This window comes from Azospirillum mesophilum, from assembly GCF_053470405.2.
The window spans coordinates 1-57,671 of the sequence record NZ_JBPXMQ020000039.1 but is presented as its reverse complement, the minus strand read 5'-3'; the positions used below and the strand labels follow the sequence as shown (position 1 = coordinate 57,671).

At 67.1% G+C, this 57,671-nt stretch carries 47 protein-coding genes and 1 pseudogene; 37 read left to right on the top strand and 11 right to left on the bottom strand.

The features are described from left to right. Positions 1-90 precede the first annotated feature (90 nt). Positions 91-429 carry a hypothetical protein gene (locus ACSVC7_RS26245; RefSeq protein WP_448208550.1) on the bottom strand — a complete coding sequence of 113 codons (339 nt, stop codon included), beginning with the start codon at positions 427-429 and terminating at the stop codon, positions 91-93. 323 nt (positions 430-752) lie between these two features. Between ACSVC7_RS26245 and ACSVC7_RS26240 the strand changes: the two genes are divergently transcribed. Further along, the gene (locus tag ACSVC7_RS26240; protein WP_448208551.1) at positions 753-2,057 is read left to right on the top strand and encodes a glycosyltransferase; all 1,305 of its coding nucleotides are present in this window, start codon (positions 753-755) and stop codon (positions 2,055-2,057) included. 6 nt (positions 2,058-2,063) lie between these two features. On the opposite strand, the gene ACSVC7_RS26235 is transcribed toward ACSVC7_RS26240, so the two are convergent. Continuing rightward, positions 2,064-3,050 carry an NAD-dependent epimerase/dehydratase family protein gene (locus ACSVC7_RS26235; RefSeq protein WP_448208552.1) on the bottom strand — a complete coding sequence of 329 codons (987 nt, stop codon included), beginning with the start codon at positions 3,048-3,050 and terminating at the stop codon, positions 2,064-2,066. 288 nt (positions 3,051-3,338) lie between these two features. Here ACSVC7_RS26235 and ACSVC7_RS26230 point away from each other — a divergent pair, with 288 nt between their 5' ends. From ACSVC7_RS26230 to ACSVC7_RS26155, 16 genes are all read left to right on the top strand, one after another. Next, positions 3,339-4,118 carry a hypothetical protein gene (locus tag ACSVC7_RS26230; RefSeq protein WP_448208553.1) on the top strand — a complete coding sequence of 260 codons (780 nt, stop codon included), beginning with the start codon at positions 3,339-3,341 and terminating at the stop codon, positions 4,116-4,118. Further along, complete coding sequence (locus tag ACSVC7_RS26225) at positions 4,115-4,741, top strand: SAM-dependent methyltransferase (RefSeq protein WP_448208554.1); 627 nt, start codon at positions 4,115-4,117, stop codon at positions 4,739-4,741. The genes ACSVC7_RS26230 and ACSVC7_RS26225 overlap by 4 nt, the downstream gene beginning before the upstream one ends. Beyond that, positions 4,741-6,396, top strand: coding sequence for a hypothetical protein (locus tag ACSVC7_RS26220; protein WP_448208555.1), 1,656 nt, complete (start codon positions 4,741-4,743; stop codon positions 6,394-6,396). Before ACSVC7_RS26225 ends, ACSVC7_RS26220 begins: the two co-directional genes overlap by 1 nt. Next, entirely contained in the window at positions 6,393-7,592 is a 1,200-nt protein-coding gene (locus ACSVC7_RS26215) for a glycosyltransferase family 4 protein (protein WP_448208556.1), read from the top strand. The genes ACSVC7_RS26220 and ACSVC7_RS26215 overlap by 4 nt, the downstream gene beginning before the upstream one ends. Before the next feature lie 4 nt (positions 7,593-7,596). Continuing rightward, on the top strand, positions 7,597-8,697 hold the full coding sequence (locus tag ACSVC7_RS26210) for a methionyl-tRNA formyltransferase (RefSeq protein WP_448208557.1): 1,101 nt from the start codon (positions 7,597-7,599) through the stop codon (positions 8,695-8,697). A gap of 1 nt (position 8,698) precedes the next feature. After that, positions 8,699-9,421: a WbqC family protein gene (locus ACSVC7_RS26205; protein ID WP_448208558.1), complete on the top strand. Its 723-nt coding sequence runs from the start codon at positions 8,699-8,701 to the stop codon at positions 9,419-9,421. Further along, on the top strand, positions 9,409-10,302 hold the full coding sequence (locus ACSVC7_RS26200; protein WP_448208559.1) for an NAD-dependent epimerase/dehydratase family protein: 894 nt from the start codon (positions 9,409-9,411) through the stop codon (positions 10,300-10,302). The genes ACSVC7_RS26205 and ACSVC7_RS26200 overlap by 13 nt, the downstream gene beginning before the upstream one ends. After that, positions 10,299-11,105 (top strand): polysaccharide deacetylase family protein, encoded by an 807-nt coding sequence (locus ACSVC7_RS26195; protein ID WP_448208560.1) that lies wholly within the window; start codon positions 10,299-10,301, stop codon positions 11,103-11,105. The genes ACSVC7_RS26200 and ACSVC7_RS26195 overlap by 4 nt, the downstream gene beginning before the upstream one ends. A gap of 82 nt (positions 11,106-11,187) precedes the next feature. Continuing rightward, on the top strand, positions 11,188-11,409 hold the full coding sequence (locus ACSVC7_RS26190; protein WP_448208561.1) for a hypothetical protein: 222 nt from the start codon (positions 11,188-11,190) through the stop codon (positions 11,407-11,409). Then, a complete protein-coding gene (locus tag ACSVC7_RS26185; RefSeq protein ID WP_448208562.1) occupies positions 11,406-11,615 on the top strand; it encodes a hypothetical protein in 210 nt (69 codons plus the stop codon). The genes ACSVC7_RS26190 and ACSVC7_RS26185 overlap by 4 nt, the downstream gene beginning before the upstream one ends. A gap of 698 nt (positions 11,616-12,313) precedes the next feature. Then, positions 12,314-12,754, top strand: a complete 441-nt coding sequence (locus ACSVC7_RS26180) for a hypothetical protein (RefSeq protein WP_448208563.1) — start codon at positions 12,314-12,316, stop codon at positions 12,752-12,754. A gap of 23 nt (positions 12,755-12,777) precedes the next feature. Then, positions 12,778-18,609, top strand: coding sequence for a M10 family metallopeptidase C-terminal domain-containing protein (locus ACSVC7_RS26175; protein WP_483508835.1), 5,832 nt, complete (start codon positions 12,778-12,780; stop codon positions 18,607-18,609). A gap of 352 nt (positions 18,610-18,961) precedes the next feature. Then, on the top strand, positions 18,962-19,801 hold the full coding sequence (locus ACSVC7_RS26170; protein WP_448207914.1) for a hypothetical protein: 840 nt from the start codon (positions 18,962-18,964) through the stop codon (positions 19,799-19,801). 15 nt (positions 19,802-19,816) lie between these two features. Then, positions 19,817-20,896 carry a hypothetical protein gene (locus ACSVC7_RS26165; RefSeq protein WP_448207915.1) on the top strand — a complete coding sequence of 360 codons (1,080 nt, stop codon included), beginning with the start codon at positions 19,817-19,819 and terminating at the stop codon, positions 20,894-20,896. Between the two features lie 82 nt (positions 20,897-20,978). Beyond that, entirely contained in the window at positions 20,979-23,165 is a 2,187-nt protein-coding gene (locus ACSVC7_RS26160) for a peptidase domain-containing ABC transporter (protein WP_448207916.1), read from the top strand. A 101-nt stretch (positions 23,166-23,266) separates the two neighbouring features. Next, positions 23,267-24,496, top strand: a complete 1,230-nt coding sequence (locus ACSVC7_RS26155; protein WP_483508833.1) for an HlyD family type I secretion periplasmic adaptor subunit — start codon at positions 23,267-23,269, stop codon at positions 24,494-24,496. A 136-nt stretch (positions 24,497-24,632) separates the two neighbouring features. Here the strand turns inward: ACSVC7_RS26155 and asnB (ACSVC7_RS26150) are convergent, their stop codons facing one another. After that, complete coding sequence (gene asnB, locus ACSVC7_RS26150; protein ID WP_448207918.1) at positions 24,633-26,405, bottom strand: asparagine synthase (glutamine-hydrolyzing); 1,773 nt, start codon at positions 26,403-26,405, stop codon at positions 24,633-24,635. A gap of 95 nt (positions 26,406-26,500) precedes the next feature. Between asnB (ACSVC7_RS26150) and ACSVC7_RS26145 the strand changes: the two genes are divergently transcribed. Together ACSVC7_RS26145 and ACSVC7_RS26140 are read left to right on the top strand one after the other, a co-directional pair. Then, positions 26,501-27,592 (top strand): tetratricopeptide repeat protein, encoded by a 1,092-nt coding sequence (locus tag ACSVC7_RS26145; protein ID WP_448207919.1) that lies wholly within the window; start codon positions 26,501-26,503, stop codon positions 27,590-27,592. Positions 27,593-27,676: 84 nt separating this feature from the next. Then, complete coding sequence (locus ACSVC7_RS26140) at positions 27,677-28,417, top strand: hypothetical protein (protein WP_448207920.1); 741 nt, start codon at positions 27,677-27,679, stop codon at positions 28,415-28,417. Positions 28,418-28,442: 25 nt separating this feature from the next. Here the strand turns inward: ACSVC7_RS26140 and ACSVC7_RS26135 are convergent, their stop codons facing one another. Beyond that, positions 28,443-29,606: a GSCFA domain-containing protein gene (locus ACSVC7_RS26135; RefSeq protein ID WP_448207921.1), complete on the bottom strand. Its 1,164-nt coding sequence runs from the start codon at positions 29,604-29,606 to the stop codon at positions 28,443-28,445. Positions 29,607-29,970: 364 nt separating this feature from the next. On the opposite strand from ACSVC7_RS26135, the gene ACSVC7_RS26130 reads away from it, so the two are divergent. The 7 genes from ACSVC7_RS26130 (at position 29,971) to wecB (ending at position 36,664) form a co-directional block, all read left to right on the top strand. Next, positions 29,971-31,938, top strand: coding sequence for a radical SAM/SPASM domain-containing protein (locus ACSVC7_RS26130; RefSeq protein ID WP_448207922.1), 1,968 nt, complete (start codon positions 29,971-29,973; stop codon positions 31,936-31,938). A gap of 115 nt (positions 31,939-32,053) precedes the next feature. After that, a complete protein-coding gene (locus ACSVC7_RS26125; RefSeq protein ID WP_448207923.1) occupies positions 32,054-32,458 on the top strand; it encodes a hypothetical protein in 405 nt (134 codons plus the stop codon). Between the two features lie 32 nt (positions 32,459-32,490). After that, positions 32,491-33,357 carry a class I SAM-dependent methyltransferase gene (locus ACSVC7_RS26120; protein ID WP_448207924.1) on the top strand — a complete coding sequence of 289 codons (867 nt, stop codon included), beginning with the start codon at positions 32,491-32,493 and terminating at the stop codon, positions 33,355-33,357. A gap of 10 nt (positions 33,358-33,367) precedes the next feature. Continuing rightward, positions 33,368-34,156: a glycosyltransferase family 2 protein gene (locus ACSVC7_RS26115; RefSeq protein ID WP_448207925.1), complete on the top strand. Its 789-nt coding sequence runs from the start codon at positions 33,368-33,370 to the stop codon at positions 34,154-34,156. After that, positions 34,153-34,911, top strand: a complete 759-nt coding sequence (locus tag ACSVC7_RS26110) for a hypothetical protein (RefSeq protein ID WP_448207926.1) — start codon at positions 34,153-34,155, stop codon at positions 34,909-34,911. The genes ACSVC7_RS26115 and ACSVC7_RS26110 overlap by 4 nt, the downstream gene beginning before the upstream one ends. Continuing rightward, positions 34,908-35,621 (top strand): hypothetical protein, encoded by a 714-nt coding sequence (locus tag ACSVC7_RS26105; RefSeq protein WP_448207927.1) that lies wholly within the window; start codon positions 34,908-34,910, stop codon positions 35,619-35,621. The genes ACSVC7_RS26110 and ACSVC7_RS26105 overlap by 4 nt, the downstream gene beginning before the upstream one ends. Further along, the gene (gene wecB / locus ACSVC7_RS26100; protein WP_448207928.1) at positions 35,618-36,664 is read left to right on the top strand and encodes a non-hydrolyzing UDP-N-acetylglucosamine 2-epimerase; all 1,047 of its coding nucleotides are present in this window, start codon (positions 35,618-35,620) and stop codon (positions 36,662-36,664) included. The genes ACSVC7_RS26105 and wecB overlap by 4 nt, the downstream gene beginning before the upstream one ends. Before the next feature lie 11 nt (positions 36,665-36,675). Here wecB and ACSVC7_RS26095 read toward each other — a convergent pair whose 3' ends face one another. The 4 genes from ACSVC7_RS26095 to ACSVC7_RS26080 form a co-directional block, all read right to left on the bottom strand. After that, entirely contained in the window at positions 36,676-37,992 is a 1,317-nt protein-coding gene (locus tag ACSVC7_RS26095) for a glycosyltransferase (protein WP_448207929.1), read from the bottom strand. Positions 37,993-38,005: 13 nt separating this feature from the next. Further along, positions 38,006-39,166, bottom strand: coding sequence for a DegT/DnrJ/EryC1/StrS family aminotransferase (locus tag ACSVC7_RS26090; protein WP_448207930.1), 1,161 nt, complete (start codon positions 39,164-39,166; stop codon positions 38,006-38,008). Between the two features lie 146 nt (positions 39,167-39,312). Beyond that, complete coding sequence (locus ACSVC7_RS26085; RefSeq protein ID WP_448207931.1) at positions 39,313-40,230, bottom strand: methionyl-tRNA formyltransferase; 918 nt, start codon at positions 40,228-40,230, stop codon at positions 39,313-39,315. A 107-nt stretch (positions 40,231-40,337) separates the two neighbouring features. After that, complete coding sequence (locus ACSVC7_RS26080; protein ID WP_448207932.1) at positions 40,338-42,746, bottom strand: glucosamine inositolphosphorylceramide transferase family protein; 2,409 nt, start codon at positions 42,744-42,746, stop codon at positions 40,338-40,340. 439 nt (positions 42,747-43,185) lie between these two features. Here ACSVC7_RS26080 and ACSVC7_RS26075 point away from each other — a divergent pair, with 439 nt between their 5' ends. Both ACSVC7_RS26075 and asnB (ACSVC7_RS26070) read left to right on the top strand, forming a co-directional pair. Then, positions 43,186-44,136, top strand: a complete 951-nt coding sequence (locus tag ACSVC7_RS26075; protein WP_448207933.1) for a Gfo/Idh/MocA family protein — start codon at positions 43,186-43,188, stop codon at positions 44,134-44,136. Between the two features lie 49 nt (positions 44,137-44,185). Further along, positions 44,186-46,099, top strand: a complete 1,914-nt coding sequence (gene asnB, locus ACSVC7_RS26070) for an asparagine synthase (glutamine-hydrolyzing) (protein WP_448207934.1) — start codon at positions 44,186-44,188, stop codon at positions 46,097-46,099. Positions 46,100-46,105: 6 nt separating this feature from the next. On the opposite strand, the gene ACSVC7_RS26065 is transcribed toward asnB (ACSVC7_RS26070), so the two are convergent. Together ACSVC7_RS26065 and ACSVC7_RS26060 are read right to left on the bottom strand one after the other, a co-directional pair. Beyond that, the gene (locus ACSVC7_RS26065) at positions 46,106-47,161 is read right to left on the bottom strand and encodes an NAD-dependent epimerase/dehydratase family protein (protein ID WP_448207935.1); all 1,056 of its coding nucleotides are present in this window, start codon (positions 47,159-47,161) and stop codon (positions 46,106-46,108) included. Positions 47,162-47,166: 5 nt separating this feature from the next. Then, complete coding sequence (locus ACSVC7_RS26060) at positions 47,167-48,102, bottom strand: NAD-dependent epimerase/dehydratase family protein (RefSeq protein WP_448207936.1); 936 nt, start codon at positions 48,100-48,102, stop codon at positions 47,167-47,169. A 220-nt stretch (positions 48,103-48,322) separates the two neighbouring features. On the opposite strand from ACSVC7_RS26060, the gene ACSVC7_RS26055 reads away from it, so the two are divergent. The 9 genes from ACSVC7_RS26055 (at position 48,323) to ACSVC7_RS26015 (ending at position 57,134) form a co-directional block, all read left to right on the top strand. After that, complete coding sequence (locus ACSVC7_RS26055; protein WP_448207937.1) at positions 48,323-48,925, top strand: acyltransferase; 603 nt, start codon at positions 48,323-48,325, stop codon at positions 48,923-48,925. 46 nt (positions 48,926-48,971) lie between these two features. After that, positions 48,972-50,123 (top strand): DegT/DnrJ/EryC1/StrS family aminotransferase, encoded by a 1,152-nt coding sequence (locus ACSVC7_RS26050; RefSeq protein WP_483508829.1) that lies wholly within the window; start codon positions 48,972-48,974, stop codon positions 50,121-50,123. Continuing rightward, complete coding sequence (locus ACSVC7_RS26045; protein ID WP_448207939.1) at positions 50,113-51,147, top strand: class I SAM-dependent methyltransferase; 1,035 nt, start codon at positions 50,113-50,115, stop codon at positions 51,145-51,147. Before ACSVC7_RS26050 ends, ACSVC7_RS26045 begins: the two co-directional genes overlap by 11 nt. A gap of 3 nt (positions 51,148-51,150) precedes the next feature. Beyond that, a complete protein-coding gene (gene asnB, locus ACSVC7_RS26040; RefSeq protein WP_448207940.1) occupies positions 51,151-53,046 on the top strand; it encodes an asparagine synthase (glutamine-hydrolyzing) in 1,896 nt (631 codons plus the stop codon). Further along, the gene (locus ACSVC7_RS26035) at positions 53,043-53,813 is read left to right on the top strand and encodes a polysaccharide deacetylase WbmS family protein (RefSeq protein ID WP_448207941.1); all 771 of its coding nucleotides are present in this window, start codon (positions 53,043-53,045) and stop codon (positions 53,811-53,813) included. Before asnB (ACSVC7_RS26040) ends, ACSVC7_RS26035 begins: the two co-directional genes overlap by 4 nt. Then, entirely contained in the window at positions 53,810-54,757 is a 948-nt protein-coding gene (locus tag ACSVC7_RS26030; RefSeq protein ID WP_448207942.1) for a methionyl-tRNA formyltransferase, read from the top strand. The genes ACSVC7_RS26035 and ACSVC7_RS26030 overlap by 4 nt, the downstream gene beginning before the upstream one ends. A gap of 276 nt (positions 54,758-55,033) precedes the next feature. Continuing rightward, positions 55,034-55,471, top strand: a complete 438-nt coding sequence (locus ACSVC7_RS26025; protein ID WP_448207943.1) for an SET domain-containing protein-lysine N-methyltransferase — start codon at positions 55,034-55,036, stop codon at positions 55,469-55,471. A 39-nt stretch (positions 55,472-55,510) separates the two neighbouring features. Continuing rightward, positions 55,511-55,879 (top strand): SET domain-containing protein, encoded by a 369-nt coding sequence (locus ACSVC7_RS26020; protein ID WP_448207944.1) that lies wholly within the window; start codon positions 55,511-55,513, stop codon positions 55,877-55,879. Continuing rightward, on the top strand, positions 55,872-57,134 hold the full coding sequence (locus tag ACSVC7_RS26015; protein ID WP_448207945.1) for a hypothetical protein: 1,263 nt from the start codon (positions 55,872-55,874) through the stop codon (positions 57,132-57,134). The genes ACSVC7_RS26020 and ACSVC7_RS26015 overlap by 8 nt, the downstream gene beginning before the upstream one ends. A 106-nt stretch (positions 57,135-57,240) precedes the next feature. Here ACSVC7_RS26015 and ACSVC7_RS26010 read toward each other — a convergent pair. After that, positions 57,241-57,671, bottom strand: a pseudogene (locus ACSVC7_RS26010) (phosphomannomutase); the annotation flags it as partial.

The following is a 57,671-nucleotide window of genomic DNA, read 5'->3' as shown; positions in this document are numbered from 1 at the left end:
TGGAACGCTGCATGACCGTCTACGTCCGATGTCCGGAATGCCAGCACAGCTTCCGCTTCCTCCCCAATCCATAGGGCTGGCAGAGTAGTGCTAAAGCAGCATGTGCCGCAGGGCCAAGCCGGCCAAGACCAGGGCGGTGAGGCCGGTGGCGATGATGGCGCGACCGCGGATCACCCGTTCGCGGTCGATCAGGTGCATCGCGCAGGGGTGGGCGTCGGCCCACCGCTCCACTCCGGCCGCCTCCAGCTGCCCGCCGATTTCCTTGACGTGCTGGCTTGCGACCAGCACCACGTCGTCCGGCCCGCGGCGCTGTTGGAAGGCATCCAGCGTGAAGACCGGCACGCCCCCGATGTGGCCGGTCTTGCGGTTGTCGATGAATCCGGCAACCCGCAGGGCTGGTTGGCGGCGAGCCCAGCGGCACAGTGTCATGCCCCCCTGGCCCGCGCCGAAAATGTAAATTGGGACGCTGCGGGGCAGGTCGGCGGGACGCCAGATAATCATCGCTCGGTCCTGGATGCGGGACGGACGCCGCATATTGCGCCGTACCGGTTACGGCCCGCAATGGCCGACCCCGACCCCGACCCCGACCCCGACCCCGGCCCGCGCGGGCGGAGCCGCGCTTTCGGCCTTTCGAGACGGCCCGCGGCTGTTCTATGGTGCCCGGTGTCCCTCCCATCCGTGACCCCATGCATTGCTCCAAGCATCCGCTCTTTCTCGACCTGGCGTCTCTTTGCAGGGACGATCCGGAAGTTGTGGCCGGGCAGTTCATCGAGCAGGCGTTGGCAAACCCGGAGATGCTGGAGGAACTGGCCTCGATCCACGGCATGATCGATGGCCGCGGGGTGCCTGAGCCTTTTCGCAGCGGACTGGCCCCAACCCCGGCCCCAATTTCGGCCCCGCCCCGGCGGTCGGTCGTCTTCCTGGGCAACAGCTACTACAATTTCCTGTACCTGGCAGCGGCCCTGCGCCGGCGCGGATGGGATGCGATCTCGGTCAACGTCGAGGACGATACCCGCGACGGATTCCTGTTCCATGGACAGGATTTGGACCTGTTCGACCCCGAACCAGACCGGTTCCTGGACAATGTCCGCCGCTTCTACGCGGGGCTGGCCGGACGGTTCCGCCTGCTGCATTTCTATGGGAAGGGCCGCATGGCCCTGTTCCCGGAGAACAGCGGGACCGGCAACGTCCCCTGGGACTTCCTGGCGCTGAAGCGGGCCGGAATGCGCATCGCGTATTCTCATTACGGATGCCAGGACATGGTCGCCCGATCGACCTTCGACCGGTGGAGCCGCAACCGGTGCTGCCCGGCCTGCGTGTGGAGCACGCGGCCCGACCAGTGCGACGACGCCACCAGCCTGGCCTGGGGGCGGCGGGTCAAGGCGGTGTGCGACATGATCTGCGTCGAGACCGAACCGCTGCTCGACCACAAGCACGGCCCCAGCGTCTACCAGGAGCCGCTGACCTGCGCGCTGGACCCGGATCTGTGGCGCGACGACTTGGAGATCCCCGCGCGTTTCCGCCGCTCGCGTGAGGACGGCGAGGTGGTGGTCTATCATGCGGTCGGGAACTTCGATGCGCGTGCGCGCGACGGCCGCAACGTCAAGGGCACCCATGCCGTCGTCGCGGCCATCGACGCCCTGCGGCGAAAGGGGCTCAAGGTGCGCCTGGACTTCGTGAAGGACATTCCCAACCGCGAGGTGCGCTTCATCCAGGCGCAGGCGGACATCATCGTCGATCAGGTCCTCTACGGCCGCCACGGCGCCACCGCCCGCGAGGCGATGATGCTGGGCAAGCCGACCGTCGCGTGCATCGACGCCGGAGAGGAGTTCCCCGGCGCGGCCTGCGGCTATCTGGCGGACTGCCCGGTGGTCCCGGCGACGCCGGCGACGCTTGCCGACGTTCTGGAGGATCTCGTCCGTTCGCCGGAACGGCGCGCCGCCATCGGGCGCGCCAGCCGGGCTCATGCCCTGCGATGGTGGTCGGCGGACGCCTGCGCGGCCCGTTACGAGGCGGCTTACGACCGCCTCATGCGGGGATTGCCGCCGGCGCCCTGACCGGCCTCAGCCCCGGGCGCGGCGGGCTTCCACCTCGGCCATGTGCGTCCTGCGCCATTCGATGAGTTGGCGCAGGCCCTCCATCAGCGGCACCTTGGCTTCGAAGCCGATGTCGGCCCGGGCGCGGGCCGTGCTGCCGATGCGGTTCTTGACGAAGGTCAGCCCGCCCGGTTCGTAGCGCAGCGGCTGCCGGCAGCCCGTCAGTTCCACCACCATCTCGGCCAGTTGCTTGATCGAGGTGCGCGTGCCGGTTCCCACATTGTAGAAGCGGTCCGCCACATCCGCCTTCATGGCGCAGATGTTCGCGGCCGCGCAATCGGTCACGGCGACGAAGTCGTAGGCCTGGCTGCCGTCGCCGTAGATGACCGGAGCCTCGCCGTTGTCGATGGCGTCCAGCATCTTCATGATCACCGCGATGTAGGCGCCCTTGTAATCCTGGCGCGGCCCGTAGACGTTCATGTAGCGCAGGCCGACATAGGGCAGGCCGTAGCGGTGGTGAAGGGCGCGCGCCATGGCCTCGCCGGCGATCTTGGTGGCGCCGTAGAAATTGGTGTTGTTGAACGGATGGTCCTCGGTCATCGGCTCCTCGACGGCGTCGCCGTAGACCGAGGCGGAGGAGGAATAGACCAGCCGCTTCACCCCGTTGGCTACGCAGGCTTCCAGGACGTTGAAGGTCCCGCGGATGTTCACGTCGAAGGCGGCGCGCGGGAAGTCGTAGCACTGCAGAAGCCACAGCGCGGCGAAATGGAAGACGCCGTCCGCGCCCTTCAGCGCGGCGTTGAGGATGTCGGTCTGGCAGATGTCGCCACCGACCTCGAAAACCTTCACGCGCGGGTCACGCAGGGCATCGCCGAGGTTTTCGATGCGGCCACGCACGAAGTTGTCGTAGATGACGATCTCGCCCACGTCCTCGCGCGTCAGAAGGTCCACCGTGTGAGAGCCGATGAGGCCGGCCCCGCCGATGACCACAAATTTCTTGCCCCGAATGTCCATTGGACCGATGCCTCCTTACCCTGCAGGATCCTGCAACCGGACGGTTTCGCCGCTGTGCAGGGCGGCGAGTATGTGGCGTGCCGGCCCGGGCGTCCAGTCGGGGCCGTGGCGGGCATCATGCGGAGACCCTCGTTACCCCACCGGTGCCCCCGTCTCCGGCCCGAGTTCGGAGCCCCCGGCCATGGCAGCGCCAACTTGACGGTACCATTCATTGTTTGTTTACTGCCGCCAGCCGACCCTGTTTCCAATGGCCGGAAAATTTCCGCGCGTCCAATCCGGAGCGGTCCCATGGACCTGACTTATGATTGTCTCAAAATACCCGACAATGACCTGCGCAATATCCGCATGGCGATCTTTCACTCCAGCGGTCCAGGTTATTACATCATTCGGAACTATCTTCAGCCAAGCCAGGTGAAACACCTGCAAACGGTGTGGAGCCAGTTCAAGGACAGCTCGGCGCGAAAGTATTTTGTCGATTACCGCGGACGCGATTCCATCTATTTCGGATGCCCGAACTCGTACAGCCCCGACGATCGCGGCAACGAGTTGTTCCACAACTGGTCGTGGAACCCACCTTATGACGATCTGACCTTCTCGGCTTCGATGATGGTGCAGATGATCCGCAGCCAGGTCATGGGGCTGGCGCCGTTCGCCGAGACGATGCCCTGGGTCGGGGGACGGGCGCTGTGCTACCGTGTGATGTTCACGCGCAACATTGACACGCACATTGGATGGCATCGCGACTGGTACCAGGCGGATCCGGTCGCACAGCTCGACAAGACCCGGCACGACCTCAGCCGGGTCCAAGCCACGCTGTTCCTGTCCCGCCATGGGGACGACTACGGCGGGGAAGGATTTTGCTTCACCGACAACGCTGGCAGGAACCTGGTGATGGGCCGCGATGTGTCGCTCGAACCCGGCGATCTGGTCCTGTGGCGTTACAACAACCCACACGGCGTTCTCAACATCCAGTCCGAACCGGGCCAGATTGGCTTCATGCGCATCATCTACCCGCCTGAAATCGTGCTGCCGCCTCGGACGGCTCAGACGCAGGAGTCTCGGCCATGAACGAGCAAGACCTGATCGACATCGTCGTGGAGCACGGGGAAGTGCCGGGGATCTACTTCTCCGCCTGGAGCGAGTTGGGCCGCTGGCAGATGGACACCCTGAAGGAGTTGGGCCTCAGGCCGGAGGACACCCTGCTCGACATCGGCTGCGGTTCCATGCGGCTCGGCTGCCGGGCCGTGGAGTACCTGGATGACGGGAACTATTGCGGTCTCGACGCCTACCCGCCTTATATCGCCATCGGCCATGCCCTTGCGCGCCGCCAGGGCCTGACCAAGCGCTACGACATCCGCCTGAACACGGATTTCGACTTCGCGTCGTTCGGCCACTCGTTCGCCTGGGCCAACGCCCAGTCCGTGTTCACCCATCTGACCGAGGCGCAGATCGAAACCTGCATGGCCCGGCTTGCCGCGGTGATGCAGCCGGGCGGACGTTTTCTGTTCACCTTCTGCATCGAAAGCGGCCCGGCCAAGGGGATGCTCTATGGCGGCACCCATCCGATGATCCGGTGTTCCTACGCCGATCCCGGCGCCTATCAGGATCTGGGCCGCCGGCACGGGGCTCGGATGGAGCTTTTGTCGATTTCCCATCCCACGGGCCAATTGGTCGGGCTCTATCATTTCTGATGGGAAGCGCAACCTCCTTCGCGGTTTCCATGCCGGGGCTGTCCGACGTGGCGGCGGTTTTCTTGGCCGCACTGCTGCCGGCCTTGGCCGCTCTTGCCTTCAAGTTCCTGGTTCTGGGACGCATCGGCAGGGAGCCGTCGGGAACCGACGTCTTCTTCTACCTGCTGATGGCCGACGGCGCGCGCGCCGGCAACCATCGCATGCCGGACCGCTTTCCCCTGTTCCTGGGCAGCGATCGCTTCTTTCTGCCTCCGCTGATGGCGGTCCTCGGGTCGTTCGTGAACCGGGCCACCCTCGACCGCCATCATTATCTCCCCTCGTTCCTCGCCAAAGCCGGGCTCGCCTTCATCACCGGCGTCGCGAGCGGGTTGACGGCGGCCACGGCGGTGCCGGGGCAGGTGTCGTTGGCGGTCGGCGCCACGCTGGTCGGTGGGCTGGCCTATGTGGTGGCCCCCATCAACCGGCACGCCAACCCATCCAACGTGTCGGATTTCAACTTCTCGCCCCGGCCGTTCGCAGCTTTGCTGTCCGGCGTGGCCTGCCTGACGGCGGTCGCCGCCGGAGCCTTCCACGGGGTGCTCCTGCATGCGGCTGCGGCGCTGCTGGTCGCGCTCGCCTGCCTGACCGCCAAGTTCGCGGTCCAGGCCGTGGTCTTCATCCTGACCCTGGCCCTGCCGGCTCTCTTCGGCCTGGAAACCTGGCTGGTCGTTCCGGGCGGCGTGGGGGTGGCCATCCTGCTGACTCGCGGTGGCTACTGGCACAGTCTGGTCGATCAGTTTAGGCACCTTCATTATTACGCGCGGGTCATGGCCCCAACCCATTTGCCGCATGTGCGCTCGCCGCTGACCAGCGACAGCCTGGCGCGGATGGCGCACAACCTTTTGCTGGGGAAGATGGAGGCGTTCCGCCAGGAACTGCTCTACCGCGACTACACGACCCGCGGGCTGCTGCTCTATCCGGTCCACGCCATGGTCGGGCCGATCCTCCTGTTCGGCGGACTGCCGGACGGTCCATGGACGACCGGTCTGGTCGGGCTGTGGCTTGCGTCCGTCGTCGTCTGGCTGCTGACCGGGCTGCCGAAGCTGGCCTTCCTGGGCGAAGCCGACCGCTACCTCGAATATGTCGGGTTCCTGCCGGCGACCATCCTGTTCTCCACTTGGCTGGCCACGCTTTCGACGGAACGGCCGATGGCCGCCGCCGGCCTGACCGCGCTGGTCTTCACCGTCTTCTTTCTGATTGCCGAAATCTTTCCGCCCATCGCCGTCGCGGCCGGGGCGGAGCGATCCGGTGTGTGGAATTGGCTGAAGGCGGCCGGCGTCAGCGGCGCCCGCGTGGTGTGCGTGCCGGTCAACCTCGCCTACGAGATCGTCTACCGGACGGGCGTGCCCACCCTCTACCCGCTGCCGTGGGCCCAGACCAAGCACGATCTCTGGTCGCGCTATCCCGTACCGACCATGGATCTCCGCATGCTGAACACGCGCTTCGGCATCACCCACCTCCTGGTGGACAAGGGATATCTCGGCGATCCCGCGGTGTCTGGGGCGGTCGCCGGCTTCACCGTGGCCTATGCGGACGAGCATTTCGCCGTGTACGCCTTCGCGGCACAGGAGGAATATGCGGTTCCGGCGGTGGCGTCCGACGGCGCCGCGCCATGAAGGTGTGCTTCGCGGTGCCGGGGGCCTATCCGCTCCTGGCGGGGCAGGCGCCAACGGTCTACGGGGGCTCGGAACGCCGGGCGCTGATCCTGATGCAGGGGCTTGCCCGCGGGCATGGAATCGACGTGTCCCTGGTCGCCTTCGATCCGGCGGCACCGCGCCGCGGCTGCATCGACGGGATCACCGTGCTGCGCGACACCGCGCGGGCGCCAGCCGGCCGGTTCCGCTTCCCCGGTCGGCTGTGCTGGCTGTGGAGCGCCCCGATGATCGAGGTCGTGTCCGACCACCCGCCGTTGCGGGCGCAGGAGTCTGCGGTCTGGGAACGCGCCGACGCGGATGTGTACGTCACATTCGGCGTCGGCGACTATGCGGCCGGGCTCGCGGCTTGGTGCAAGGCGCGCCGCCGGCGCATGCTCCTCGCCGCCGGCTCCGACAGCGACTTCTCGATGGCCTACCGGCCAGGATCGTGGGAACGCAACGACTATGGCAGCCGCAACGACTATTGCCACTACGCGCTGGTCCAGGCCGATGCCCTCGTCGTGCAGAGCCAAACCCAGGTCCGTCTGGCCGCCGAACGCTTCGGCAGGACGGCCCGCGTCGTGCCCAATCCCGTCCCATTCGACGGAAGCGAGACCGGCGCGCCGCGCCTGCGCCGCGACGTTGTGTGGATCGGCAAGGCCGACCGGATCAAGCGCCCGGAGATTGCCCTGGAGCTTGCCCGGGCCTGTCCGGAACTGCCCTTCCGCATGATCGTCAATCCCGCGGACCGCGCTCTCTTCGCGGCGTTGCTGGCAGACCGCCCGGACAATGTCGAGATCATCGAGGCGTTGTCCCCGGAAGGTGTCCGCGCGACCCTCGACCAGGCGTTGTGCCTGATCAACACCTCGCGGTTCGAAGGCTTCCCCAACACGTTCCTTGAAGCGGGCCGGCAGGGCGTGCCGGTTCTGTCCCTCCGTGAGGATCCCGATGGGATGCTGGGTCGTGGTGGCGGCCGGGCGGCGGGGGGCGATGTGCGGGGCATGGCGGACATTCTGCGGGAATGGGCCCGAGATCCGGCGGCCGTGGCCGCCGCCGGCCGCAATCTGTTCGACCATGTACGGCTCAACCACCATGCCGAACAGGCCGTCGCCGCCTTCGCGCGGTGCCTGCGCGAGGTTACCGGGATGGCCGGTTCCCCGCGTTCCGGAGAGGAGTGATCCGATGCGGCGGCCCACGGTGCGGCGGCCCACGGTGCGGCGGATCGTGCTGTTCGGGGATACGGTCGGCATCCCCCAGATCCTCGACGTTTCCGACGTTCTCGGGCCGGCGCGGATTATCGCCTTCGTCGCGGCCGGGATCCGCCTGGCCCAGCACGAGTCCATCGCCGGCTTGGCGCGGGCGGCCGGAGTGCCGTTCCTGGTGCAGCCGCGGCCCGCCGACCCGACCTATTCCGATTTCGTCGCGCGGCTGCGCGCCTTAAACCCGGACCTTCTGCTCATCAACTCGTACTCCATGCTGCTGCGGCCGGATGTGCTGTCCCTGCCGTCGGCGGGGTGCGTGAATGTGCATGGCGCCCTGCTGCCGGCCTACCGCGGGGCCACGGTGACGGAATGGGCGGTCATCAACGAGGAGGCGGAAACCGGCGTGACCATGCACATGATCGACGACGGCATCGACACCGGCCCGATCCTGGCGCAACGCCGCGTTCCCCTCGGCTTCGACGACACCTGGGTCGACGTGCGCCGGCGTGTGCAGGCGGCCACCGTCGGGCTTCTGCGCGACACCTTGCCGGAGGTGCTGGCGGGGCGGCTTGCCGCTGTTCCCCAGGACGAATCCCACGCCCGGCATCACCGTCGGCGCACCCGTGATGATGGTGCCTTCGCGTGGAGCCAGTCCGTGCGCTCCATCTACAATCTGGTGCGCGCCCTCGTTCCGCCCCATCCGGGCGCCCACTATCAGGAGCCGGCCGGAACCTTGCGGATCATCGACCGCTATCTGACGGTGCCGGAGGTGCTCGGCCTGAAGTTCTCGGCCGGAGGCGGAGGGTTTCGGCTGGAGGGGGACGCCGTACGGCTCGAACCGCTGCCCCCGGATACGGATGACCGCGCCCGGGCGAACCGGACCATCGCGCTGGAGGTTCACGGCCGGGCCGGGGGCCCTCGCCTGGGAACCTGCGTCCTGGAGCGGATCGATTACGCCTCTGGCCGTTGGCGCCTGAGGCTCGGGGTGGACAGGCCCGGCGATTGGGTGAACGAGGCTGTGGCCATGGCGCGTCGGCTGGCGGTCGCCGAACTGGGGCTGGCGCCGGTGGAGGAGGACTAGCGTGGCCGGTCGATGCGTGGTGGCGATCCACCAACCCAATTTCCTGCCCTGGCTCGGTTTCTTCGACAAGATTGCGCGGGCCGACATCTTCGTCGTGCTGGACAACGTCGCCTTGCAGCGAACCGGGGGCAACTACACCAACCATGTGCGGATCCTGATGGGGGGCCGTCCGGCGTGGATCACCGTCCCGGTGGTGCGTGGCGAGGACGCGCGCAGCCGCATCGACCAGGCCCGCATCGCCGAAAACGGCGTCTGGCGCCGCAAGCTGATCCGGGCCATCGAACAGAACTACGCGCGAACCCGGTGTTTCGCCGAGGTGTTCCCCGCTCTGCTGCCGCTGCTGGAGACCGACACCTCTGGCCTGAGGGATTTCAACCTCGCCGGGATCCGTGGGCTGTGCGCCATGATGGGCGTGGACGCCGGCAAACTGGTCCTGGCCAGCGAATTGCCGGTGGAGGGGCGGGCGACCGACCTGCTGGCCGGCATCGTCAAGGCGGTGGGGGGGACAACCTATCTTGTCGGCGGCGGAGCCGGGGGCTATCAAGAGGATGCGGTCTTCGCGGCCGCCGGCATCGACGTCCTGCGGCAGGATTTCGTGCATCCCCGGTACGAGCAGCGCGGAAGCGAGAATTTCGTCGCGGGGCTGTCGATCGTCGATGCCCTGATGAACTGCGGACCGGCAGCGGTCGCACGCATGCTGGGAGGCGGGCCATGCGCGTACTGATCACCGGGGCGACGGGATTCGTCGGCCGGCGGGTGCTGGAGCATCTGGTCGCGCGCGGCGACGAGATCTGGGCCATCGCCCGCACGCCGCCGGCGGACCACCGCCTTGGGCCTGTCCGCTGGCTGCGCCACGATCTTGCCCGTCCGGAGCCGCCGGTCGGGTTGCCGCGTGCCATCGACGCGGTGATCCACCTCGCCCAATCGCCGGATTACCGTGGCTTTCCCGAGGCCGCGCCGGAGATATTCGCGGTTTCCGCCGGCAGTTGCGCGCATCTTCTCGACTGGGCGCGCCGGGCCGGGGCCAGCCGCTTCATCGTCGCCTCCACCGGAGGGCTGTACGGATCCTGCGACCGGCCGATCCGGGAGGACGATCGCGTGGAGCCAGGGAACGGGCCGCTGGCCTATTACTTCGCGGCCAAGCGCACGGCCGAACTGATGGCATTGTGCTACGCGGACAGCTTCGCGACGGTCGTGCTGCGGTTCTTTTTCGTTTACGGCGCGGGGCAGAATCCGGCCATGCTGGTGCCGAGGCTGGTCCGGGCGGTGCAGGGCGGCCAGCCGGTTCCCATCGAAGGGGCCGACGGCTTACGTTTCAACCCGATCCATGTGTCCGACGCGGCCCGGGCGGTGGTGGGCACCCTGGGGCTGGACCGCGCCGGCATCATCAACGTGGCTGGACCGGAGGTGGTGTCGCTGCGCGCGATGGTCGAGCGGATCGGGGCCGTTGCGGGCCGTCCACCGGTTCTGGCCCCCGACCTGTCGCGGCGTCCCGGCGATCTTGTTGCCGACATCGCGCGGATGACCAAACTCCTGCATCCGCCCGTCGTCGGTCCGTACGAGGGGCTGGCCGATTTCCAGAAAGACACGGGAAAAGTCGCATGAGCCGCAACGAGCCTGAAGCCTTCACCCTGGCTCGCTACGCCGCCATTCTGCGCGCGGGTCTGGACGCAGGCTACCGCTTCGCCGGCTTCGATGAACTGGCTCAGGTCCGCGGCCTGTCCACCCCGGCGTGCCTGCTGCGTCACGATTGCGACAACGATCTGGTCGCCGCCTTGCGGATGGCGCGGGTCGAGGCCGAGGCCGGTGTGCACAGCACGTGGTTCGTCATGCCCCGCTCGGCGCTTTACAACCTGTTTAGTCCGCCCAACGCCGCCATCGTCCGGGAGATCCTGGCGCTTGGACACCGCTTGGCCCTTCATTTCGACGAACTTCCCTTCCGGGACGCGACGCCCGAGGTCCTGGCCGCCCAGGTCGAGCGCGAGCGATGCTGGTTGGCCGAGGAGTTCGGCCACCCGGTCTGCGCCGTCTCGTTTCACCAGCCATCCCGCCGTGTGCTCGACAACGCCATCATCCTTGCTTGCCTGAACACCTACGACCGGAAGGACATGGACGGATTCCATTACCTTTCGGACAGCAACATGAACTGGCGGGAAGGCTGTCCCGGCGACCTGTTCCGGGAACGGCGCCATCCGAAGTTGCAACTCCTTGTCCACCCGGAATGGTGGACAGACGGGCAGATGTCCCAGGCCGACAAATGGCGTGCCATGCTGGCCGACAATTTCGGCCTGATGCAGCGCAGCCTGCTCGAACGGGAAGCCACCTACAACGTCGCCCAGGACATCGTCTTCCTTCCGATCGACTCAGGAGGACACGGGGCGAAGGGAAAGACCGAGCCTTCCTCGTGAGGGGTGAAGGCCTGTCGTCCATGGACCTGTCGTATTATGCTCCAGGGCGCTTCAGCTCTGATACAGAAGGCGGCGTTTCACCTTGAAAAGCCTCCTGACTCTTCTGGCTGGCAACCAGCCGATCTTCCCGCTTTCCGCCATTGGGTGCGGCAGCATTCCCGACCGTACGCCCTGGCTCATGACCGCGGTCGGCGCGTTGGGACCGCGGCAAGCTCCGGTGCGCATGCTTGAGATCGGCTCCTTCGCCGGCTGGTCGGCGTTGGCGTTGGCCGAGGCGGCGGAGCGCTGCCGGGACAGGATGTGAGCAGCTATCTCGACCGGGAGGAGGCCGCTCCCGTGGACGGCCTGACCGTGCGTGGCCTGCGGCAGGCGCTCGATGCCGGAGAACCGCTTGCCGTCGTCATCGCGACCCAGCACTGGCGCGAGGTGCGGCCGACGCTGGTCCAGCACCCCCACATCAAGGCCTACGTTCACTATCAGGTGGCCGATTCGCACCTTTTCCGGGTTTAGGGCGGATCGCGGGATCCGTTGGGCGTAAACGCTTGTCCAAGGCCGTTGCACAGCCGTAACGGCGGAACCAGCCGCGCGCGTCGGAGGAACTGACCGGTCGAGGACGCCCGGCAAGGTCTCTCCAGGGCCTCACGGGTGCGCGCGGCGACGATCTTGATTCCGGGATCGGCACACGGCTCGCCGCGGGTGCGGTCGGGCGAGGTGGAACGCTGTATTCAATCTTGCATTGCGTTTCTGAGATTCTGATTTCCGATTTTTAGAATCGGTATCGAAATCGCCAACATCTCCCCTTCTTCTCCATCAGACTGCATAAAATGTGATGCAGATCTTTCGTCTTGCCCCTTTTTCGAGAAGGGATAAACTATAGCGCAGCCTTAAAGGGCATTCGCCGCCAACCAGCGTACTCAGGAGAGCTTGGCGGTGATTGCCGGGCACGGAGGCGCTCGCAGCTGGCGTGAAGCCAAGTGAGGCTTCGACGCGCCGGGTCCGGGACTGCACGGAAGATTGGGCGCTGGATGATGATCGGCTTTTCGCACGGGCTAACACCATTACCGGACGCTCCAGCGAACGCGTCAACCCTCGACGGGAATCGCGCCGCCAAGCCGACGCGCCGAGGCGTGGGAAAGGCCTTCAGGCGGATCCTCGGGTGCTTCGTCCTTGCCCTGACGCTATCGCTGTCGGTTTCCTGGAGAATGGGCATGGCGTCTCCCGTGCTGGCCTATGCCGGCGTTGAGCGGATCGTGGTGGTCTGCCGAGTTGATCCGGCGGACACCGGCGCCTTGAGCGCGGCCGGAATTGGCCAATTGGCGCGCCAGATCATCGCCGACGGGCTGGCGCAAGGACGCCGGCCGGTGGTTGTGGCTTCGGCCGGCGATTCGGCGCTTGTCGACCCCACGGCACTGATCGTGACCATACACGCCAACGCGGCGGCCGATCCGGCGCAGCCCGGGCAGGCCGCGATCGGCGTTGCCGTGCGCAGGCCAGGCCAGGTCGGCGACGCCATCCCCTTGTTCCTGGCCCCCCCGGTGGTGGTCGACACGCGCTCGGCCGACGCCGAGTCCGGAATGCGGCGTGCACTGCGCACGCTGCTTCTGCCGGCGGTCATCGAACCAATGACGTCCATGCCCAATGCGCGCTGAATGAAGGATTGGGAGTGCCGACAATGCTGAACGATCAAGAAAACACAACCTTATCCACCAGCAGCGAATCGACATCCGATCAGTTCGTGGTGAGCTACGGGCAATGCGGTTGTTCCCAATGCCGCGCCGCCCTCGGCGAGTTGTCCTCGACGACCACGACCTCCTTGGAACCGGTTTCGGCCACCATCTCTTCGGGCAACACCAACATCGACGCCCTGCTTGCCGGCAGCGCATACCGGTGGAACGCCAACACGGCGGTCGGCACCGCCGTGACCCTGACCTACAGTTTTCTGACGAGTGTGCCGACCTACTACGCCTCCAGCGCGGCGGAGCGGAGCGGCTTCCAGGCGGTGACCGCCGGCATGCAGACGGGCATCCAGAGCGCCCTGGCCTTCTACGAGCAGGTCGCCAACGTCAAGTTCACCTACGACGCGTCGGGCGGCGGCCAGCTTACCTTCGGTCAGTGCAACATGGGCTCCGGGTCGGCAGCTTACGCCTACTACGCCATGGGGCCCGGGCAAAGCCAGTATGCCGGCGACGTCTGGTTCAACGCGAATTACGCCGTCAACCAGACGCAGACGGTCGGCAGCTATGGCTACATGACCACGCTGCACGAGATCGGCCACGCCATGGGGCTGAAGCACCCCGGCAACTACGACGCCGGCGGCGGCGGAACCGCCGGACCTTACCTGCCGTCCTCGACCGACAGCGTGAAATACACGGTGATGTCCTATTACGGGGGAGATCTTTCTCTCGCCAATCCGCAAACGCTGCAACTGTACGACATTCAGGCGATCCAGTACCTGTACGGGGCAAACACCTCCTGGCACAGCGGCAACGACACCTACACCTTCTCCAATTCGTCTCCGACGACAATGACGATCTGGGACGGCGGCGGCAACGACACCATCGACGCCTCCAACCAGACCCGCGCCACGACCATCTACCTGAGCGCCGGCTGCTTCAGCTCAATCGGCAACGACGCTTATGGCTCTGCGGCCTTCCAGAACGTCGCCATTGCTTACAACGTCACCATCGAGAACGCGATCGGCGGCAGTGGGGACGACACTCTGATCGGCAACGCGGTGGACAATATCCTGACCGGTGGCGCCGGTAACGACTCGATCAATGGGGGCGGTGGCACCAACACCGCCGTGTTCACAGGCAATCGGTCGGAATACAGCGCCTCCTTGGTCAACGGCATGGTGAAGGTTGCCGACAAGATCAACGGACGGGACGGCCTCGATACCCTGCAGAACATTCAATTTCTGAAATTCGCTGATCAGGTGGTGTCGGTCAGCACATTGCAGCCGAACGCAGCACCGACGTTGGCCACGACGTCGCGGGGGGTGGGCTTTGGTCAGACGGTCGCCCTGTCGACGCTGGTCAGCGCCACCGACAAGGACGGCGACGCTCTGGTCTACTTCTTCACCGACCCGGCGGGGGCCGGCCGGATCAACCTGAACGGCGCGGTCAACCAGCTGAGCGCGACGCAGCAGGCCGCCGGCAACTATCAGGTCTCCGCCGCCGACTTCGCCAAGCTGACCTACACCGGCAACGGCGCCGAGCAGCTGAGCGTCTGGGCCTACGACGGGGTGCAGTGGAGCGCCACGGGGACGCTGTCGATCACCAACAGCGCGCCCACCGTGACCGCGACGTCGAAGGGGGTGGGCTTCGGCCAGACGGTCGCCTTGTCGACGCTGGTCAGCGCCGCCGACCCTGACGGTGACGCTCTGGTCTACTTCTTCACCGACCCGGCGGGCGCCGGGCGGATCAACCTGAACGGCGCGGTCAACCAGCTGAGCGCGACGCAGCAGGCCGCCGGCAACTACCAGGTCTCCGCCGCCGACTTCGCCAAGCTGACCTACACCGGCAACGGCGCCGAGCAGTTGTCCGTCTGGGCCTACGACGGGGCGCAGTGGAGCGCCACGGGGACGCTGTCGATCACCAACAGCGCGCCCACCGTGACCGCGACGTCGAAGGGGGTGGGCTTCGGCCAGACGGTCGCCTTGTCGACGCTGGTCAGCGCCGCCGACAAGGACGGCGACGCGCTGGTCTACTTCTTCACCGACCCGGCGGGGGCCGGCCGGATCAACCTGAACGGCGCGGTCAACCAGCTGAGCGCGACGCAGCAGGCCGCCGGCAACTACCAGGTCTCCGCCGCCGACTTCGCCAAGCTGACCTACACCGGCAACGGCGCCGAGCAGCTGAGCGTCTGGGCCTACGATGGGGGGCAGTGGAGCGCCGCGGCCACGCTGTCGATCACCAACAGCGCGCCCACCGTGACCGCGACGTCGAAGGGGGTGGGCTTCGGCCAGACGGTCGCCTTGTCGACGCTGGTCAACGCCACCGACAAGGACGGCGACGCTCTGGTCTACTTCTTCACCGACCCGGCGGGGGCCGGGCGGATCAACCTGAACGGCGCGGTCAACCAGCTGAGCGCGACGCAGCAGGCCGCCGGCAACTATCAGGTCTCCGCCGCCGACTTCGCCAAGCTGACCTACACCGGCAACGGCGCCGAGCAGTTGTCCGTCTGGGCCTACGACGGGGCGCAGTGGAGCGCCGCGGCCACGCTGTCGATCACCAACAGCGCGCCCACCGTGACCACGATGTCGCGGGGGGTGGGCCTCGGCCAGACGGTCGCCCTGTCGACGCTGGTCAACGCCACCGACAAGGACGGCGACGCGCTGGTCTATTTCTTCACCGACCCGGCGGGGGCCGGGCGGATCAACCTGAACGGCGCGGTCAACCAGCTGAGCGCGACGCAGCAGGCCGCCGGCAACTATCAGGTCTCCGCCGCCGACTTCGCCAAGCTGACCTACACCGGCAACGGCGCCGAGCAGTTGTCCGTCTGGGCCTACGACGGGGCGCAGTGGAGCGCCACGGGGACGCTGTCGATCACCAACAGCGCGCCCACCGTGACCACGACGTCGAAGGCACTGGGCCTCGGCCAGACGGTCGCCTTGTCGACGCTGGTCAGCGCCGCCGACAAGGACGGCGACGCGCTGGTCTACTTCTTCACCGACCCGGCGGGCGGCGGGCGGATCAACCTCAACGGCGCGGTCAACCAGCTGAGCGCGACGCAGCAGGCCGCCGGCAACTACCAGGTCTCCGCCGCCGACTTCGCCAAGCTGACTTACACCGGCAACGGCGCCGAGCAGCTGAGCGTCTGGGCCTACGACGGGGCGCAGTGGAGCGCTACGGGGACGCTGTCGATCACCAACAGCGCGCCCACCGTGACCGCGACGTCGAAGGGGGTGGGCTTTGGTCAGACGGTCGCCTTGTCGACGCTGGTCAGCGCCGCCGACAAGGACGGCGACGCGCTGGTCTACTTCTTCACCGACCCGGCGGGGGCTGGCCGGATCAACCTCAACGGCGCGGTCAACCAGCTGAGCGCGACGCAGCAGGCCGCCGGCAACTACCAGGTCTCCGCCGCCGACTTCGCCAAGCTGACCTACACCGGCAACGGCGGCGAGCAGCTGAGCGTCTGGGCCTACGACGGGGCGCAGTGGAGCGCCACGGGGACGCTGTCGATCACCAACAGCGCGCCCACCGTGGCCGCGGCCTCGCGGGGGGTGGGCCTCGGCCAGACGGTCGCCCTGTCGACGCTGGTCAGCGCCGCCGACCCTGACGGCGACGCGCTGGTCTACTTCTTCACCGACCCGGCGGGCGGCGGGCGGATCAACCTCAACGGCGCGGTCAACCAGCTGAGCGCGACGCAGCAGGCCGCCGGCAACTACCAGGTCTCCGCCGCCGACCTCGCCAAGCTGACCTACACCGGCAACGGCATCGAGCAACTGACGGTCTGGAGCTACGACGGGGCACACTGGAGCGCCCCGGCGACGCTGTCGATGACCAACAGCGCGCCCACCGTGACCACGACGTCAACGACGCTGGGCGTGGAAAAAGTGGTCGCCTTGTCCACGCTGATCAGCGCCGTCGACCCTGACGGCGATACGGTGACGCGCTACACCATCACCGACCCGGCGGGCGGTGGCCGGATCAGCCTGGGAGGAGCCATCAATCTGGCCAGTGCTGCCGAACAAGCTGCCGGTTCCTACACGGTTTCCGCCGCCGATCTGTCCAAGGTGATCTTCATCGGCGGCGGCAATGAGCAGCTGAGCGTCCGTGCTTACGATGGGGTGCAGTGGGGCGGGGCGGCAGCGCTCACGGTGACGGACAGCGCGCTGGTCGTGACCGCCAAGCCACCGTTGAGGTTGAAAACCGGCGAGACGGTGCCCCTTTCCGATTTGTTCAGCGTCACCGATCCGAGCAATTCGATAACGATGTACTGGTTCCAGGATCTCAACCCGCTCAACGGTGGCACGGTGAACCTGAACGGTGCCACCAACTTGCTGAGTTCCTTTGAAGAATCCAGAGGTTACTATCAGGTCTCAGCCAAAGATCTTTCGAAAGTCACATTCACGGGTGACGGCACAGCATATTTGATGGCCAGATCCTATAACGGGGTGAGCTGGGGCGAGAAAGCACTTCTCTCTGTGTACAATGCCGCTCCGGTCGTCAAAACCTATCCGCGATCGCTCAAGCTCGGTGAGACGGTCAGCCTCTCCGAATTGTTTTCCGTCACGGATTATGAGGGCGACCAGATTACGAAATACTCTATCTGGGACAAGGCAGGCGGCGGCACGGTGAACTTGAACGGTGCCACAAATCTGCTGGGTTCAATCAATACTGAGATCGGGCGATACGAGATACTTGCTTCCGACTTTGCAAAGCTTACCTACACCGGAGGTGGAACGGAAGACGTAGAGTTCTCAGCCTTCGACGGTGGGGCAGGCTATGTGGTGCCGCTGCGGATAACCAATGCCGCGCCGGTCGTCGAGGCCTTGCCGAAGACGCTCAATCTCGGTCAGACGGTCAATGTGTCCACTCTGTTCAATGTGACCGACCCCGATGGGGACACGATCACCCGCTACGCCATCAAGGACCAGGCGGGCGGCGGTACGATCGAACTGAACGGTGCTACCAATCTGGCCAACGCGACAGACCAGGCCGCCGGCGTCTACGAGTTCTCGGCCGCAGACCTCGCAAAAGTCACCTACACAAGCAACGGCCGTGAGGAACTGAGCGTTCGGGCCTGTGACGGGGGGCAATGGAGCGGCAGCGCGTCGGTGCTGATGAACAACGGCGCGCCGGTGCTGACCGCCGTGGGGCAGTCGTTGAAGGCCGGCCAGACCGTCGACATGTCCACCTTGTTCAAGGTCGCCGACGCCGGTGACCTCCCGGTGACGCTCTACTCCATCCATGACCCGAACGGTGGCGGTCATGTAAACCTGAACGGCGCCACCAATCTGGCAAGCGGGGACGACCAAACCGCCCAGATTTACTGGGTCTCTCAGGCCGACCTCGGAAAGGTAACCTATACGGGCGGCACAACCGAGGATTTGGCGGTCTCGGCCTTCGATGGGGTGAATTGGGGGAATGCGGTTGCGGTCACACTGACCAACTCCGCGCCAACCGTGTCCGTGATTGAAGAGGCGTACTCCTTGACCTCTCCTTTCTACGTGTACAATAGCGAACCCTTTAAAATCGCGGATCTTCTTGAGGTTTCCGATCGTGAGGGCGATCAGATCACGCAGTACCAGATTAATGCCCCGTCCGTATGCGGAAAAATGGAGCTGAATGGCGCCACCAACCTTGCGGATGCAGCCGATCAAGCCAATGACAAATATCTGGTCTCCGCTGCCGATCTTGCGAAACTGGAATTCACCTTCGTTCCCAATCTTAGTGTGATCAAAACTCCCCTTCGTGACGGCATATTCATGGAAATTTCCGCCTACGACGGCGTGCAATGGAGCAAGCCGGGCTTCATCGGGGTCATGATAGACTTGTAAAGCCCGGCAATCCGTTGGACGGCGGCTCCAAGCCGGGGCTTCTTCCGTCCCCGCTCCCGGCGGTCTCTGGCCTCTGGGAGCGGGGGCGGGGCGGGACTGCTGGGCCTTGCCATCTGAAGGTCACCAGCACCGCCACAACCGACGAACTCACGAAGGTCCTGATTCACGAAGAAGCGCAACGGAGTCATCCGCTGGTCCAACAAGTTGCTCTGTCCAGATAAGATTTCCGCGCGACGATTATGCTGATGCGTTTTGTTCTTAATAAATTGTCAACGGCCTGCAACTACAATCCTGGGTCATATTATTGCGGACTGAATCGATACCTTCGAGCGACAACAAGGTCATTTTCGCCATGCCAACCATGATTTGCGTCGTCGGCGACAAGGGGGGGATCGGAAAGTCCACATGGGCGCGCGGCTTCGCCGATCTTTGCCGGATGAGGGGCGTCAAAACCGCGCTGTTCGATGCCGACTGGCTGTGCCGCACGCTGTTCCGGGTTTTCTGCGCGCACGCGCCGGACGGCTCGGTGGTGCCGCTTTCCCGCCAGGATCCGCGCACCGGGTGCGTCCTCTACGATATCCACCATCGCGAACTCGGCCGTGACTTCCTGCTCAACAGCATGGGCGTGCCGGGGATCGACATCGTCCTGCACGATCTTCCCGCCGGCTTCCGGGCGGACTTCACCCAGGTCATGGGCGTGCCCCATCCTGAAAACGCCCTTCGGGAATTCGTGGCATCCGCCCGGGGCATCGGCGTCCAGCCGGTGTTCGTCACCCCCCTGACACCGCAATGGACCAGCCATCAGACGGCCGTGTGGCTGGCCGAAACCGTGTGCCCGCAGGCCGCCGTGGTTGCGGTGCGCAACGAGCAGTTCGCCGACGACCAATTCACGCTTTGGCGGACTGCGGAACAGGGCCGCTTTGCGCGCGCCGGTGGTGTGGAGATCGCCATGCCTGGGCTGGATGGCCAGACTTATCTGAATTGCGACATGCAGAACCTGCGGTTGAGCGCCGCCGGGCAGAGCGAGACGCTTTCCCTGGCCGACAAGCTGCGCGCGGCGTCCTGGTTGCGCCGCTTCGAGGTGGAAATCGCCAAGGCTCCCGGCGTCCTTGGCTTGAAAGGCTGGCCGACCGAGACGGCGCCAACGGACATCGCGGCGGCCGATCAGGCCGTCGTGGCGGGCAGGCGATGACCGGGATGCGCGGCCATGGCCGATGAATCCGCAAAAGGCCCGGAGCAGGCCAGCACTTGGCAGCGCGCCGTCGAGTTGAACCGCCAGATCGACGACGTCGTCGCAACCATCGAGCGCGCGGTGTGGTGCGGCCATTCGCAGGTTCCAATTCACCAGCCGGCCCCTCTTCGGCCGCCCGTCCCGGCTCCGGCCGCGTCCAAGCCCGTTCTATGGCCCGTTTCTCCCACGGTGCCACAGCGCCGGAACGGGTTCACCACCACCAACAGCCGGGGCGACATCGAGGCGCCGCCGCCCACGCCGCCGGCTCGCCCTGCGTCTCCGCTGACCTTGGTCGAAACGACGGCCTCGCCGCCGGAAACTCCCCCAACCGCGTCCAATGGGGAGGAGGATCTGGCCGCCCTCGCCGCCGAACTCGCCGCTGGTCTGCATGACTTGAGAAAGCAGCGGGATGGCATGCCCGATCCTGCCACGCTCACGTACGCGCTTCCATGGGACGCCAAGCCGCGCCCTCTTTTCGTCAAGGACGAGGCGTCGGAAGACTGGCTGCCCAACCCCGTCGGGGACGACGACATTCGCGACGCCGTACAACCCCACTGGCGTGTCCTGTACGAGCGGGCGGAGGGCGCGGAGCAGGCCGCGAACAGCCTTGGGGAGGCCCACCGCAAGTTGGGGATCCTGCGCCATGTGGGCGCACGTCGTCGGGCACTGCGCGAAGCACGGGAAACCGCGGCGGCGGCGGCCCAGGCCAAACGGACGGCCGATCTTCTGTGGGCCGGGGAGGCCATGCGCCAGCAGTTCGAGCACGACCGGGCGCTCGCGACCCGCATCTTCGAGCAGGCGATGCAAGCCGCTGGCGGCGTGGCGCGGCTGCTTGCGGACATCGCCGACTTGGAGGCTCAGGAAAAGCTGGTCACCGCCCTTCGCGAGGCCGGTGTGACCACCGTCGCCCGGCAAGATGGCGAAGGGAGGCGACAGGCGCTGGAACGGGCTCTGGCCGAAGCCGCGATCGCCCCCGCCCCCGCCGAAGACGACCGGGTTGGCGAGGCGCCTCCGGAAGACGAGGGCTCCGCCATGCAGGGCGCGCGGGACGCATGAGGACGCGCCGCCGGAACATGGCGCACGATTACGGATCATCAATGCCCGCCCGTGCCGGGGCTTCCCGAGGGGAGAAAGCGCCTTGTCCCAAGCGGCACAGATGAAGCCGGCACAGATGAACGTTGCCGAGGCCCTGCCCGGAAACACCGGGCTGTGGTGTCTGGTGGCCATCGCGCGGCATCACGGGCTCGACCTGTCCGAAAAGCATCTTGTGCATGCCCACGCACTCGGAACGGCCGAGATCAGCGTCAGGCAGATGGTCCGGCTTGCCCGCACGTCGCAGATGAAGGCGCAAAGCCTGCGCCTGACCTGGAACGATCTTCAGCAGTCCGGGCAGGCTCTTCCGGTGGTGCTGCGCCTGCGCGACGGCAGTTACGTGATCCTGGCCGGCCTGCGCGGCGACCGGGGTGTGCCGGAAGTGGCCATCCGCAACCCGCTGGCCCGCGTCGCCGGGTTCGAGTTCTGGACGAGGGAAACGCTCGACACGGTGTGGACTGGTGAGGTGGTGCTGCTGAAGCGCCGCTTCCGCCTGACCGAAACCGGGCGGACCTTCGGCCTGTCCTGGTTCGTGCCGGAAATCGCGCGCCAAGCCCGATCCTTCTTCGATGTCGCTGTCGCCGCGGTCGTGCTGCAGATCATCGGATTGGCGCTTCCCATTTTCTTCCAACTCGTCATCGACCGTGTCGTCCTGCATCAGACCTATTCCACCCTGACGGCGCTGGGGGTCGGGGTGCTGATCGCGATCGTTTTCGAAACGGCGCTGACCTACCTGCGAAGCCTGCTTCTGCTGCACGCGACCGCCAAGATCGACATCCGGATGGCGACCACCGTGTTTGCCCATCTGCTGTCGCTGCCGATCGACTATTTCGAGCGCGTGTCCGCCGGCGTTCTGGTCAATCACGTGCAGCAGGCCCGCACCGTGCGGGAGTTCATGACCGGGCGGCTGTTCTTCACGCTGCTCGATGCCATCGCGCTGTTCATCTTCGTTCCGGTTCTGCTGTTCTACAGCATGCCCCTGGCGGCGGTGGTCATCGCCATCACGCTCGCGATGGCCGGCATCGTCGCCGCGGTCGCCGGCCCCTTCCGCCGCCGTCTCCAGGACCTTTACCGGTCGGAGGCCGACCGCCAAGCGTTGCTGGTCGAAGCGGTGCACGGCATCAACACGGTCAAGGCGCTGTCGCTGGAGCCGGTGCACCGGCGCGTTTGGGACGGGCGGTCGGCGGAAGTCGTCGAACGCAGCGTTTCCGTCGGAAACCTGTCCGCCGTCGCCCGCGCAGTGTCGGGATTCCTGGAAAAGGCCATGACGGTGGCCGTCTTGTGGTTCGGCGTGGAACTTATCTTTGCCGGCACCCTGACCGTGGGCGAACTGGTCGCCTTCCACATGCTGGCCGGGCGGGTGACGGGGCCGCTGATGCAGTTGATCACCTTGATAAACGATTACCAGCAGGCCGCCGTGTCGGTGCGCATGATGGGCGAGGTGATGAACGCCACGCCCGAACAGGGGCTGAGCCGCGGACTGCAGCCGCAATTGTCCGGGGCGTTGACGTTCGAAGACGTGTCGTTCCGCTATCCGACCGCCATCTCCCCAGCCCTGGACAAGATCACTTTCGCGTTGCCCGCCGGATCCGTGCTGGGCATCGTCGGCCGCAGCGGGTCCGGCAAATCCACGCTCGTCCGGTTGCTTCAGGGGCTCCACACCACGCGCGACGGAATCATCCGCATCGACGGCTACGACCTGCGGGAAATCGACAAGATTCACCTGCGCCGGCAGATCGGCGTGGTGCTCCAGGAAAACTTCCTGTTCCGCGGCACGGTGCGCGACAACGTCGCCATCAGCAGGCCCGACGCGGGCTTCGAGGAGATCGTGCAGGCCTGTCGCCTTGCTGGCGCCGACGAGTTCGTACAGCGGCTGCCGCACGGCTACGACACCCCGCTGGAGGAAGGGGCCGTCAATCTGTCGGGCGGGCAGAAGCAGCGCCTCGCCATCGCGCGGGCGCTGCTCCGCCGTCCGACGCTGCTGATCCTCGACGAGGCGACGAGCGCACTCGATCCCGAGAGCGAAGCGATCCTGCAGGCGCATCTGCCCGACGTCACTCGCAACCGCACAACCCTGATCATTTCGCACCGCTTGGCCACGATCCGTCACGCCGACGCGATCCTGGTGCTGCACGAAGGCCGCATGGCCGGCTTCGGCACGCACGAGGCGCTCCTCGAAACCTGTCCCATATACCGGCACTTATGGACCATTCAAACGGAAGCCCTCCGATAGGCGGAACCCACCGGCTCGCGCCCCCTCGGCCCGCCTCATTGAGCGCGTTCCAGCCGGACGCCGTTGCCATCGAAGAGCGCCCGCCGCCTCGGCTGGCGCGGATGACGCTGCACGTCATCGTCCTGCTCATCGCCGCGCTCGTCGTCTGGGCGTCCGTTTCCGAGGTGGACCGCATTGTCAGCGCCCCAGGCCGCCTGATCACCACCAAGCCGCTGATCGTGGTGCAACCGCTGGAGACCGGAGTCGTCCGCTCCGTCGAGGTGTCGGTGGGCTCGATCGTTCGGGAAGGCGATTTGCTGGCCACGCTCGACCCGACCTTCGTCGAGGCCGACGCCACCGGCCTGGAAGAAAAGCTGGTGAGCCTGACGGCCGAGGCCGAGCGTTTGCGCAGCGAGATCGACGGTACGGCCTTGCACGCTCCGCCGGGTGACCGCGCGCGGGCCTTCCAGGTGCAGTTGCGCGAGCAGCGGATGGCCGAATACCAGTCCCGCCTTGCCTCCTTCGACGCCGCGGTCGCCCGGTTGGAGGAGAACATCGTCTCGAACAGGGAAACCCAGGAAAGCCTTCGCGAGCGGCTCCGGGTTGTAAACCAGATCGTCGCCATGCGGGAGGAACTGTTGCGGCGCGATGTCGGGTCCCAGCTTCAGGTCATGGAGGCGCGGCTCAACCAGCTGAACATCAAGGAACAGCTCACCAGCAAGCTGGCCGAGGGACGCGAACTCCTCCACAACCTGGAAAAGGCAAAGTCGGAACGCGGCTCCTTTATGCAGGAGTGGACCCGGGTAGGAGCCGACAAGCTGCTATCCGTGAGCCGCGAGATCGATACGACCACCCAGGAACTCGCCAAGGCGAAACGGCGCAGCAACCTCGTGGACCTACGCGCGCCATCCGATGGCGTGGTGCTGGAGATCGCCCAACGCTCGGTGGGATCGGTCGCCCGCAGCGCCGAAGCGCTGATCACCATGGTTCCCCTGAACGTGTCCTTGGAAGTAGAGGTGGAAGTCAAAGCGTCCGATGTTAGCCGCATCCGCACCGGCGACCCGGTGCGGTTGAAGCTCGAGGCGTTGCCTTACCAGCAATATGGTCATCTTGAGGGAGCGGTGCGGGTCGTCAGCGAGGACTCCTTCCGACCCGAGGCCGACAAGGCGCGGACCATCTATCGCAGCCGAATCAGCATCGAACGCGATAAACTGCGCGATGTCCCCGCGGACTTCCGGCTGATCCCCGGCATGACGGTAGCGGCTGAGATCATCATCGGCCGGCGCACGGTTATCGCCTACTTCCTGCACCCCATCCTGCGGGTGTTCAACGAAAGCCTGCGCGAGCCCTGATCTTTCGCCGAAACAGAAGTTGAAGCCGCCGCAAGCCTTTCGGCTTCGAGCACGCCTGACGGCAAAGCCCGAACTGGCCAACTCGGCCCACCGATCGTCCAGTCCATGCGACCTCACCCAAACCAGGATTGCCGCTTCAGGCCCGGTGCACCTCGTCGAGCCACAGGCGCAGCATCAGCAGCAGCCAGACCTGGGCCACATTGGCGCCCGTGCGGTCGTAGTAGCCGCGCACCACCGACCGCACTTCCGCGTCGTCCAGCCAGGGGATCGCCGGAGCCGCGGAACCGACCAGGAGATCCTGCACCAGCGGGCGCAATGGGCCGTCGAGCCATGCCTGGATGGGAATGCCGAACCCCATCTTGGGACGGTCGATGGCCGCGGGCGGAAAGAAGCGCTCGGCCGCAAGCTTGAGAAGGTGCTTGCCGCGCACGCTCCCGTCCGGCTGCCGCGCCAGCTTCAGCGAGGTCGGCAAGTTGAAGGCGAATTCGACCAGCCGGTGGTCGAGCAGGGGGACGCGCACCTCCAGGGAATGGGCCATGCTGGCGCGGTCGACCTTGGTGAGAATGTCGTCGGGAAGGTAGGACCGCAGATCTCGGGCTTGGCAGCGTCCCACGGGGTCAAGGCCGGCGGGACAGGCGATCTCTTCGTCGTCCTCGGGTCGGGTGGTTCCCATCAGCCGCCGCCGCGCGTCGGCGTGAAACGTGTCGCGCGCGTTGTGGTGCAGGAATTGCCAGTCCGGCCGGGACGGCCCTGCCGGCTCCCGCGATCGCAGGCGGTGCCAGACGTCGGCGTGGCTGTTGTAGCCGGCGAACAGTTCGTCGCCGCCGTCGCCCGACAGCACCATCTTCACCTCCGCCGCCGCCATGCGCGCGACGTACCAGGTGGGGATCGCCGAGGAGTCGGCGAACGGCTCGCCGTAGATTCGCGCCAGTTCGCCCAGCAGCGATGCCGTCATGTCCACGGTCACATGCTCGACCCGCAGCCGCGCGCCGATCGCCTCGGCCGCCTGCCGGGCATAGGGAACCTCGTCGTGGGTCCGTTCGCGAAAGCCGATGGTGAAGCAGCGGGGCGGCTCGGGCATGGCGCGCGCCATGCAGGCGGCCACGACGCTCGAATCCAGGCCGCCGCTCAGGAAAGCCCCGAAAGGAACGTCGCTGCGCACATGCATGGCGATGATCTCGCCGAGCAGGGCCTCCAATTCCTCCAGGGCCTCGGCCTCCGGCCGTTCGCGCACCTGCGGGACGAGCCGCCAGTAGCGGTGCAGGGACGTTCGGGCCTCATCGGGATCGATGACGAGGCAGCAACCGGGTTCAAGCTTGCGCACGCCGCGGTAGATCGTATGCGGCGTCGGCACATGGCCGTAGCGCAGGTAGCCGGCCAGGGCGTCCGGGTCGACGTCTCGGGGCACCATGCCGGAGGCCAGCAGGGCTCTCAGTTCCGACGCGAACAGGACCTGCGCGCCGTCGGAAAAGTAATACAGCGGCTTGATTCCCAGGCGGTCCCGCGCCAGCAGGACCCGCCCGCTGCGCGGGTCGAGGTGGGCGAAGGCGTACATGCCGGCGAAACGCGGCAATGCCTCCCGCCCCCATTTCTGCAGGCCGCGCAGAAGGACCTCGGTGTCCGAATCGGTGCCGAAGGGCATGCCGTCAAGTTCGCGGCGAAGCTCGATATAGTTGTACAGCTCACCATTGTAGGTCAGGGTGTCGCCATTGACATCGTCAACGAACGGCTGTTGTCCGTGCGCCGGATCGATGATGGCCAGCCGGCGGTGTCCGAACCCGACCGGACCGCGGATGTGGATGCCCTGGCCATCCGGGCCACGGTGAACGAGGGCCTGTGTCATCCGTTCCAGCGCCCGCCGGTCCACGGTCCCGCCATCCAGGCGAACGATACCGGCAATTCCGCACATCGGCTCGGCGTTTCCCTTCGAACTGGACGTAATCTTTAAGCAGACGGCCCCTCAGTCTATAATAGCAAACTTTGTACCGATCGCCGAGACCGCCGATGCCGTCCACTCTCCCACAGTTTCCGTCACCGATGACCAACCGCCCTCTGGATCCGCAAGTCGTCGAGACGTGGCGATGGCGTATCCGGATGGAAACGGAGGCCAACTATCATTGCGAGATGGGAACCGGCATCGCCCGGGAAGGAAATCTGCCGGCGGCGGCGGAAGCCTTCCGGCGCGCCCTTCGCATCAAGCCGGACTATCCGGAGGCGAGCTGGCAACTGGTTGAGGTGCTGCGCCGCCTTGGGGAGGTCGGGCAGGCCCAGGCCGTCCACGAGGATGCGCTCTCTCATCGCGCCGACTACGCCTCCTTTGCGCTGTGCCGGCTCGGGCAGCAGGCAATTCTGCGCGGCAAAATGGATGAGGCGGCGGATTTTTTCGATCAGGCGGCGCAGCACAAGCCGGAAACCCCGGCCGTCATACTCTGGCGCGACCTGGTGCGCGCGGCGCGCGTCCATGCGCCCTTGTCCCCCCTGCCCGACGGGCTGGTCGCCGCCATTCCGGCGGACGAAGCGGCCGATCTGGCAACCGAATATTCACGGGTGGCCCGCGACCTGATGAATTGCCAGCTCATGCCGCTGGCCGAAAGCCTGGCCCGCCGCGCCGCCGCCTTGGACCCGTCGGCGTATGAGGCCAGCAACTTCGTCGCCATCCTGCTGTCCATCACCGGGAACTATGCGGAGTCGGCGCGGTGGAGCAGGCGAGCGCTGGTGACCAACCCCGGCCATGCCCCGCTGTTGATGCAGGAGGGGCTGAGCCAATGTTATCTCGGCAACTTCAAGGATGGCGAGGTCAGCCTGCGGCGCGCCATCAGCGTCGATTCCAGCGACATGAGTTTGCACGCCAATCTGGGCTACGCCCTGCGCAGGCAAGGGAAATACCCCGAGGCGGTGGCCGTGCTCCGGCACGCCGTCGAACTGCCGCCGCCGACACCGTGGGTCCACGGCGAGGTCGGCCGCGCGTACCGGGGCATGGGTGATCTGAAGAGATCGGCCGAGGCCTACCGCAAGGGTATCGCCCTCGCCGACGGCGCGGCCGGCTCCGAATGGCTGCAGGACGAACTCGACGATGTGCTGCGCCAATTGGGCTGAGCGGTTTTTCGGACGCTTTTCTTTCCAACCAGCAGGCCATGGGCCCGGCCTCGTCCGGGCGCATCTCCTCACGCGGGACAACGGATGATCCGGCACCTTTCCTTGACCTCGATCCGGGCGTGGCGGCGCCGAAGCCTGTGGCGGGCCCCGGCCATCGTCGCCACCGCCCCCTATCCCATCGACGTGTACCGGACGACTCTGCGCCGCCTCCTGGGCCGGCGTGGCGTGACGGTGTTCCCCTTCACCAGCCGCGCGGCGATCCCGCGCGGCCAGACGGTCCTGTTCGTCCGGCACGACGTCGACACCCGCGACTGCGTGCGCAACATGGGGCGGCTGCTGGCGGTCGACCATGAGCTGGGCATCCCGGCCGCCACCTACATCCGCGTCGACGGGATCGACTACGACCCCGCCGAATGCCGGGAGGAGGTGGCGCGGCAGAAAGCCCTGGGCATGGAGGTCGGGCTCCACTCCTCTTGCTATCTGGAGGATGATTTCTTCGGCGCCTTCCGGCGGGAACTGGACGTGTTCCAGGGCCTGTTCGGCTTTGCCCCGGTCAGCTTCACCATGCACGGCCTGGGCGCCGTCCGGACCGCGGAACGGACCGCTTTCACCGAGGCGGTGCCGGGCCGCCTGGATGAATTCGGCATCGCATTCTCGGACTGCAATGTCAGATTGCGGACCTATCGCCATGTCGTCCAAGACTGCAATCTTGACCAGCGCGCGCCAGGGCGGCGTTGCATGTATGTCGACTTCGCCAAGCCGGAGGTGTTTCTTGAGCCTGGCCACGCGCTTCTGCTGCTGACCCATCCCTGTTATTGGCAATGACTTTCCCGGATTGTCTGGTCGCGCATCACAGGGCGCGCAGTGCTTCCAAAACCCTCCGCACAGGCGCACCCGCCTCTTCCAGACCATCGGCGCGGCCGGACAGCCGTTTGGCCAGTTCGCGCGCCAGCCGCCGGCTGACGGGGCTGGCTTGGCCGGGAGTGGCGGCGAAGCGGGCGAGCATCTCTTCCAAGCGTCCGAGGACGCGGGGATCGGAAGGCGCCAGCCCACCGTCGAGGAAGCGCTCCACCTCTCCCTTGGCTGCCCCGAAGTCCACGGCCAAGTCGAGCTGGCCCAGGATGTCCGGGGTGGCGAAGGTCTGCAGGAAGCGCTTGGTGATGTAGGGCGGGGTCAGGCGGCCCACATGCTGGAAATCATAATGGGCCAGGGAGTCGAACAGGCGCAGCTCCTCCATCACCATTTCATAGGACGGGAAGTAATGGAAGGGCCGGCCGGCGCTCCGGTCGAGGAAATACTCGATGGCCACCCGCAGCACGCTCTTGCACAGGGTGTTGTCGACGAAGGGGTCCCGGTTCTCGCCCCGGACCGCGGCGGCGAAGAGGTAACGTTGCGGCGACACGGTGAAGACCATCGGGGGCACCCGGTCGGGGCCGCCGACGATGGTGGCCACGGCGGCGACGATGCGGTCGAGGGTCGCCACCACCTCGTCCACCGACAACAGCCGCAGCAGCCACAAATCGTCCGGAAGATGGGAAATGCGCGTGATCGGGCGCCCATTCTGGCGCAGCCGGAAGACGCGCGGGCTGCCCAACGTCACGATGAGGAGGCCGGCCTTGCGGATGACCTCGCGGCACCGTTCGGCATGGCTGTCCATCATGGCCAGGGCACGGGGGACCGCGTCCTCCCCGAACAGGCGGAGCTGCCCCATGTTGTAGGGATAGAGGACCACGCCGCCATCGGGCAGAACGACCACGTCATCCTCGTCATGGGGCCGTCCGGATGCCGCGATCTCCAGAACCTCGGCCAGCGTCTCCGGCCCGTAATGGAAGGCATGGGGATCGTCGTAGCAGGTCGTGAACCCCAAAGACGCCGCATGATGGTTGATCTCCGCCGCCAGGCAGGAACCGAAGCCGGCGATCGGCGTGTCGAAGGACAGGATGAGCGGGACGGGGGCCGTCGTGATGCGAAACAGCTCGACATCCAGGCTTTGCGACAGGAATTTGTTGGTCATGGGAAGGCCTCCGGGGGAAGGTCGCGGGATCGTGTCGTGTCAGCCGTAAGGCCGGCGGCATGGTCAACCTGGGCCGTTTCGTCCGATGTTGCAAATCTCCTGCACGGCTGCCCGGGCTTACCCGATCATGGCTCGGCCGTGAGGCGCCAAGTCCATGCTTTGCACTCGTCCTTCCAACTCACCCGCCCAGTCATGATGGCGGCGGTTTCGTAATTCCGGTTATTCCCACGCGTCGCCTATTGCCGCCACGGTCCAAGATTCGAACGAATTAATTGTTTAGAAATTGTTTACGCCAAGTCTCCTAGACATTGACAGACGGAGTCGCCCGGGATCGGAACGACCGCTTTGCCAGGAGTGCATGGACATGGAGCAGATCGCGCCTGGAACCGACGCGCCGGCTATCGCGGCGGATCTCGGCCCGGCGAGCGGTCGGAAAGCGGGGGCGGCGGTCGCGGTGACGGTGGTCGTTGATTGCGACGATGACCGGCATTACGACGTGCTGGCGCGCCTGTTCGCGGCGGATCCGGGCTTCCGGCTGCTGGTCGCCGCGGGGCGCGGCGTTCCCGGCACGCCCGACGACCGCCGCACCTCCGCGACCCCCTCGGACGAGGCTGCCCTGGCCGCCCTGCGCCGGTCGGGATGCACCCACGTCGCCTTCGTGCGCCATCGCTTCATCACCCCGGCCCATGTGGCCGAACTGCTGGCCCGCTTGGCCGAAGGCAAGGAGGCGACGGCCGTCCTGGTGCCGGGCGTGAACACGTTCCTGACCGTTGGCCGGGCCGTGCTCATCGTCCGCGATCTGGAGCGCCGTGCCGGCCGGGCCGCGCCCGTGGCCGCGGCTCCGGTGGAGCTCGCCACCCTGCCCGAACCGGAACCGCGCCGGCTGGTCGCACCGCTTTCGGTGGCCGACACGCTGGGGCGCGAGGGGATCGATCCCGAATCCGTGGCGTTCGATCTGGGTGACAGGGCGCTGCAGAAACAGTTCTTCATCGAGGAACTCGACCGCCATTTCCCGTTGCCGGTCAACATCAGCCTCGTGCTGAGCAACCAGTGCAACCTGTCCTGCGTCATGTGCCCCTACCATTCGCCGGAGGCCCTGCGGACGCGCCAGGTCGACTATTTCGACCACAAGCTATGGCTTCCCCTCACCCTCGTCGAAAAGCTGGTGGCGGAGCTGAAGACGGCTCCGTCTCAGCACGTTCCCTTCAGCTTCCATATGGGGGAACTGGACGAGCCGCTGCTGCACCCGCAGATCACCGACATCGTGCGGTTGCTGACCAGCATCCCCGGCGCCATCGTCCACATCACCACCAACGCCACCCTCCTGACGGAAGAGCGGTCGCGCCAGTTGATCGAAGCGGGGGTGCAGAGCGTCAGCTTCAGCGTCGATGCGCATAGCCAGGACACCTACAAGGCGATCCGCGGCGCCAAGCTGGCGCGGACGCAGCGCAACGTCGAAGGCTTCCTGCGCCTGCGCCAGGAGCTGAACCCCGGGTTGAGCGTCAATCTCTGCATCATCGACCAGGAGCCGGCCAGCACCGAGATCGAGGACTTCAAGAATCACTGGCGGGAACGCGGGGTTTCCAGCGTTTCGGTCTACCAGCTGTTCTCGCCCGAGCCCGACGGCATCTATTGGAACCTGACCGACCGGGTCTTTCGGGAGCAGACCCGCAGCCCCTGCCGCGCCGTGTGGGAACAGGTCTTCGTCTATCCGGGCGGCGAGGTTTCGCTGTGCTGCACGACCCTGGTCCGCGTCCCGCAGGACGGGATGGTGTCCATGGGAAACCTGAACGGCTCGTCTCTGCGGGACATCTGGCAGGGCGTCCCCTACCAGCGGGTGCGCGGCGACCTCATCGACGAGGATTTCTCTGAGCGCCCCTACTGCCGCGACTGCGGGATCTGGTCGCAGACCTACCAGTTCGAAAACGTCCTGACGGACGGCACAAAGCTCATCACCAGCGAGACGATGGAATATTTCCTCTTCCCCGACCACGACCTCAAGGCGATCGCCGGGGAACTGGCCGTCGGCGTCCGCTCCGGCGCGATCCGGGGGATCTGGGGCATCGGCAGCGACTTCGGCCGGATGGTCCGCCTGCACCCGGAGCTTCCGGCAGCGCTGGAGGCCGGTGGCGTGGCTCTGTTCGACCATGAGCGGGCCGGGCACACCTTCAATGGGCTGCCGATCCGCTCCTCGGCGGAGATCGCCGGCTTCGACGGGGGCATCTGCCTGACGCCGTCCTCGCCCGCCTCGCGCGGGAGCATGGCAAGCCACGCCCACGCACTCGGCCTGCCGCCCGACCGCCTGATCGACCCCTATGCCGCGCGGCGGTGACGGCGGCCGGCGCAGCCGGAATGCGAACGCCGAGGCCGGGGCATCAATCCATTGATTATACACACTTCCGGCCGATCCAATGGATTGCCCGGAGTCCGCATGATAGAGTGTTGCGATGATCAAAATGCTGCGTGGTGCATCCTATCTGCCGAAAGGGGCGCCGATCTACGTCTTCGGTGCTGGCAAGGCCGGCCAGGTCCTCGTCAAGGAGTTGCGGAAGGACCGCTCTGTCCAGCTCCAGGGCGTTCTCGACAACTTCAAGACGGGCGAGATCGAGGGCGTGCCGATCCAAAAGGCCAGCGAGTTCCTGAAGGATCCGGCGGGAGCGTCGGTGATCATCGGGAGCATGTATGTCGATGAGATCGCCAAGCAGCTTGCCGATGCGGGCTGCCAGGACATCTACAATGGTTATCACCTCGCCCTGGCCCTGATCGACCGCGACGCCTTGCGGCGGATGGCCGCCATGGCCGGCGGGGTGCTGGCTCTGCTGGTCGGCGTCCTCTGGCTGCTTCTCGCCTAAATCCCGACCCCGAGCCCAGCGGAGACGACACCATGCCCAGCTTGCCCCCGGCGGCGAAGCCGAACTACTTCAGCTTCGGATATGTCCCCAGCGGATCGCTGCGCAACGATTGGAGCGGGCGGCTGTTCGGGGCTCCGAACCTGCTCAAGCGCCTTCAGGCGCCGGAAATCCTTGCCGCCCTTGCCATCGACCCGGCCGACCGCGTGCTCGACCTCGGCTGCAGTTCCGGCTACATCACCATCGAGATGGCCAAGCTGGCCGCCGAGGCGGTGGGGGTGGACATCAACCCCTACGTCCGGACCATCCGCATCCCCGGCAGCCTGATCGGCCGATTGAGCTTTGAATGCGTCAGCGGCACCGCCCTTCCCTTTCCCGACGGCCATTTCGACAAGGTGCTGGCGTCCGAAGTGCTGACGATGATCGACGAGCCGCCCCATTTCCTGGCGGAGGTCCGCCGGGTCCTGAAGCCGGGCGGGCGGTTGGTCGTCGTCAACGGCGTCGGTCCCATTCCGATCCGTGACGCCTACCGGGACGGCAGCCCGCGCCTGGAGGAACTGCGCCGCCGCTACGGCAACCGGGTCCCCGCCAGCTACGACGACTACGTCGCCGGCCTGCTCGGGGTTGCCGGTACCGCCACGCCGCGCTTCCTGGAACGGGATGAAGTGATCCGCCTGGTGGAAGACAACGGCTTCCACATCCAGGACGCGCGGCATTCGCCCCGGCGGGTGGCCGGGGACCGTTACGCCTGGGAGCAGTTCGAGCTGTTCATCCGCGAAGGCAAGGTCGTGACCCTCGACAGCTTCCTGCCGAAATTCCTGTCGCTGTCCTTCTTGTCGCTGTTCGACCGGGCCGACTACAAGGGCGGTCTGATCATTACCGCCGAGATGCCGCCGGCGTGACCCCCTGACCATGCCGCCGCTCCGACCGGCCGACCCGATTGCCGAGCACGGTTTCGCCAAGGTCATGGGCAGGACCGCGCGCGTCTCCGCCGTCATCCCCTATTACCGGCGCCGGGATGTCCTTCTGCGATGCCTGGCCTGCCTGCGCGCCCAGGACCGGGAGGAATGCGCCGCGCACGAGCTGGAAGTCATCGTGGTCGACGATGGCTCCGGCGACGACGTCGAGGAGCACCTTCCGCCCGACGTGCTCTACATCCGGCAGCGCCGCAACGGCTTCGGCGCCAGCCGGGCGCGCAACACCGGGGCCAGGCTCGCGAACGGCCGCTACCTGCTTTTCCTCGATCCGGACATCCTGGTCGGTCCGGGGCACGTCGGCGCCGTCCTGCGCGCCTTCCGCGCCTTCGGTGAACGGGCGGTGCTGGCCGGGCATGTTTCCAGCTATTACTTCGAAGGAAGCCCCGATCCGCGCCAGCAGTTCGGCGTCTGGGAACGCCCCGACCGGCCGACGCGGCGCTTCTACCAGCTGGCCAGCGGCAACATGGCCATCTCCCGCGCGCTGTTCCTGGAAACCCCCGGCTTCGACGAGGACCTGATCTACGGCGAACTGGAGGACACGCTGCTGGGCTGGCACATCGGGCAGCTCGATGGGACAAGCATCGTCTTCAGCACGGCCATGGCCGCCCGCCATGTCCCGCATCCGCCGGGTCCGGCCCACGCCGACGGTGCCCGGACGCGGGAGATCCTGAAGCGGAAATGGCCGGCGTTCCACGATGATTTCTTCGGACGCTCGTCACGATGACCGGCACCACGACTCCCACTCCGGGAAACGCCGCGCAAGACATCCCGATGGATGTCGAGGCGTTGCTGGCCCGTTTCGAAGCCTACCGGCCGCCGCCCGCCCCCGGCCCGACCCCGTTCTGGCCACCGCGCGTTCGGCCGGCACGCTGGCGCGGCAACCGTCGTGACGTCGCGACCGACGCCATCCACTATGACCGTGCCGAAATTGCCGCCCTTCTGGCCCTTCTCGACCGGCAGGGCGTCGGGCGCGGCCGGGTCCTGCTGTCCGACTTCTACAGCGGGCTGACGACCCTGTTCTGGGGCATGCGGTTCGACGAGGTGTTCACCATCAGCGTCCGCGACCACGGCGAACCGGTGCTGTCGGACGGACGGCACACCATTTTCTTCGGGCGGGTCGGCGACATGCCGTTCCTCCACGGCATGGCCGCCCGGACCGGCGTTCTCGACGCGCTGCTGATCGACGGAACCGTCCGCTACGACCTCGTCATGATCCTGTATTACACGTTCCGTCCGCTCGTGCGGGACGGGGGGCTGGTCGTGTTCTTCCACACCGAAGACGGCCACACCGAAGACGGCCACACCGAAGACGGCCACACCAAAGACGGCCACACCAAAGACGGCGGCGACCCCAGCGGCGGCGTGCCGCGCTTCCTTGCCGGCCTGCGCTCGGGCGACATCGACGGCATCGCCCATGCGGTGGAGAATCTGGGGATCCCCGGCGGTCTCGGCATCGCCTATGAAAGGATCGTCGCATGAGCGCTCGTCGCCTGCCCCACTCCGTGCTGGCGATGCACGACCCCATCCAACTCCCTCCAGGCCGTCCCATTCGCATCATCGGCGAGGACGAGGCCGCCGGCCACCGCCTGCGCGACGCGGTCGCGGCATTGCCCGGCCGGCACCTCCTGGCCGACGCCGGGGCGATGCGCCCCGGCACCGTCGTGGTCACCACATCCGATCCCGCCGGAGCCGGGGACATCCGGGATGCCGACCTCGTCTATGACGCCCGCCCTTATCTGCGCCGGCGCGGCGACCAGGACGCGGCGGCCGGCCTGCTCGGCGCCCTGCTGCGGGCCGGAACGGTCGTCGATGACCGCCATCTCCTGCACGGGCCGGAAGACTTCCACAAGCTGCCGCAAGGACGGCCGATCCACATTTACGGGACCGGGACGGGCGGGCGCGTCGTCCGCGGTGCGCTGGAAAGCGCGGGCATCGCCCTGGCGGCCTTTGTCGACAGCTGGCAGGACGGGGAGCTTGACGGCTTGCCGGTCATCCGCGCCGCGGCCTTCCTGAACGGCGCGGCGCGGGAGAGCACCATCGTCATCGCCAGCCAGGCCTGGGCGGACATCGAGCGGACACTGATCGCCGGTGGGGTTACGGACGCCTTCAACGCCCTTCCCATCGTGCGCCGGCATTTGTGGGACGAGTACTGGGCGCGGACCCATGCGCGGGCGGGAGGCGCCGCATGAGTCCGATGCGGATCCTGACCGTGGTGGGCGCCCGCCCGCAGTTCGTCAAGGCTTCGGCCGTCAGCCGGGCACTGGCCGAGGCCGGGGCCGCCGAGACGCTGGTGCACACGGGCCAGCATTTCGATTCCGGCATGTCCGAGGTGTTCTTCGCCGAGCTGGGATTGCCGGAGCCGCACCTCAACCTCGGCATCCACGGGGGCGGGCACGGGGCGATGACCGGCCGGATGCTGATGGCGCTGGAAGAGGTGATCGGGCGGGAAGCACCCGACTGGGTGCTCGTGTACGGCGACACCAATTCGACCCTTGCCGGTGTCCTGGCCGCGGTGAAGCTTCGGGTGCCGGTGGCCCATGTCGAGGCCGGGCTGCGCTCGTTCAACCGGGCCATGCCGGAGGAGATCAACCGCATCGTCGCCGACGAGTTCAGCAGACTGCTGTTCTGCCCCACCCAGGCGGCGGTGCGGAACCTGGCCCGCGAAGGCATCACGGCCGGCGTCCATCATGTCGGCGACGTCATGCTGGACGTCGCGCGCCAGCTGGCCGAGACGGCGCGGGTGTCCTCGACCATCCTGGAACGGCTCGGCGTGGAGAAAGGGCGGTTCGCCCTGGCGACCGTGCACCGGGCCGAGAACACCGACGACCGCGAACGGTTGAGGGAAATCCTCGCCTACTTGAAGGCACGGGCGCAGGACGATCCCGTCGTTTTGCCGCTGCATCCGCGCACGCGACAGGCTGTGGAGGAAGCCGGTCTGTCCCTCGACGGGCTGATGGTGATCGCGCCGGTTGGTCCGTTGGACATGGCGCGGCTGCTGGACGGCTGCACCGTCGTGCTCACCGATTCCGGCGGCCTCCAGAAGGAAGCCTACTTCCACGAGAAGCCTTGCGTCACGCTGCGCGAGGAGACCGAGTGGACCGAGACCGTCGAGGCGGGCTGGAACCGGCTCTGGCGTGGCCCGGACTACCGGCCCCGGCGGCCCATCCCCGATTACGGCGACGGTTCGGCCGCCCGGTTGATCGCCCGGCTTCTGACGGGCGGACGGGCCTGACGCGGTCCGTCCTATTGCAGGTCCAGGATCCGCCGCCCCTCGGCCAACAGGTAGCGGTCCACCGCCGACGGCGCCGTTCCTCCCGTCGCCGCCTCGACATGGGCAAAGCGCAGCACCGTGGCCTCGCGCAGGCGCAGCAGCAGGCGGGCAGCCGCGTTGGTCAAAGCGCCATGGGCTCGTGGTGACGGCGGTGCCGGTTCGATGATCGTCCGTTCCAGATCCCCGATGAACGCGCGGTAGCTCCACCGGCCCGAGGCGATGATGTCCTCGTAAGCCTGCTCGGCGATCCGCGCGGTCAGCGCCTCGTCGGCCAGGGCATCCAGAACCTCGTCGAGGTTGGAATAGTCCTTCCGGACGGGAATGTAGTGGCGCCACGGTTCGAAAATGCCGTTGTAACGGCCTTCCAGAAGGACTTGGCAGGTCCGCGTCATGCACGCCTCGAAATGCCGTGGCGACAGGCAGGCCAGGTCGATGGCGTGGTCCTGGTCGGGGAAGCAGGCCGCGCGCGTTTCCTCGAAGGTGGCGTCGGGATGGGCGCGCAGATGGGCTTCGACGCGCGCCCGGACCGATCCGTCCCAGTCGCACAGGCTGGCGCCGCCCTCGACACCCAGGACGGCGCGGCAGCGCAGCAGGAATTCGAACCAGCGGTCGCCGATCAGGAAATCCTTGGCGTCCACGGCGTTGATGTCGACCCGCAGGCCGCGCCGCCGCGCCGCCGCGCCGACCTCCTGCCCGATGCGCACCTTGTGGGTGCCGTACTCCCCCAGCCAGTGCGGGTTGTTCCAGGCGCGGTAGCCGATGTCGATGTCGCGCGGTGGCCTGGGCATGCGCGCGATGCGCTCCAGGCGGTTCTCGTCGGCATAGCCGGTCAGGGCCGTGCGGAACCCGACACGGCCGGGATCGAGCCCGGGATAGATCGTCGGCCAGTCAGCGGGTTCGGCGCAGCTCAGCACATGCGTGATCCCGACCGCTTCCAGGAAAGGCACGACGATGTTCATGTTCATGAACTCGTCCTGGACGACAGCGATCTTCGGGCAGTCGCGGTCGCGCAGGCGCAGACAGGGACCGGCCCGGAACGCGAAGAGCCCCGGATCCCAGTGCATCGACAGGAAGATCGTGTCGAAGACGATGGCGTCGATGTCGAGCCGGTCCAGCACCCGCCACGGCACCCCGTACCCGACATTGATGTAGAGGACATGGTGCTTCGAGTACCGCCCCCAACTGTAGACATGCGCCTCGTTGGACGAGCGCAGCGGCAGCGAATGGCGGGCGTTGTAGAAGACGACGATGGTCCGCCGGTCGTCGCCCATGGGCCGGGTGTTCGTCACGGGAGCGGCCACATCAGACGGCGTACCCGGACCGCAGGGCGGCATGGACGGCCGCAACGATCCGCTCCTGTGCATCCGCTTCCAGATAAGGGTGCATCGGCAGGCTCAGGACCGAGGCCGCCAGCCGTTCGGCCACCGGCACGCCGCCCAAGGCGACCGGGCAGCGGGCATAGCCCTGTTGCCGGTTCAGCGGAATCGGGTAGTAGACGGCGGTGGGGATGCCGGCGGCCTTCATGCACGCCGCCAATGCGTCGCGCCGTTCGCTCCGCATGGTGTACTGCGCCCAAACCGAGGTCGCGCCGGGCATGATCACGGGCGTCCACACCCCATCGCAGGACGCCAGTCCGGCGGAGTAGACCCCGGCGATGCGGGACCGCGCCTCGATCTCCGCCTCGAACACGGCGAGTTTCTCGATGAGGATGGCGGCCTGGATGGTGTCGAGCCGGGAATTCAGGCCGAGCCTGACGTTGTCGTACTTGTTCGATCCCTGGCCGTGCACCCGCAGCGAGCGCAGCATCGCGGCCAAGTGGTCGTCGTCGGTGAGGACGGCGCCGCCGTCTCCGTAGCAGCCGAGCGGCTTGGCGGGGAAGAAGCTGGTGGTGGTCGCGTCGCCCAGCCCGCCGACGCGCCGGCCGGACAGCGTGGCGCCGAAGCTCTGCGCCGCGTCGGCCAGGACGAACAGGGTGTGGGCGTGGGCGATGGGCAGAATGCGCTCGTAGTCGGCAGGCTGGCCGAACAGGTCGACGGGAATGACGGCCGCCGGCCTGAGGCCGGAGCGCCGGGCCGTGTCGATGGCGGCTTCCAGGCTGGCCGGCGCCATGGTGAAGGTGTCTTCCGTGACGTCGACGAAAACCGGCGTAGCCCCCAGGAGCGCCGGAGCCTCGGCCGTGGCGGCGAAGGTGAAGGCCGGAACGAAGACCGCGTCCCCGGGACCGATGCTCCGCGCCATGAGGGCCAGTTGCAGCGCGTCCGTGCCGTTGGCGCAGGTTACGCAATGGCGGACCCCGGCGAACGCCGCCAGTCTGGCTTCCAGTTCCTGCACCTCCGGACCCATGATGAAGCCGCCGTGCTCCAGCACCCGGCCGATCGCCCGGTCGATGCGGTCGCCAAGGCGCAGGCGCTGTGCCTGAAGATCGATGAAGGCCAAGTGCGGCGGCTGTGCGAGACCAGGCATGTTCTCTCCGTCAGGCGGCTGCCCCGCCTTGCAGGCTGGCCTTTCCCAAGCGTCCCGAAAGGGCTGCGGAATCGGGCGCAAGCCGCACCACTACCCCTGGCATGCTTAACAAGTGGTAATTCGTCCCGGCCTGGAGTGATGTGCTCTTAGCGCAGGCGGACGCGCAGCGAGGTGAAGATGGCGGCGGGGGGGCGGGGCGTGCCGTCCTCCAGGGTTTCCAGCAGTTCGATGGCGCTGTGGCCGCTGCAGGCGATGGTGACGCTGTCGGACTGGCGTTGCAGCACCTGGCCCGGTCGGCCGTGGTAGGTCACGGGCAGCGGCCGGGCCCGCGCAATGGTGATCCGCCGCCCCTCGTGGACGGTGAAGGCGCCGGGATAGGGGAACGACTGGGCGCGGATGAAGTTGTGGAGCGTGGTCGCGTCCAGGCTCCAGTCGATCAGCCCGTCCTCGGGAAGCCGCTGGGCGGCGAAGGTCGCCTGCGCATGGTCCTGGGGAACGGGAAGGATGGTGCCGTCCAGGAAGCCCCGCCAGAACCCCGCGAGCCGGCCGGCCACCGCATCCTCCAGGCGTTGCAGGACGTCGGCGATGGTGTCGTCCCCGTCCACCGCCACCTCCACCGTGCCGATGACCGGCCCGTCGTCCATCCCGTATCCCATGACGAAGACCGTTGATCCCACGGTCGTGTCGCCGTTGATCAGCGCCCAGACGAGCGGTGCCCCACCCCGGTACTTCGGCAGTCGCGAATTGTGGATGCCGACGATGCCGCCGGGCACGGCATCGATGGTCTCCCGGTCGAACAGCCAGTACCATCCGCACACGAAGCAGATGTCCGGGGCGTAGTCGAGAATGGCCCGCTTGGCGGCGTCGCGGGATGCGCAGACATCCACCGCCATCCCGCTCTCGGACGCATAAGCGCGGATCAGCGGCAGCACGCTGCGGGCATCGGCCGAATCGTCGATGGTCAGCACATGGCCGATGGCCGTCGGCGTGGCCGCCTTCAGCACCCGCAGCACCCGCAGCCCGAACGCCTTGCTTCCCAGAAACAGGACCCGAGGGTCCGCCATGTGCTCCGCCTCCCCTGCCGCTCCGGCGGCCGGATCGGGCACACCGCAAAAAGCCCGGCACCATCGCCCAGGACGGCTTCTCTGGCAATAGGGCCGGGATATCCCGGCTATTCCCCCGCCCCGGCGGGCCGGAGGTCGGCGGGCCACCAGTCGCGCCATGCTTTCCCCTCGAGCAGGGGGAAGCCGTTCAGCGCCGTGGACATCCCGTGCGCGATCAGCCGTGTGTCGATCTCGTGCCAGTGCTGGCTGGCGATGATCACCGTCTCGCCCCTGCTGGCGGCCAGAACGCTGTCGACCGTGTGGACCGGCAGACCGTCCAGCGTGCCGGCCTTGTGCGTGTCGACGAAGCCGGCGACGGTCCGGCCGGCCGCGCGGACCAGGGCCGCCATGCGTTGCCCCCCTTGTCCCGCGCCATAGACGAGGACGGGCCGGTCGGCCGGCAGCCTGTCCAGGTCCTCGGTCGTCGCGATGATCGAACGGGCGTCCGTCGTGTATTTCGCGATCATCGCGTCGGCCGCTTCGGTCTGGCTCATGACCCGTGCCGGCGCCCGCTGCTCGTCCAGCGCCCGCGCGACGTGCGGGAAGGCGTTGACCAGGAAGCGGAACCCCGCCGCCCTGAGCGTCGCCGCCACGTCCTGCCATGACTGGGCCGTCAGGATGATGATGGCGGATCGGTCCCCCTCGGCGAGCAGTTTCTCGGTGCCGAGGATCTCCAGGCCGCAATGGGAACCGGCCTTGTGGCTGTCGATGAACGCGTCGACGGCGAATCCACCGCCGTCCTTGAAGGCGTCCTCGATGGCGGCCTTGACCAGGGCGCCACCGGTTCCGGCACCGAAGATGTAGCCGCGTCCGCCGCGCGGAAGCTGCCGGGCGAAATCAGCCAGCGTGACCTGCTCGTCGTAGGCGTCGTGGACCAGGTACGACGCCGTCGTGTCGATGGTGTGCACGCCCATGTGCCCGAGCGGCTCCGGCGTGACGGTCGCGACGTCGCACTCGCGGAAGGACGCGGGCGTCAACTCCAGCACCTCGCGGAACGTCAGCGCGTAGCCGTAGCGGAGCGAACAGTCCTGCGCCGGGCGGATCAGCCGGCCATCCTGAAGGAACGGTCGGCCGGCCGGGCGGGCGCGGCGGACGTCGGACACCACGGGGTTGCCGGGATGCGCCGTCCATGGGCCGGCCGGATGCTCCGCGTGGAAAACGTGCAGCTCGTCCCAACTCGACGCGCCGTGGGCCGCGATGTTGGTGAACATCCAGAGCCGCCCGCCGTGTTCGATGATGGTGGCGTCCACCGCCTCCACCCCGGACATCAGCACGGCGTCGAGTTCCCAACGGTCGGGGAAGCCGACGCAGCGGTAGAGTTCCAGCGTGCCGTTCTGCCGCGTCTCCGGCACCATGTAGAGAGCGCCGCCCCAGGCGAAGACATACGGGTAGGAGAGATGGTAGGGCCGCCGCAACGCAACGGCGGGCTCCGAGAAGCGCCCGCCGCCCAGAACTTCGACGACGGAAACCACCCCCTTGCCCTCGGCCTGGGAATAGTCCTCGAAGAACAGGAAGGTCCGGCCGTCCCGCTCCCACAGGAAGGGGTCCGCGTACCAATGCCCGAAGGGAGCGTGGAGCGTCCATCCGCCGGGCGTGCGCAGCGCGTCGGCGAGCGGCACGCCGGGCTGGCGCGGCCGGACGACGACGCTCCACCGCCAGTCGACCGGCTGCGCCCGGCGACGGTCTTCGAGCATGGCGTGGAAGCGAACCATGGCGATGTTGTCGGGCGTCCGGTAGAGCGTGCCGACCGGGTCGTTCCGCTGCGCGGCCCGCGCCTCGGCGGCGACGCGCTCCCACCCGTGCCGGTGCACCCGGCGCAGCACGCGGCCCACGAAGGTTGCCGCCTTCCAATAAGCCTGGTTGCGGTTGCCCGCCAGGGAGAACTGGTTGGTGGCGCCATCGGACCGGTAAAGCGGCAAGCCGCTGTCGAGGCTCTCGTCCAGTGCCTGCAGGATGACGCCGGACACCGGGTTGCCCTCGTAAATTTCCCAGAACAGCGCCGGGCCTCCGCGGTAGCGGCGGTTGTCCCCGTGATGGAAAGACCAGACGCCGTAGCGCGCCGCCGACAGCACGTCCCCGCGCAGGATGCGGAAGCCGAAGCGCAGCAGCACGTCGAGCTTGAGCGCGCGGATGCGCGCGACGTCCGCATCACTGAAACGGTCGGAGTAGCGGGTTTCGAGGGGGGTGACGGTCAGCATCTCGGCCCCCGCCACCAGCGGCGAAATGTCGACCGCCGCGAACGCGTCGGGCTGCGGCGTGTTGGATTCCCGGTCCTCGCGTTGGTACCGCCAGAACATCTGGCGGCGCGCGGCGTCGGCCTGCTCGGCGGGGTCAGGCTCGGCCGCCGCGCGCGGGGCGCGGACCACGACCGCACACAGTTGGGCGCAGTCGGTGTTCCGGATCTCCTCCAGAATCCGCGCGATCCACGCGCGCTTTTCAAGACCATCCACCAGCACGCCGACGCGCAATGGGGTCATCAAACACCCGCCTTCAGTCCAAGTGAGTTGCGCCGGCGCCATACCGTTCCCGGCACGGCTGCCGAAAGCCGGCAACCACGTGAGTCTCGGCCATGCGGCAATACCGGACGTGTATGGTGGCAGACTATCATAGGGCCGCCACCCCCCAAAGGGCGGCGCATGAGCGCTTCAGGTCCGGCCGGGCGCATCGCCCCCTCCTGCATCTTGCTCTGCAAGAGGCTGTCGAGTTCGACCAAAAGCGTTTATTGGTATCCGAATTTGGATTCCTGTGGAACCACCGGCCAGGCTTCGCCGCTTTCACAATCTTAAGCGGATGAAATTGCCGGGCATTTCCCGGTCAGAGCGCCGATTTATGAAATCCTTAACCGTGTGGCGGCGACAGTATCGCCGGTTGCCGCACGCGCCATGCCGAGTGGCGCCCATTGTCCGGGGAATGTTCATGAAACCTTTCGCACTGATCGGTGCTGCTGGCTACATCGCGCCGCGCCACATGAAGGCGATCAAGGACACGGGGAACGACCTTGTGGCCGCCCTGGACCCCAAGGACAGCGTGGGCATTCTCGACAGCTATTTCCCGGACACCCACTTCTTCACCGAGTTCGAGCGGTTCGACCGGCACATCGACAAGCTCCGCCGCAGAGGCAAGCCGGTCCGCTACGTGTCGATCTGCTCGCCCAACTACCTGCACGACGCTCACATCCGCTTTGCGCTGCGCACCGGCGCCGATGCCATCTGCGAAAAGCCGCTGGTGCTCAATCCCTGGAACATCGATGCCCTGGCCGACATCCAGCGGGAGTCGGGCCGCCGCATCTTCAACGTCCTCCAGCTCCGCCACCACGAGGCCATCCAGGCGCTGCGGGCCAAGGTCGCCCGCCTGCCGGAGGACCGGATCCACGACGTGGACCTGACGTACCTGACCTCGCGGGGGCGCTGGTACCACGTGAGCTGGAAAGGCAACATCGAACAGTCCGGCGGCATCGCCACCAACATCGGCGTCCATTTCTTCGACATGCTGGCGTGGGTCTTCGGCCCCCGGCGCTCCTGCACGGTGCACATCCACAAGCCCGACGTGGCCGCCGGCTATCTCGAATTCGAGAGGGCCCGGGTGCGCTGGTTCCTGTCGATCAACCCCGACCATCTTCCCGCCGAAGCCCGCGCCGCCGGCAAGCGGACCTTCCGCTCGATCGTCATCGACGGCGAGGAACTGGAGTTCAGCGAAGGCTTCACCGACCTCCACACGGTCACCTACGAACGCATCCTCGCCGGCGAAGGCTATGGCCTGGAGGACGCACGGGCGGCGATCGAGACGGTTTTCGAGGTTCGCACCGCCAATCCCCGGGGGCTTGCCGGGGATTGCCATCCCTTCTGCGCCGGGGTCCTCGCGGAGTAGCGGGGCTCAACAGGGGTTTGGCACAACAGGTTTCAGTGGATGGTCCGGAATGTGTGGAATAGCAGGTGTCGTTCATCTTGGCGGAGCGCCGGTGCCCCATCTCGACCGGGCGCTGTCGGCCATGAGCGGCCTGATCGCGCACCGCGGACCGGATGGTCACGGCACCTGGACGAGCCCGCGCGGCGAGGTCGGCCTCGTCCACCGGCGGCTCAGCATCCTTGACCTCAGCGACGCGGCACGCCAGCCCATGATCAGCCCGCAGGGGCAGATCCTGACCTACAACGGCGAAATCTACAACGCGCCGGAGTTGCGCCGCGCCTGCGAGGCGCAGTGGCGGTTCCGCAGCTCATCCGACACCGAAGTCCTGCTGGCCGGCCATGTCCTGTATGGCGACGCCATCCTGGAAAGGCTGCGGGGCATGTTCGCCTTCGCGCTCTGGGACGAACCGCGCCGACGCCTGTTCTGCGCACGCGACCGGTTCGGCATCAAGCCCTTCTACTACACCGTGGCCGGCGACCTGTTCGTCTTCGCCAGCGAGGCCAAGGCGCTCCTCCCCTTCCTGCCGGAGATCGAGACCGACCCGCTGGCGCTGACCGAATACCTGACGTTCCAGTACACCATCGGCGCCCACACCCTGTTCCGCCACGTTCGCCAACTGCTGCCGGGGCACGCCCTGGCCGTGGAGGACGGGCGCGTGCGCGAATGGCGCTACTGGGATATCTCGTACGACATCGACTTCGACCACAGCCCCACCTACTTCAGCCGGCGTCTGCGCGATCTGGTGGACGAGACCGTCGCCCTGCACCTGCGCAGCGACGTGCCGGTGGGCGCCTATCTGTCCGGCGGCATGGATTCCAGCCTGATCCATTCCCTGGCCACGGCGCACGCCGGCCAGCCGCTCGACGGCTTTCACGGGAAGTTCTCCCAGCCCGCCGGCTACGACGAAAGCGCCCACGCGCGCGTTGCGGCCCAGGCGGCGCAGGGAATGCTCCACGAGGTGGACATCACCCCCGACGACTTCCGCGACAACATCCGGTCGGTCATCCGCGCCCTCGACTATCCCGTTGCCGGTCCCGGCGCCTTCCCGCAGTACATGGTGTCCGCTCTGGCCGCCTCGAAGGTCAAGGTCGTGCTGGGCGGCCAGGGCGGCGACGAAATTTTCGGCGGGTACGCCCGCTATCTCGTCGCCTACTTCGAGCAGTGCCTGAAGGCGGCCATCGAGGGGACCTATGCCAACGGCAACTTCGTCGTCACGGCGGAGTCGATCATCCCCAACCTGACGGTCCTGCAGGAATACAAGCCCCTTTTGCAGGAGTTTTGGCGCGAAGGGCTGTTCGGGCCGCATGACGAGCGGTACTTCCGTCTCGTCGACCAGTCACGCGACATCACCGACGAGGTGCGGTGGGAAGACCTGGACCGGCAGAGGGTGGCCGCCGACTTCCGGGCCATTTTCAACAACCGCGCCAATGTCCGCAAGGAAGCCTATCTCGACAGCATGACGCACTTCGACCTGAAGTGCCTGATTCCGGCGCTTCTGCATGTCGAGGACCGGATGAGCATGGCGCACGGGCTGGAAAGCCGGGTTCCGTTGCTCGACCACCCGCTGGTCGAGTTCGTCGCCACCATCCCGGCCGACGTCAAGTTCCGCGACGGCCGAATGAAGCACCTGCTCAAGGACACCTTTCGCGATGCCCTGCCCGGCCCGGTTCTGAACCGGCGGGACAAGATGGGCTTTCCCGTTCCGCTGAAGGAATGGCTTGCCGGGCCGTTGTCCGGGTGGTTCCACGACGTCTTCGGCACGGGCAAGGCCCTGTCCCGTCCCTACGTCGACAACGGCCGGGTTCTGGCCAACCTGTCGCGCAGCGGGCGATTCTCGCGCAAGACCTGGGGGTTCCTGAGCCTGGAACTGTGGCAACAGGAATTCCACGACCGGGCGCAGGATTTTCGCAACCTGCTGCGCTGACGCGGTTTATCCGGCGTCCCGCTGCATGAACACGGCGTGCCGGCCGATGCAGCGTTCGATCATCGCCAGGTTCCCGCGCGTCCATTCGATGGTCTGTGCCAACCCCTCGCGCAAGGGGACGGACGCCACGAATCCCAGCCACTCCCGCGCCTTGGACGGGTCGCCGTAGCGCCGTCCCGAGTGGTCCCAGGAACGGGCCGGGGCAAGCGCGATGGGGGTCCGGTTGCCGGTCAGTTCGTTGATGGTCTCGGCCAGATCGCGGATTGATGTCTCGACGCCGGAGGCGAGGTTGTAGACCTCCCCCGCCGTGCCCCGCAGCGCACACGCCACCAGACCCGCGACGATGTCGTCGACGTGGATGAAGTCGCGGGTCGCGATGCCGCCGTTTTCCACCGGCAGCGCCTCGCCGTGCAGGGACTTCCACACGAAGGTCGGGATGACGTTGCGCCAGACGGTCGCCGGCGTGCCGCGCCATCGGCCGGCGCCCAGGATCTCGCCGGGACCGTACACGTTTTGGAAGCGGGCCTTGACGAAAGGCACGCCGTGCCGGCCGAAATAATAGTTGCCGTAATACTCGCCGATGATCTTCGAGATCTGGTACGGGCTGTCGAGATGGAGCGGGACCGGGGCGTCCTCGGCGGTGGCCTCGGTCTCGTCGAAGGTCTTCCTGGCCACCGTGCAGCCGGCCGAGGCGTAGACCACCTTGCGCAGGCTTGGCCGGTCCTTCAGCCATTCCAGAAGATGCAGGGTGGTCAGGGTGTTGTTGGCATGATCGGCGACGGGATCATGCATGGAACTCTGGTTGCCGTGATAGGTGGCCAGGTGGAAGACGTAGTCCACCTCCGCCGGCAGCGCGGCCAGCAGCCGCAGGTCGGCGATGGAACCGGGCCGCACGTCGACCGCCGGGTGGACGGGGACGTTGTCCATCTCCGCCGACAGGAGATTGTCGACGATCACGAGGCGGGCCGGGCCGTCGCGCAGAACGCGCCGGCACAGGTTCGACCCGATGAAGCCGGCTCCCCCCGTCACCAGCACGGTGCGGCCGGCGAAACCTTCCGTCATCGCGCTCACTCCGTCGGCTGCCGCAGATGGGTGTAGGTCTGGGTGATGCCGAATTCACGGTACCAGTCGATGGTGCGGGCCACCCCCTCGCGCAACGGCGTCCTCACCGACCATCCGAACTCGTCATGGGTCCGCGAGGGGTCGAGCAGGATGGTGAAGGCATCGTCCGGATGGCGCTCGCGTTCCTCGACCGGCTGTTCGAGGTTGATGCGCAAGGCCCGCACGGTTTCATCGAACAGGTCCTTGATGGCGTGGTCGGAGCCCGAGGAGATGTGGTAGGCGCCATGCCCCCGGCCATCGACCGCATGCAGGACGCAATCCACCAGGTCGTCGATGTAGATGAAGTCCCGCCGGGTCTTCATGACGAAGCACGGTTTTCCCGACGTCAGGCGATGGTAGAAGGTCGGCAGCGGTCCGGACAGATTGCGCGGGCCGTAGGCGTTGGCGAGCCGGAAGGTGACGTAGTCGAGACCGGACAGCGCGATGTACTCCTCGCCGGCGGTCTTGCTGATCGAGTAGCTCGAACCGCCCGGCAGGATCGGGTGGTCGAGCGTGATCGGCTGGGTCAGCGGCTTCAGCCCGTAGCACAGCGCCGTCTGGAAATAGATGAAGCGCCGGCAGCCCGCGGCGACAGCGGCCTGGACCACGTTGGCCGTGCCCAGGGTGTTGGTCCGGACGTCCTCGCTCCAGTTGTCGGGATCCTTGTAGGAGGCGGCGGCATGAACCACCAGGTCGGGCTTGAAATCGCCGATCAGGCTGCGGACCAGAGGGGCGTCGGTGATCGATCCCTCGACGACCTGGAGCTTCGGCCCTGGGGTCAGGTTGTCCCGGCGGCCGGTCGCGTAATTGTCGATGACGGCCACCTCGTCGCCGCGCGCAAGCAGCCGGTCGATCAGGTGAGATGCGATGAATCCGGCGCCGCCGGTGACGAAAATCTTCATTGTCTGCCTCAATCGGATCCCTGGGCCGAGCGCGGCGGGGGACGGCCGCAACGGGTGGGCGGGGATCATCGCTCAACGGGGAAAGACTTTCCAGGCTCATATGCCAGGCTCACCCGGCCTGGCCGTGTGGATGCCGGCGCGCCGAATTGACGATTTGGCAACCAGACTTCCAGCAAGTTCCGCTATGGTCGGCCAGGGAATTCAGCACGGGGGAACGCCCATGACGTCGGGGGGCACGGCAGCCGCGAACAGGCCGGAGGTGTGGGTTCACGAGTCCGCCTACGTCGACGATCCTGTGGAGATCGGCGCGGGCACCCGCATCTGGCATTTCAGCCACGTCCTGCCCGACACCCGGATCGGGCGGGATTGCGTCATCGGGCAGAATGCGTCCATCGGACCCGGCGTGACCATCGGCAACCGCTGCAAGATCCAGAACAACGTCTCGGTCTACAAGGGCGTGACGCTGGAGGACGGGGTCTTCTGCGGCCCGTCCTGCGTGTTCACCAACGTCCTGATACCGCGGGCCGAAATCGACCGGAAGTCGGAATTCAAGCCCACGCTGGTCAGGCGGGGCGCCAGCATCGGCGCCAATGCCACCATCCTGTGCGGCACGACCCTGGGGGAATACTGCATGATCGCGGCCGGCGCCGTCGTCACGCGCGACGTCCCGGCCTATGCGCTGATGGCCGGCGTCCCCGCGCAACGGATTGGCTGGGTCAGCCGCGCCGGCCATACCCTCGGCCCCGATCTCGTCTGTCCGGGCACGGGCGTGCGGTATCGCGAAACCGGCCCCCACGCCATCGAGGAGATCACGGAACGGTGAAGCCCGCCATGCCCCACCCCCGTCCCTTCTGCCGGACCGCGTCGTCATGACCGGGAGGCCGAAGCGTCAGGTCGCCATCGCCCTGCCAAGCCTGGGGGAGGAAGAGTGGCTGGCCCTGCGGGAGCCCATCGAAAGCGGATGGCTCACCCAGGGACCCAAGGTCGCCGCCTTTGAAAAAGCGTTCGCCGAACGTCACCGGGTCCCCCACGCGCTCGCCGCGACGAGCTGCACGACGGCCCTGCATCTGGCATTGGCCGGTTGCGGCATCGGCCCCGGCGACGAGGTCATCGTCCCCGCCTTCACCTGGGTGTCCACCGTCAACGCCGTCCTGTACGTCGGCGCCACCCCGGTGTTCGCCGACGTCGACCGGACGACGTTCAACCTCGACCCCGGCGCGGCGGCCCGCCTTGCCGGGCCGCGCACCCGGGCGGTGATCGCGGTGCATCTGTTCGGCCTGTGCGCCGCGATCGACGACCTGCGCGCCGCCCTGCCGCCGGACGTGGCGATCATCGAGGACGCTGCCTGCGCGGCCGGTGCCGAATACCGGGGCCGTCCCGCCGGGGGGCTGGGCGACGTCGCCGCCTTCTCCTTCCATCCCCGCAAGTCGATCACCACCGGCGAAGGGGGCATGGTCACCACCCGCGACGATGCGTTGGCCGAGCGCATCGGCATCCTGCGCAACCATGGCGCCTCCGTCTCCGAGGAGGTGCGCCACCATGGCCAGCGTCCCTATCTGCTGCCCGATTTCGACGTCCTCGGTTTCAACTTCCGCATGACTGATTTCCAGGGGGCGGTGGGGCTGGTCCAACTCGGCAAGCTCGACCGCTTCATCGCGGAGCGGGCGGCGGCGGCGGCCCGTTACCGGCGCGAACTCGCCGGCCTGGGCTGGCTGCACCTGCCCGACGAACCGGCGGACGGCCGCCATGCCTGGCAGTCCTTCGTCACCCGGGTCGATCCCGACCGCGCCCCGGCGCCCCGCAACGAGATCATGGCCCGCCTGCAGGAACGGGGCATCGCGACGCGGCCGGGAACGCATGCGGTGCACATGCTGGGGTACTACCGCGACCTTTTCGGCTTCCGCCCCGACGATTTCCCGGGAGCGCGGGATTGCGACCGCGACAGCATGGCTATCCCGCTCCACAACCGCATGGCCCCGGACGACTACGCTTATGTCATTGAGGCCCTCCATGGTCTTTGACCACCTGTCGCGCGTTCCCGCCTGGCTCGGCCCCGTGCTGGGAATCGACCTCCCGCCGGAGGGCGAATCCCGTCCGGCGGCCTGGGGAATGGGCCGGCTGGTGCGGCTGAACGGCATCCTGCGCCACGACACCCGCCCATCGGAGGCTCAGGCGCAGACGCGCCGTATGTTCGAATACATCTGGAGCGGCGAGGACCGCTTCCGGAGCGACGCGAGCCGGCGTCTTCTTTCCGACTGGTACCGCACCAACTACGGGGAGGTGGCCGAGGCCCCCTGGTGGGCCGACCATGGGCCGGAGCCGCTGGTGGTCGAGGCGGGGTGTGGGGCCGGCCTCTCGGGTGTCGGCATCCTCGGCGACCGCATTCGGCGGGTGCGCTATCTCGGGGTGGACATCTCGCCCGCGGTCGAAGCCGCGGCGGCGCTCTTCGCCGAAAAAGGCCTGCCCGGGGCCTTCCTCCAGGCCGACCTGACCGACCTTCCGCTTCCCGACGCCTCGGTGGACGTCATCGTGTCGCAGGGCGTCCTGCACCACACGGACTCCACCCGCGGGGCCATCCAGTCCCTGGTCCGCAAGCTCAAGCCCGGTGGACGGTTCCTGTTCTACGTCTACCGGCGCAAAGGACCGATCCGCGAGTTCACCGACGACCACATCCGCGACCGCCTGCAGGACATGCCCCCGGCCCAGGCGTGGGAGGCGATGATGCCGCTCACCCGGTTGGGCAAGCTGCTTGGCGATCTTGGCGTGGAGGTGGACATTCCCGAGCCGATCGACCTCCTCGGCATCCCCGCCGGGCGGATCGACCTGCAACGTCTGTTCTACTGGCATGTGTTCAAGGCTTTCCACCACCCCGAACTCAGCCTCGACGAGCTGAATCACATCAATCTCGACTGGTACGGCCCGCGCAACGCCCACCGGCAGTCGATCGAGGAAGTGCGCGCCTGGTGCGCCGAGGAGGGGCTGGCGATCGAACGCGAACACGTCCAGGACGCCGGGATTTCCGTCATCGCCCGGCGGGGCGGGTGAGCCATGTGCGGGATCGCGGGCTTTGTGAACCTGGACGGAGCGCCGGCGGCAACGGCCCTGCTCAGCCGCATGACGGAACGGCTGGCCCACCGCGGCCCGGATGGCGGGGACGTCCTGACCGACGGCAACTGCGGACTGGGCCACCGCCGGCTTGCCATCATCGACCTGACGGAAGCCGGGCGGCAGCCGATGGTGACCGCCGACGGGCGCTACGCCATCACCTACAACGGCGAGGTCTACAACCATCCCGAACTGCGCGCCGAACTGCAAGCGCGCGGGCACCGGTTCCAGTCGCGCACGGACACGGAGGTGGTCCTGCATGCCTGGGCCGAATGGGGGGCAGGAGCGCTCAACCGCCTGAACGGCATGTTCGCCTTCGCCATCTGGGACCGCCGGGAACGCGAGCTGATCCTGGCGCGCGACCGCTACGGCATCAAACCGCTTTACTGGAGCCGGGCCGGCGCCACCGTGCTGTTCGGGTCGGAGGTGAAGGCTCTCCTCGCCCATGGCGCCCTTGAGGCCCGCATGGACGAGGAAGCCCTGGTCGAATACTTCACCTTCCAGAACTTTCTCACCGACCGGACGCTGTTCAGGAACGTGCAGCTGCTGCCGGCGGGCTGCTTCCTGCGCGTCCGCGCCTCGGGCGACGACGATGCGGCGCGGCTGGAACGCTACTGGGATTTCGCCTTCAGCGAGCCTGCCGAACGCGGGACGACAGAAGACTATGCTGAGGAACTGGACCGCCTGTTCCTCCAGGCCGTCAACCGCCAGATGATCAGCGACGTGCCGGTGTCGGCCTATCTGAGCGGCGGGATCGACAGCGGCTCCATCGCCGCGGTGGCCGCCAGGCAGGTCCCCGACCTGAAGACCTTCACCGTCGGCTTCGATCTGCATTCCGCGTCCGGCCTTGAGCTTGCCATGGACGAACGCGGCATGGCCGAGCACATGTCCTACCTGTTCCGCACCGAGCACTATGAGATGGTGCTGAAAGCGGGCGACATGGAACGGGTGCTGCCGCGCATGACTTGGCACCTGGAGGAGCCGCGCGTCGGGCAGAGCTATCCCAATTTCTATGCGGCCCAGCTCGCCAGCAAGTTCGGCAAGGTGGTGCTGGCCGGGACCGGGGGGGACGAGCTGTTCGGCGGCTATCCCTGGCGCTACTACCGGGCCGTCGTCAACGATGGCTTCGAACAGTATGTCGACAAGTATTTCGCCTACTGGCAGCGCCTCGTTCCGTCCTCCGTCATGCCGAACCTGCTGTGCCCGATATGGCGGGACGTCAGGCATGTCTCCACGCGGGACATCTTCCGCAATGTCTTCAGCCGCCACGCCGACCAGCTGACCCGGCCGGAAGACTATATCAATCACTCGCTCTACTTCGAGGCGCGCACGTTCCTGCATGGGCTGCTGGTTGTGGACGACAAGCTCAGCATGGCCCATGGCCTGGAGACGCGCGTGCCGTTTCTGGACAACGACCTCGTCGATTTCGCACAGCGCTTGCCGGTCGGCTGCAAGCTGGGCAATCTCGGTGAGGTGGTGCGGCTTAACGAGAACACGCCGGGCGACAAGACGCGCCAGTACTTCGAGCGCACCCGCGACGGCAAGCTGCTGCTGCGCCGCGTGATGAGCCGCTATGTTCCCGAAACCATCAGCGAGGGTGAAAAGAAGGGTTTTTCAGCCCCGGACGCCAGCTGGTTCCGCGGCGAAAGCATCGATTATGTGCGGCGGATGCTTCTGGACAGCCGCGCCCGGATCTACGATTACCTCGACTTTCGGACGGTGCATGGGCTTATCGCCAACCACCTGGAAGGGCGCGAGAACCGGCGTCTGCTGATCTGGTCCCTGCTGTCGGTCGAGCAATGGTGCCGGACCTTTCTGGCCGGAGGGGCGCCGCCATGACGCCCTCCCCGGCCGGGAACGACGGCCCGGCCGCCCTGACCTTCGATGTCGACTGGGCGCCGGACTGGTGCATCGACCTGTGCGCCGGGCTCTGCCGGGCGGCAGGGGTGCCCGCCACCTTCTTCGCAACCCACCGCAGCGACATCCTCGCCGATCTCGCCCGCGACCCCTTGTTCGAGATCGGCATCCACCCGAACTTCCTGCCCGGTTCGAGCCACGGTGCCACACCGCAGGCCGTTCTGTCGCATTGCTTGACCATCGCGCCGCAGGCCAGGGCGATGCGCACGCACGGCCTGGTTCAGTCCAGCCCCCTGCTGGCCCTGGTGGCGGATGAATGCCCAGGGATCGTGACGGACGTTTCGCTGTTTCTGCCCTTCCATCCTGGACTGCGCCCGGTCCGCCTGCATTTGGGCCGATCCGGGCGCGGCATCGTTCGGCTTCCCTATTTCTGGGAAGACGACCTCGCCGCGGCCGACCCGTCGTGGAACTGGAGCGCCGAGCCTCCGGCAAGCGAGGGGCTGCGCATCTTCGACTTCCACCCCATCCACGTGGCGCTCAACATGGACGGCATGCATCGCTATTCAGCCTTGAAGGAGACCGCGGGCATCACCCCGCTGTGGGCACTGGATGAAGCCGAAGTTCGCCGATACGCCAACCCCGGCTTGGGGACCAGGACCTTTCTGACCCGCCTGATCGGTGCCGGCGGATCCGGGCGGTTCCGGACCGTCTCGCAGATCGCGGACGGCGTGCCCGGAGCCTGGCCATGAGGGTTGCCGTGATCGGCCGGACGCGCGCGCTGCTTGCTGCGGGTGAACGTCTCCTGGAGCATGGACATGAAATTCCCGTGGTCTGGACCTGCCGGGCCGAGGCGTTCTATGGGGTTGGCCCGGAGGACTTCGCCAAGTTGGCGCGCCGGGCTGGCGCAGCCTTTTTTGATGATCTCGCCATCAACACCCCGGGAAATGTCGCGCGGCTCGCGAGCTTCGGTTGCCGGGCCGCCATATCCATGAACTGGCTTGCGCTGCTCGGGCCGGCACTGCTGGACGCATTTCCCCTGGGTGTCTTCAATGCCCACGCTGGGGACCTGCCGCGCTATCGCGGCAACGCCTGCCCGAACTGGGCCATATTGAACGGCGAACCGCATGTGGGCCTGTGCATCCATCGCATGGCTGAGGAATTGGACGCCGGTCCCGTTGTCGTGCGCGACCGTTTTCCCCTCGGTCCGGACACGTACATTGGGGACGTCTACGCCTGGATGGACGAGCGGATCCCGCAGATGTTCGTCATGGCCATCGACGGCTTGGAGAACGGGACCATCGAGCCCCAGCCGCAGAGCGATGACCCAGCCGCCGCCCTGCGGGTTTACCCGCGCCGGCCTTCCGACGCCCGCATTGACTGGACCGCGCCGGCCGAAACGATCCTGCGCCTCGTGCGCGCTTCCTCGCGCCCCTTCGATGGCGCCTTCACCACGTTGGAAGGCGAGACCCGGATAACCGTGTGGCGGGCACAGCGGACCCAGCATCCGGGACCGTTTCTCGCCGTGCCCGGCCAGGTCTGCTATGGCCTGGACGGGGATCCCGTGGTGGCCTGCGGCGATGGCGTCCTGCGTCTGACGGAGGTTGAAGCGTCGAGGGGCGAAGCCTCGGGCATGCCAGGGAGTGACACAGCCAAGCCCCTGATTCTCAAGAGCCTGCGCAATCGTCTGCTGTAGCTCCACCACATTTCCTCAAGCGGCGGGTTGCGGCCCATCGCCCGGTAGACGTCAAGCAAGATCCCATGCTCCTTCCTGATGCGCAGCGTCCGCCGGGCCTGCTCGTCTACACCGCGAACGGGAACGGCACCGTCGGCCAAGACGCCGCGGCCCCCTGGCCGATGTCTCCGGTTTGTCCGTAGGGCCGCACGCAGGCGTTGCACGTTCTTGCTTGCCAGAATGCCATTGCATGAGTTTGATGCGAATGATCTGAGCATTTTTTAAGAAAATCCTTCGATGAGCTGGACCGCCTTCGAGTATGTCGATGTCAGGATGATCGCCGGGCAGCGCGGGGTCTTCGCGCGCAGGCGCATCAGGGCGGGCACGGTGCTCGGCTTCTTCGACGGCCGGGCGGAGGTGTTCGAGCTGCGGGCCGACGGCTCGGTGGACTGGCGCGGCCTGGATGGGGGCATGTCGATCCATGTGACGGTGACGGACGGCCGCCTCTTCGCCCTGATGCCGATCGACGGGCAGGACATCTCGGGCATCGACTACATCAACCATTCCTGCCGGCCCAACTGCCGGGTCAAGGCCGGCGGCCTGATGGTCGAGGCGTTGCGCGACATCGACATGGGCGAGCAGCTGACCATCGACTACGGGCGCATGGATCTGGTCAAGCTCGGCAAGCCCTGCTGGTGCGAGGCGGTGCCGGATGGCCAACGGTGCGTCCTCTGAGGGCTCTCCTTCCTCTTTTCAAATCACGGGACACGACACATGCTGATGGTGAAAGCGGTTCTTGGGCCGAGCACGGTGCATGGCATCGGGCTGTTCGCTGCCGAGGACATCGCGAAGGGCACGATCGTCTGGCGCTTCGACCCCGGCATCGACCGGCTGTTCACGCGGGCCGAGCGCGACACCGCGCCGCCGGCGACGCGCGCCTTCCTGGAGACCTACAGCTATCCCTACCGGCCCGGCGCCGACGTGCACATCCTGGACGGCGACCACGCCCGCTTCATGAACCACAGCCCGGACCCGAACACCGACAACAACGGCGAATACACCATCGCCTCCCGCGACATCGCTGCCGGGGAGGAGCTTCTGTGCAACTACAACGAGTTCTATCCCGGCAATCCCCTTGTTTAGCGCCCTCCCCCCGCGCGCCTGGCGGTTCCTGGGGCTGGCCGGGCTGATCGGGGCGGGCAACGCCTACGCCTCCACCCTGGCGGCGGCGGCCTTCCTCGGCGTCGCGGGGGCGGAGCGGCTGCCGCTCTACTACGGCCTGTTCGCCGTCCTGTCGGTGCCGGTGTCGCTGGTCCTGTCCACGGTGGTGCACCGCTGGCCGCGCGCCCGGCTGCTCGGTTGGGTGCTGGCGGGGCTGGCGGTGGCCATGCTGGCGGCCATGCTGGCGGGCACTGGGATCGCCGCCCTGGACGACGGCGGCGTCCTGGCCTCGCCCCTGGCTCTGGCACGCTATCTGGCGGTCAGCCTGCTGGAGTTGATGGCCTACAGCCTGTTCTACCTGCTGTTCGCCGAACGCTTCTCCGCCGCCGAAGCCACCCGCCTGAACGCTCCGCTCGCCACCGCCATGGCGGTGGGGGCCACGATGGGCGCGGGGCTGGTGGCCGTGGCGTCCACCGTGGCGCCATCCTCCATGGCGCCGCCCTCTATGGCACCACTGGGGGGCGTGCTGATCCTGCTCGTGACCCTCGCCGCCTTGCGCCGGATCGGTCGGGGCGCCGCGCCGCCGCCCGCCGGGGATGAGCCGGCGGAGGACAGCGTGGCCGCCGGCCTCGCCCGTTTGCCGGAGCTGTGGCGCTGCCACCCCATGGCGCCGTTGCTCGCCGCCAGCCTGTTCCTCAACATCTTCCTGCAGACCCTGGCGGAGTATCTGGCCTTCTCCGTCTACGCCAGCCGCTTTCCCGATGAACAGGCGCTGGGCGGCTTCCTCGGCGCGGTGACCATGGCGTTGAACCTGCTGAGCATGGTGCTGCCGCTGCTGGTGACCCACCCCCTGATGAGGCGCCCGGGGACGGCGCTGAACCGGCTCTACCCCGGCCTGACCTTCCTGTCCTTCGCCGTCCTGGCCGCCGACTTCCGCCTGCCCACGGCGATCCTGGCCCATGTGAATTACGAGGCGTGCCACGCCGCCATCGACCACCCGGTCTTCACCCTGAACTATTACGCCCTGCCGCCCGGGCCGGCGCGGCGCCTCCGCGTCGTCAACGACGGCGCCGTCTACCCCGCGGCCCTGGCCGTCGCCGGGCTTCTCCTGCAGGTCCTCCAGGGGGTGGCGACGCCGTTGCAGACCGCGCTGCTGGGGGGTGGGGTCAGCCTGATCTTCTTCTGGCTGGGCGGAGCGCTGGACCGGCATCATCGCGCTACGCATCAGCGCGAATGATGCGCGGTCGGAAACAGTCGGACCGCTGCGTTCACACGCCACGCCGGCTTCAGCCCTTACGGGCCGAAGCCGGCGCCGTCGCGGCCAATACCAGTTCGAACTGGTATCAGTGTGCGCTGCCGCCGTCCTCGAAGGAGGGGGCCTTGAGGCCGGACTTCTCCAGCTGGGCGACCACCATGCCCTTCAGCCGCTCCAGCCCGGCCTCGTCGAAGGCCTCGGCGCGGGCGACCAGCACGTCCTGGGTGTTGGAGGCGCGCAGCAGCCACCAGCCGTCCGGCGTCGACACACGCACGCCGTCGATGGCGTTGACCGTGGCGCCCTCGGCCGCCAGACGCTCCTTGACCTCCTGCACGACGCGGAACTTACGCTCCTCGTCCACCTGGAAGCGCGTCTCCGGCGTGTTGACCACCGCCGGCAGGCGGTCGCGCAGGCTCGCCAGCGTCACGTCCAGCTTGCTGACCAGCCCGATCAGCCGCACCGCGCAGTACAGCGCGTCGTCGAAGCCGTACCACTTGTCGGCGAAGAAGATGTGCCCCG

Excerpts from the sequence above, each read along its gene's own strand:
- ACSVC7_RS26085 (WP_448207931.1), bottom strand. The coding sequence starts at position 40,230 with ATGGCGGACCCTCGGGTCCTGTTTCTGGGAAGCAAGGCGTTCGGGCTG.
- ACSVC7_RS26230 (WP_448208553.1), top strand. The coding sequence starts at position 3,339 with ATGGACCTGACTTATGATTGTCTCAAAATACCCGACAATGACCTGCGC.
- ACSVC7_RS26110 (WP_448207926.1), top strand. The coding sequence starts at position 34,153 with ATGACCGGCACCACGACTCCCACTCCGGGAAACGCCGCGCAAGACATC.
- asnB (WP_448207934.1), top strand. The coding sequence starts at position 44,186 with ATGTGTGGAATAGCAGGTGTCGTTCATCTTGGCGGAGCGCCGGTGCCC.
- ACSVC7_RS26155 (WP_483508833.1), top strand. The coding sequence starts at position 23,267 with ATGACGCTGCACGTCATCGTCCTGCTCATCGCCGCGCTCGTCGTCTGG.
- ACSVC7_RS26105 (WP_448207927.1), top strand. The coding sequence starts at position 34,908 with ATGAGCGCTCGTCGCCTGCCCCACTCCGTGCTGGCGATGCACGACCCC.
- ACSVC7_RS26080 (WP_448207932.1), bottom strand. The coding sequence starts at position 42,746 with ATGACCCCATTGCGCGTCGGCGTGCTGGTGGATGGTCTTGAAAAGCGC.
- ACSVC7_RS26055 (WP_448207937.1), top strand. The coding sequence starts at position 48,323 with ATGACGTCGGGGGGCACGGCAGCCGCGAACAGGCCGGAGGTGTGGGTT.
- ACSVC7_RS26130 (WP_448207922.1), top strand. The coding sequence starts at position 29,971 with ATGGAGCAGATCGCGCCTGGAACCGACGCGCCGGCTATCGCGGCGGAT.
- ACSVC7_RS26180 (WP_448208563.1), top strand. The coding sequence starts at position 12,314 with ATGGCGTCTCCCGTGCTGGCCTATGCCGGCGTTGAGCGGATCGTGGTG.
- ACSVC7_RS26175 (WP_483508835.1), top strand. The coding sequence starts at position 12,778 with ATGCTGAACGATCAAGAAAACACAACCTTATCCACCAGCAGCGAATCG.
- wecB (WP_448207928.1), top strand. The coding sequence starts at position 35,618 with ATGAGTCCGATGCGGATCCTGACCGTGGTGGGCGCCCGCCCGCAGTTC.
- asnB (WP_448207918.1), bottom strand. The coding sequence starts at position 26,405 with ATGTGCGGAATTGCCGGTATCGTTCGCCTGGATGGCGGGACCGTGGAC.
- ACSVC7_RS26140 (WP_448207920.1), top strand. The coding sequence starts at position 27,677 with ATGATCCGGCACCTTTCCTTGACCTCGATCCGGGCGTGGCGGCGCCGA.
- ACSVC7_RS26120 (WP_448207924.1), top strand. The coding sequence starts at position 32,491 with ATGCCCAGCTTGCCCCCGGCGGCGAAGCCGAACTACTTCAGCTTCGGA.
- ACSVC7_RS26060 (WP_448207936.1), bottom strand. The coding sequence starts at position 48,102 with ATGAAGATTTTCGTCACCGGCGGCGCCGGATTCATCGCATCTCACCTG.
- ACSVC7_RS26145 (WP_448207919.1), top strand. The coding sequence starts at position 26,501 with ATGCCGTCCACTCTCCCACAGTTTCCGTCACCGATGACCAACCGCCCT.
- ACSVC7_RS26125 (WP_448207923.1), top strand. The coding sequence starts at position 32,054 with ATGATCAAAATGCTGCGTGGTGCATCCTATCTGCCGAAAGGGGCGCCG.
- ACSVC7_RS26200 (WP_448208559.1), top strand. The coding sequence starts at position 9,409 with ATGCGCGTACTGATCACCGGGGCGACGGGATTCGTCGGCCGGCGGGTG.
- ACSVC7_RS26170 (WP_448207914.1), top strand. The coding sequence starts at position 18,962 with ATGCCAACCATGATTTGCGTCGTCGGCGACAAGGGGGGGATCGGAAAG.
- ACSVC7_RS26050 (WP_483508829.1), top strand. The coding sequence starts at position 48,972 with ATGACCGGGAGGCCGAAGCGTCAGGTCGCCATCGCCCTGCCAAGCCTG.
- ACSVC7_RS26135 (WP_448207921.1), bottom strand. The coding sequence starts at position 29,606 with ATGACCAACAAATTCCTGTCGCAAAGCCTGGATGTCGAGCTGTTTCGC.
- ACSVC7_RS26045 (WP_448207939.1), top strand. The coding sequence starts at position 50,113 with ATGGTCTTTGACCACCTGTCGCGCGTTCCCGCCTGGCTCGGCCCCGTG.
- ACSVC7_RS26245 (WP_448208550.1), bottom strand. The coding sequence starts at position 429 with ATGACACTGTGCCGCTGGGCTCGCCGCCAACCAGCCCTGCGGGTTGCC.
- ACSVC7_RS26115 (WP_448207925.1), top strand. The coding sequence starts at position 33,368 with ATGCCGCCGCTCCGACCGGCCGACCCGATTGCCGAGCACGGTTTCGCC.
- ACSVC7_RS26020 (WP_448207944.1), top strand. The coding sequence starts at position 55,511 with ATGCTGATGGTGAAAGCGGTTCTTGGGCCGAGCACGGTGCATGGCATC.
- ACSVC7_RS26225 (WP_448208554.1), top strand. The coding sequence starts at position 4,115 with ATGAACGAGCAAGACCTGATCGACATCGTCGTGGAGCACGGGGAAGTG.
- ACSVC7_RS26235 (WP_448208552.1), bottom strand. The coding sequence starts at position 3,050 with ATGGACATTCGGGGCAAGAAATTTGTGGTCATCGGCGGGGCCGGCCTC.
- ACSVC7_RS26035 (WP_448207941.1), top strand. The coding sequence starts at position 53,043 with ATGACGCCCTCCCCGGCCGGGAACGACGGCCCGGCCGCCCTGACCTTC.
- ACSVC7_RS26090 (WP_448207930.1), bottom strand. The coding sequence starts at position 39,166 with ATGCCTGGTCTCGCACAGCCGCCGCACTTGGCCTTCATCGATCTTCAG.
- ACSVC7_RS26030 (WP_448207942.1), top strand. The coding sequence starts at position 53,810 with ATGAGGGTTGCCGTGATCGGCCGGACGCGCGCGCTGCTTGCTGCGGGT.
- ACSVC7_RS26195 (WP_448208560.1), top strand. The coding sequence starts at position 10,299 with ATGAGCCGCAACGAGCCTGAAGCCTTCACCCTGGCTCGCTACGCCGCC.
- ACSVC7_RS26025 (WP_448207943.1), top strand. The coding sequence starts at position 55,034 with ATGAGCTGGACCGCCTTCGAGTATGTCGATGTCAGGATGATCGCCGGG.
- ACSVC7_RS26215 (WP_448208556.1), top strand. The coding sequence starts at position 6,393 with ATGAAGGTGTGCTTCGCGGTGCCGGGGGCCTATCCGCTCCTGGCGGGG.
- ACSVC7_RS26210 (WP_448208557.1), top strand. The coding sequence starts at position 7,597 with ATGCGGCGGCCCACGGTGCGGCGGCCCACGGTGCGGCGGATCGTGCTG.
- ACSVC7_RS26075 (WP_448207933.1), top strand. The coding sequence starts at position 43,186 with ATGAAACCTTTCGCACTGATCGGTGCTGCTGGCTACATCGCGCCGCGC.
- ACSVC7_RS26220 (WP_448208555.1), top strand. The coding sequence starts at position 4,741 with ATGGGAAGCGCAACCTCCTTCGCGGTTTCCATGCCGGGGCTGTCCGAC.
- asnB (WP_448207940.1), top strand. The coding sequence starts at position 51,151 with ATGTGCGGGATCGCGGGCTTTGTGAACCTGGACGGAGCGCCGGCGGCA.
- ACSVC7_RS26165 (WP_448207915.1), top strand. The coding sequence starts at position 19,817 with ATGGCCGATGAATCCGCAAAAGGCCCGGAGCAGGCCAGCACTTGGCAG.
- ACSVC7_RS26065 (WP_448207935.1), bottom strand. The coding sequence starts at position 47,161 with ATGACGGAAGGTTTCGCCGGCCGCACCGTGCTGGTGACGGGGGGAGCC.